The sequence below is a fragment of the Arcobacter sp. CECT 8983 genome, from assembly GCF_004118855.1.
In the GTDB taxonomy this organism is placed as follows: Bacteria; Campylobacterota; Campylobacteria; order Campylobacterales; family Arcobacteraceae; genus Halarcobacter.
The window spans coordinates 262,689-320,359 of record NZ_PDKF01000002.1; the positions used below are offsets into that span (position 1 = coordinate 262,689).

At 29.0% G+C, this 57,671-nt stretch carries 58 protein-coding genes (1 of these 58 only partly in view); 21 read left to right on the plus strand and 37 right to left on the minus strand.

The features are described from left to right. Positions 1–271: PAS domain-containing protein (locus CRV01_RS13610; protein ID WP_129007512.1), on the plus strand; the 271-nt coding region annotated here is incomplete at its 5' end. Here CRV01_RS13610 and CRV01_RS01320 read toward each other — a convergent pair. The 7 genes from CRV01_RS01320 to CRV01_RS01350 are packed head-to-tail and all read right to left on the minus strand — an operon-like array spanning position 272 to position 6,690. Further along, positions 272–2,245 (minus strand): cache domain-containing protein, encoded by a 1,974-nt coding sequence (locus CRV01_RS01320; protein ID WP_129006303.1) that lies wholly within the window; start codon positions 2,243–2,245, stop codon positions 272–274. A gap of 1 nt (position 2,246) precedes the next feature. Beyond that, positions 2,247–2,828 carry a hypothetical protein gene (locus tag CRV01_RS01325; RefSeq protein ID WP_129006305.1) on the minus strand — a complete coding sequence of 194 codons (582 nt, stop codon included), beginning with the start codon at positions 2,826–2,828 and terminating at the stop codon, positions 2,247–2,249. Continuing rightward, positions 2,828–3,997, minus strand: coding sequence for a formate-dependent phosphoribosylglycinamide formyltransferase (purT, locus tag CRV01_RS01330; protein WP_129006307.1), 1,170 nt, complete (start codon positions 3,995–3,997; stop codon positions 2,828–2,830). Before purT ends, CRV01_RS01325 begins: the two co-directional genes overlap by 1 nt. Before the next feature lie 3 nt (positions 3,998–4,000). Next, entirely contained in the window at positions 4,001–4,759 is a 759-nt protein-coding gene (locus CRV01_RS01335) for a glucosaminidase domain-containing protein (RefSeq protein ID WP_129006309.1), read from the minus strand. Positions 4,760–4,768: 9 nt separating this feature from the next. Continuing rightward, positions 4,769–5,506, minus strand: coding sequence for a diaminopimelate epimerase (gene dapF / locus CRV01_RS01340; RefSeq protein WP_129006311.1), 738 nt, complete (start codon positions 5,504–5,506; stop codon positions 4,769–4,771). Continuing rightward, the gene (gene coaE / locus CRV01_RS01345) at positions 5,503–6,093 is read right to left on the minus strand and encodes a dephospho-CoA kinase (protein ID WP_129006313.1); all 591 of its coding nucleotides are present in this window, start codon (positions 6,091–6,093) and stop codon (positions 5,503–5,505) included. The genes dapF and coaE overlap by 4 nt, the downstream gene beginning before the upstream one ends. 51 nt (positions 6,094–6,144) lie before the next feature. Next, positions 6,145–6,690 (minus strand): spermidine synthase, encoded by a 546-nt coding sequence (locus CRV01_RS01350; RefSeq protein ID WP_129006315.1) that lies wholly within the window; start codon positions 6,688–6,690, stop codon positions 6,145–6,147. A 138-nt stretch (positions 6,691–6,828) separates the two neighbouring features. On the opposite strand from CRV01_RS01350, the gene purM reads away from it, so the two are divergent. Next, a complete protein-coding gene (gene purM, locus CRV01_RS01355; protein ID WP_129006317.1) occupies positions 6,829–7,824 on the plus strand; it encodes a phosphoribosylformylglycinamidine cyclo-ligase in 996 nt (331 codons plus the stop codon). 33 nt (positions 7,825–7,857) lie between these two features. Here purM and CRV01_RS01360 read toward each other — a convergent pair whose 3' ends face one another. The 7 genes from CRV01_RS01360 to CRV01_RS01390 form a co-directional block, all read right to left on the minus strand. Continuing rightward, on the minus strand, positions 7,858–8,892 hold the full coding sequence (locus tag CRV01_RS01360) for a glyceraldehyde 3-phosphate dehydrogenase NAD-binding domain-containing protein (protein ID WP_129006319.1): 1,035 nt from the start codon (positions 8,890–8,892) through the stop codon (positions 7,858–7,860). A 60-nt stretch (positions 8,893–8,952) separates the two neighbouring features. Continuing rightward, positions 8,953–9,657 carry a pirin family protein gene (locus CRV01_RS01365; protein ID WP_129006321.1) on the minus strand — a complete coding sequence of 235 codons (705 nt, stop codon included), beginning with the start codon at positions 9,655–9,657 and terminating at the stop codon, positions 8,953–8,955. Continuing rightward, complete coding sequence (locus CRV01_RS01370; protein ID WP_129006323.1) at positions 9,651–10,430, minus strand: class III extradiol ring-cleavage dioxygenase; 780 nt, start codon at positions 10,428–10,430, stop codon at positions 9,651–9,653. The genes CRV01_RS01365 and CRV01_RS01370 overlap by 7 nt, the downstream gene beginning before the upstream one ends. Before the next feature lie 11 nt (positions 10,431–10,441). After that, the gene (locus tag CRV01_RS01375; RefSeq protein WP_129006325.1) at positions 10,442–10,936 is read right to left on the minus strand and encodes an NADPH-dependent FMN reductase; all 495 of its coding nucleotides are present in this window, start codon (positions 10,934–10,936) and stop codon (positions 10,442–10,444) included. Positions 10,937–10,987: 51 nt separating this feature from the next. Continuing rightward, positions 10,988–11,557: a YceI family protein gene (locus tag CRV01_RS01380; RefSeq protein ID WP_129006327.1), complete on the minus strand. Its 570-nt coding sequence runs from the start codon at positions 11,555–11,557 to the stop codon at positions 10,988–10,990. A gap of 55 nt (positions 11,558–11,612) precedes the next feature. Further along, positions 11,613–12,065, minus strand: a complete 453-nt coding sequence (locus CRV01_RS01385; RefSeq protein WP_129006329.1) for a MarR family winged helix-turn-helix transcriptional regulator — start codon at positions 12,063–12,065, stop codon at positions 11,613–11,615. Positions 12,066–12,281: 216 nt separating this feature from the next. After that, entirely contained in the window at positions 12,282–12,470 is a 189-nt protein-coding gene (locus CRV01_RS01390; RefSeq protein ID WP_129006331.1) for a histone protein, read from the minus strand. Positions 12,471–12,674: 204 nt separating this feature from the next. Between CRV01_RS01390 and CRV01_RS01395 the strand changes: the two genes are divergently transcribed. From CRV01_RS01395 to CRV01_RS01420, 6 genes are all read left to right on the plus strand, one after another. After that, on the plus strand, positions 12,675–13,784 hold the full coding sequence (locus CRV01_RS01395) for an alanine--glyoxylate aminotransferase family protein (protein WP_129006333.1): 1,110 nt from the start codon (positions 12,675–12,677) through the stop codon (positions 13,782–13,784). Positions 13,785–13,789: 5 nt separating this feature from the next. Continuing rightward, positions 13,790–14,635 (plus strand): ATP phosphoribosyltransferase regulatory subunit, encoded by an 846-nt coding sequence (locus tag CRV01_RS01400; protein ID WP_129006335.1) that lies wholly within the window; start codon positions 13,790–13,792, stop codon positions 14,633–14,635. A gap of 2 nt (positions 14,636–14,637) precedes the next feature. After that, complete coding sequence (locus CRV01_RS01405; RefSeq protein WP_129006337.1) at positions 14,638–15,888, plus strand: adenylosuccinate synthase; 1,251 nt, start codon at positions 14,638–14,640, stop codon at positions 15,886–15,888. Between the two features lie 4 nt (positions 15,889–15,892). Then, a complete protein-coding gene (locus CRV01_RS01410) occupies positions 15,893–16,444 on the plus strand; it encodes a DUF507 family protein (RefSeq protein ID WP_129006339.1) in 552 nt (183 codons plus the stop codon). Continuing rightward, the gene (carA, locus tag CRV01_RS01415) at positions 16,444–17,568 is read left to right on the plus strand and encodes a glutamine-hydrolyzing carbamoyl-phosphate synthase small subunit (RefSeq protein WP_129006341.1); all 1,125 of its coding nucleotides are present in this window, start codon (positions 16,444–16,446) and stop codon (positions 17,566–17,568) included. Before CRV01_RS01410 ends, carA begins: the two co-directional genes overlap by 1 nt. 140 nt (positions 17,569–17,708) lie before the next feature. Then, positions 17,709–18,425, plus strand: a complete 717-nt coding sequence (locus CRV01_RS01420; RefSeq protein ID WP_129006343.1) for an endonuclease/exonuclease/phosphatase family protein — start codon at positions 17,709–17,711, stop codon at positions 18,423–18,425. 30 nt (positions 18,426–18,455) lie between these two features. On the opposite strand, the gene CRV01_RS01425 is transcribed toward CRV01_RS01420, so the two are convergent. The 5 genes from CRV01_RS01425 to CRV01_RS01445 are packed head-to-tail and all read right to left on the minus strand — an operon-like array spanning position 18,456 to position 22,752. Further along, positions 18,456–18,977: a phosphatidylglycerophosphatase A gene (locus CRV01_RS01425; protein ID WP_375234255.1), complete on the minus strand. Its 522-nt coding sequence runs from the start codon at positions 18,975–18,977 to the stop codon at positions 18,456–18,458. Further along, positions 18,935–19,819, minus strand: coding sequence for a response regulator (locus CRV01_RS01430; RefSeq protein WP_129006345.1), 885 nt, complete (start codon positions 19,817–19,819; stop codon positions 18,935–18,937). Before CRV01_RS01430 ends, CRV01_RS01425 begins: the two co-directional genes overlap by 43 nt. After that, positions 19,816–20,940, minus strand: coding sequence for a bifunctional 2-C-methyl-D-erythritol 4-phosphate cytidylyltransferase/2-C-methyl-D-erythritol 2,4-cyclodiphosphate synthase (locus CRV01_RS01435; protein WP_129006346.1), 1,125 nt, complete (start codon positions 20,938–20,940; stop codon positions 19,816–19,818). The genes CRV01_RS01430 and CRV01_RS01435 overlap by 4 nt, the downstream gene beginning before the upstream one ends. Before the next feature lie 56 nt (positions 20,941–20,996). Beyond that, complete coding sequence (locus CRV01_RS01440) at positions 20,997–21,818, minus strand: HDOD domain-containing protein (RefSeq protein WP_129006348.1); 822 nt, start codon at positions 21,816–21,818, stop codon at positions 20,997–20,999. A gap of 16 nt (positions 21,819–21,834) precedes the next feature. After that, positions 21,835–22,752 carry a hypothetical protein gene (locus CRV01_RS01445; RefSeq protein WP_129006350.1) on the minus strand — a complete coding sequence of 306 codons (918 nt, stop codon included), beginning with the start codon at positions 22,750–22,752 and terminating at the stop codon, positions 21,835–21,837. Between the two features lie 136 nt (positions 22,753–22,888). On the opposite strand from CRV01_RS01445, the gene thiC reads away from it, so the two are divergent. Further along, positions 22,889–24,244: a phosphomethylpyrimidine synthase ThiC gene (thiC, locus tag CRV01_RS01450; RefSeq protein ID WP_129006352.1), complete on the plus strand. Its 1,356-nt coding sequence runs from the start codon at positions 22,889–22,891 to the stop codon at positions 24,242–24,244. Between the two features lie 203 nt (positions 24,245–24,447). Further along, positions 24,448–25,638, plus strand: a complete 1,191-nt coding sequence (locus tag CRV01_RS01455; protein WP_129006354.1) for an Mrp/NBP35 family ATP-binding protein — start codon at positions 24,448–24,450, stop codon at positions 25,636–25,638. Between the two features lie 249 nt (positions 25,639–25,887). Here the strand turns inward: CRV01_RS01455 and hisIE are convergent, their stop codons facing one another. Genes hisIE through CRV01_RS01470 form a run of 3 tightly spaced genes read right to left on the minus strand, consistent with a single transcriptional unit; the run spans position 25,888 to position 28,644 of the window. Beyond that, a complete protein-coding gene (hisIE, locus tag CRV01_RS01460) occupies positions 25,888–26,565 on the minus strand; it encodes a bifunctional phosphoribosyl-AMP cyclohydrolase/phosphoribosyl-ATP diphosphatase HisIE (protein WP_129006356.1) in 678 nt (225 codons plus the stop codon). A 49-nt stretch (positions 26,566–26,614) separates the two neighbouring features. Beyond that, positions 26,615–27,703, minus strand: coding sequence for a prohibitin family protein (locus CRV01_RS01465; protein WP_129006358.1), 1,089 nt, complete (start codon positions 27,701–27,703; stop codon positions 26,615–26,617). A gap of 20 nt (positions 27,704–27,723) precedes the next feature. Next, positions 27,724–28,644, minus strand: coding sequence for a branched-chain amino acid transaminase (locus CRV01_RS01470; protein ID WP_129006360.1), 921 nt, complete (start codon positions 28,642–28,644; stop codon positions 27,724–27,726). A gap of 217 nt (positions 28,645–28,861) precedes the next feature. Between CRV01_RS01470 and CRV01_RS01475 the strand changes: the two genes are divergently transcribed. The 7 genes from CRV01_RS01475 to CRV01_RS01505 all read left to right on the plus strand — a co-directional run bounded on the left by CRV01_RS01475 (position 28,862) and on the right by CRV01_RS01505 (position 38,372). Continuing rightward, positions 28,862–29,461, plus strand: a complete 600-nt coding sequence (locus CRV01_RS01475) for a cyclopropane-fatty-acyl-phospholipid synthase family protein (RefSeq protein WP_129006362.1) — start codon at positions 28,862–28,864, stop codon at positions 29,459–29,461. 86 nt (positions 29,462–29,547) lie between these two features. Next, positions 29,548–30,312: a DUF4198 domain-containing protein gene (locus CRV01_RS01480; protein WP_129006364.1), complete on the plus strand. Its 765-nt coding sequence runs from the start codon at positions 29,548–29,550 to the stop codon at positions 30,310–30,312. Between the two features lie 21 nt (positions 30,313–30,333). Continuing rightward, complete coding sequence (locus CRV01_RS01485; RefSeq protein ID WP_129006366.1) at positions 30,334–30,807, plus strand: RNA polymerase sigma factor; 474 nt, start codon at positions 30,334–30,336, stop codon at positions 30,805–30,807. Then, positions 30,807–31,763: a FecR family protein gene (locus CRV01_RS01490; RefSeq protein ID WP_129006368.1), complete on the plus strand. Its 957-nt coding sequence runs from the start codon at positions 30,807–30,809 to the stop codon at positions 31,761–31,763. Before CRV01_RS01485 ends, CRV01_RS01490 begins: the two co-directional genes overlap by 1 nt. Positions 31,764–31,851: 88 nt before the next feature. Further along, on the plus strand, positions 31,852–34,197 hold the full coding sequence (locus tag CRV01_RS01495; protein WP_129006370.1) for a TonB-dependent siderophore receptor: 2,346 nt from the start codon (positions 31,852–31,854) through the stop codon (positions 34,195–34,197). Between the two features lie 156 nt (positions 34,198–34,353). Next, positions 34,354–37,821, plus strand: a complete 3,468-nt coding sequence (metH, locus tag CRV01_RS01500) for a methionine synthase (protein WP_129006372.1) — start codon at positions 34,354–34,356, stop codon at positions 37,819–37,821. A gap of 50 nt (positions 37,822–37,871) precedes the next feature. Beyond that, positions 37,872–38,372, plus strand: coding sequence for a hypothetical protein (locus tag CRV01_RS01505; protein ID WP_129006374.1), 501 nt, complete (start codon positions 37,872–37,874; stop codon positions 38,370–38,372). On the opposite strand, the gene CRV01_RS01510 is transcribed toward CRV01_RS01505, so the two are convergent. Beyond that, positions 38,369–39,094, minus strand: a complete 726-nt coding sequence (locus tag CRV01_RS01510) for a tRNA (5-methylaminomethyl-2-thiouridine)(34)-methyltransferase MnmD (RefSeq protein ID WP_129006376.1) — start codon at positions 39,092–39,094, stop codon at positions 38,369–38,371. The two genes, CRV01_RS01505 and CRV01_RS01510, sit on opposite strands and share 4 nt — an antisense overlap. A 28-nt stretch (positions 39,095–39,122) precedes the next feature. Further along, on the minus strand, positions 39,123–39,638 hold the full coding sequence (gene luxS, locus CRV01_RS01515) for an S-ribosylhomocysteine lyase (RefSeq protein WP_129006378.1): 516 nt from the start codon (positions 39,636–39,638) through the stop codon (positions 39,123–39,125). A gap of 303 nt (positions 39,639–39,941) precedes the next feature. On the opposite strand from luxS, the gene CRV01_RS01520 reads away from it, so the two are divergent. Further along, a complete protein-coding gene (locus CRV01_RS01520) occupies positions 39,942–40,553 on the plus strand; it encodes a LysE family translocator (protein WP_258238281.1) in 612 nt (203 codons plus the stop codon). Positions 40,554–40,563: 10 nt separating this feature from the next. Here the strand turns inward: CRV01_RS01520 and CRV01_RS01525 are convergent, their stop codons facing one another. Continuing rightward, entirely contained in the window at positions 40,564–40,929 is a 366-nt protein-coding gene (locus CRV01_RS01525; RefSeq protein WP_129006380.1) for a hypothetical protein, read from the minus strand. 160 nt (positions 40,930–41,089) lie between these two features. On the opposite strand from CRV01_RS01525, the gene CRV01_RS01530 reads away from it, so the two are divergent. Together CRV01_RS01530 and CRV01_RS01535 are read left to right on the plus strand one after the other, a co-directional pair. After that, positions 41,090–42,838, plus strand: a complete 1,749-nt coding sequence (locus tag CRV01_RS01530) for an AAA family ATPase (RefSeq protein WP_129006382.1) — start codon at positions 41,090–41,092, stop codon at positions 42,836–42,838. Beyond that, a complete protein-coding gene (locus tag CRV01_RS01535; RefSeq protein ID WP_129006384.1) occupies positions 42,831–43,790 on the plus strand; it encodes a hypothetical protein in 960 nt (319 codons plus the stop codon). Before CRV01_RS01530 ends, CRV01_RS01535 begins: the two co-directional genes overlap by 8 nt. On the opposite strand, the gene nifJ is transcribed toward CRV01_RS01535, so the two are convergent. The 3 genes from nifJ to CRV01_RS01550 form a co-directional block, all read right to left on the minus strand. Continuing rightward, positions 43,782–47,381 (minus strand): pyruvate:ferredoxin (flavodoxin) oxidoreductase, encoded by a 3,600-nt coding sequence (nifJ, locus tag CRV01_RS01540; RefSeq protein WP_129006386.1) that lies wholly within the window; start codon positions 47,379–47,381, stop codon positions 43,782–43,784. The genes CRV01_RS01535 and nifJ overlap by 9 nt on opposite strands. Positions 47,382–47,493: 112 nt before the next feature. Further along, positions 47,494–48,138, minus strand: a complete 645-nt coding sequence (locus tag CRV01_RS01545; RefSeq protein ID WP_129006388.1) for an HAD family hydrolase — start codon at positions 48,136–48,138, stop codon at positions 47,494–47,496. A gap of 78 nt (positions 48,139–48,216) precedes the next feature. Then, positions 48,217–49,728 (minus strand): peptide-binding protein, encoded by a 1,512-nt coding sequence (locus CRV01_RS01550; RefSeq protein ID WP_258238282.1) that lies wholly within the window; start codon positions 49,726–49,728, stop codon positions 48,217–48,219. Positions 49,729–49,821: 93 nt separating this feature from the next. Here CRV01_RS01550 and CRV01_RS01555 point away from each other — a divergent pair, with 93 nt between their 5' ends. Beyond that, positions 49,822–50,745: an AEC family transporter gene (locus tag CRV01_RS01555; protein ID WP_129006390.1), complete on the plus strand. Its 924-nt coding sequence runs from the start codon at positions 49,822–49,824 to the stop codon at positions 50,743–50,745. Positions 50,746–50,833: 88 nt separating this feature from the next. On the opposite strand, the gene rpsI is transcribed toward CRV01_RS01555, so the two are convergent. The 9 genes from rpsI to pstC form a co-directional block, all read right to left on the minus strand. Then, a complete protein-coding gene (rpsI, locus tag CRV01_RS01560) occupies positions 50,834–51,223 on the minus strand; it encodes a 30S ribosomal protein S9 (RefSeq protein ID WP_129006392.1) in 390 nt (129 codons plus the stop codon). Positions 51,224–51,228: 5 nt separating this feature from the next. Further along, complete coding sequence (gene rplM / locus CRV01_RS01565; protein ID WP_129006395.1) at positions 51,229–51,648, minus strand: 50S ribosomal protein L13; 420 nt, start codon at positions 51,646–51,648, stop codon at positions 51,229–51,231. Positions 51,649–51,724: 76 nt separating this feature from the next. Then, positions 51,725–53,104 (minus strand): ATP-binding protein, encoded by a 1,380-nt coding sequence (locus tag CRV01_RS01570; RefSeq protein WP_129006397.1) that lies wholly within the window; start codon positions 53,102–53,104, stop codon positions 51,725–51,727. Beyond that, complete coding sequence (locus CRV01_RS01575; RefSeq protein ID WP_129006399.1) at positions 53,098–53,772, minus strand: response regulator transcription factor; 675 nt, start codon at positions 53,770–53,772, stop codon at positions 53,098–53,100. Before CRV01_RS01575 ends, CRV01_RS01570 begins: the two co-directional genes overlap by 7 nt. After that, a complete protein-coding gene (locus tag CRV01_RS01580) occupies positions 53,765–54,169 on the minus strand; it encodes a phosphate-starvation-inducible PsiE family protein (RefSeq protein ID WP_129006401.1) in 405 nt (134 codons plus the stop codon). Before CRV01_RS01580 ends, CRV01_RS01575 begins: the two co-directional genes overlap by 8 nt. Positions 54,170–54,172: 3 nt before the next feature. Beyond that, the gene (locus CRV01_RS01585) at positions 54,173–54,841 is read right to left on the minus strand and encodes a PhoU domain-containing protein (protein WP_129006404.1); all 669 of its coding nucleotides are present in this window, start codon (positions 54,839–54,841) and stop codon (positions 54,173–54,175) included. Further along, entirely contained in the window at positions 54,841–55,608 is a 768-nt protein-coding gene (pstB, locus tag CRV01_RS01590) for a phosphate ABC transporter ATP-binding protein PstB (protein ID WP_129006406.1), read from the minus strand. Before pstB ends, CRV01_RS01585 begins: the two co-directional genes overlap by 1 nt. Positions 55,609–55,623: 15 nt before the next feature. Continuing rightward, on the minus strand, positions 55,624–56,808 hold the full coding sequence (pstA, locus tag CRV01_RS01595; protein WP_129006408.1) for a phosphate ABC transporter permease PstA: 1,185 nt from the start codon (positions 56,806–56,808) through the stop codon (positions 55,624–55,626). Further along, positions 56,805–57,671, minus strand: the 3' portion of a protein-coding gene (gene pstC / locus CRV01_RS01600; protein WP_129006410.1) for a phosphate ABC transporter permease subunit PstC. It continues 63 nt past the right edge of the window; 867 of the gene's 930 nt are visible here — the last part of the coding sequence; the start codon falls outside the window, past its right edge; the stop codon is at positions 56,805–56,807. Before pstC ends, pstA begins: the two co-directional genes overlap by 4 nt.

The window sequence follows — 57,671 nt, forward strand, 5'->3', positions numbered from 1 at the left end:
GAATCCACATAGTATGGTAAGACATAAAGATATGCCAAAAAAAGCATTTAAAAGCCTTTGGGATACAGTGCAAAAAGGTGAGACATGGACAGGCTATGTAAAAAATGCAACAAAAACAGGAGGTTATTATTGGGTATTTGCAACAGTATATCCCTTTGAGAGTTGTGATGGTACTAAAGGGTATTTGTCTTGTAGAAGGAAACCATCAAGAGAAGAAATATCAGAAGCTGAAGTTTTATATGCAAACTGGAATAAAGAAGAAGGAAGGTAATTAACCTTCTTCAATTCTAGTTGGTAAAATAATAGTAAACTTTGCGCCTTTGTAGCTTTCTTTATTATATGTTATTTCAGAGTTTTCAACACTGATAAAACCTTTTAGATGTTTATTTATGATTTCATATGTCATATATAAACCAATGCCAGTACCTTGGCTTTTGTGCTTTGTTGTAAAGTATGCATCAAATATTTTATCTAAGTTATCTTCTTGAATTCCACCAGCATTATCTTGAATAGTAATAGTAATATAGCCTTCTTTCCCTTGAGTACACTCTTCAATAGCACAACTTGGCATTTTGCATTCAAGTTCATATTTTATATTAAACTCAATTACTCTATTTTTAATATGTTTATTTTCAAAAGCATCAATAGCATTGTTTAGTATATTCATTAAACCTTGAAGAAGCTCATTCTCATATGTTACAAAATTTGCATCATCAATATTAGATTTAAGTTCAATCTCTTTTGTTGTAAGTCTTGATGAGATTAGTTGAATAGCTTTGTTATATAAGGTTTGAGTACTAATCTCTTCTTTTATTCTATTAGGGTTAAAGAACTCTCTAAAGTCATCAATTGTTTGAGAAAGATGTTTAGTAGTATTTACAATCGTTTCCATTCCTTTATCAAACTCTTTATCATCAAGCATTCCTAACTCTTTTTGAATTCTTGTTCCTGAAGCAATAGTTGAAACTGAAGATAAAGGTTGTCTCCATTGGTGAGCAATATTACCTAACATTTCACCCATAGAAGCCATTTTTGATTGTTGGTATAAAACCATATCTTTTTTTCTATTTTCTAGTATTTCATTTTCAATTCGTTCATGATATCTTGTAAAGAATTTTTCCAAAATATTCGAAACATAAAAAGATAGGGCTATTAAAATTGCACAAAGAATTAAGCTTATAACTAGAGTGTTTTTTAAAGACTCATTATTCATTTGCCTTAACTCTTTTTTCTTTGTTTCTAAATAATTTAACATATCTAAATTATAAAAACCAGAACCAATAGCCCAACCCCAATCATCAATACCTATAATATATGTTGTTTTATATGCAGGTTTTCCAGTTTCAGGCATAATTGAACCAATATAGTTAATAAAACCAGGTCCTTTTTTTGCTTGTTTTATAATCTCTTTTGTAATCATAAAACCATTTGAATCAACTAAATCAATTCTTTTCTTTCCTATGTATTCCTTTTTTATATGAGCAAGTTGATATCCATCATAATCAAAAATAAAAATATATCCATTTTTACCATATCTTATATTCTGAATGTACTCTTTTATAATATGGTTTTTCATTTCATTAAGAAAATCTTCTTTATATTCACCTGTTCCAATTAATATATCAAGAGGTTTATATAACTTTATATAACTAACTTTGTCAAATCTTTTATGAGCAATATCAGGTTTAACAGCTTTTAATTCTCCGAAATATTCATCATGTGTTTTAAAGTGTTCAAGGATATCTTTATATAAATAATTACCATTTTCATCTTTTCTTTGTGAACTATCTTTATTTTCCTGTTGTGGGATAATTGGATGAAGAATTGTAATTCCACTATTTTTCACTAAATAGAAGTAACCTCTACCTTCATTAAACCTAATTGGTCTAAGGCTTTCTTTTATAATATTTAAAAGCTCTTTTTCTTCTAAGTGAGAGTATTTTTCGTGCAAATTTTTAATTATGTTATAGGCTTCTTGAACTCTTGATTTTAATCTGTTTTCAAGTCTTTGTTCAATGTTGTCTCTTTCTCTTTGAATATCTTTATAAGCTTTTTCTACTTGAAACTTTGTAAGTCTCTTTTTTGATTCAATATAGTTCTTTTTATAAATTTTCAAATCTTTTTGAAAGTTTTCTTCATTTTGTACATAGATTAAAATATTAATTAGTATAGCAATAAGGGTAATAATAAGAACAGGTGAATATTTGATAAAACTTAAAAGTTGTTTTTCACTTTTTATAAGCAAATTATTTCTCCAAATAGTTTATTAATAAAGCTTTAGCTCTATTTGATAGAATATTTTTATATAAAGTTTTATCTACTTTATATATGTGTTTACTTTCATTTTGAATTTGTGTTGCAACGAAGTCAGAGTCAACAGAAAGTTTCACAAAAAGTCTATTGTCATTACTTAGCCAAGAGTTTTTTATCTTACTTTTTGAAACTGCTTTTAAAGATATTTGTTCTGCAATACTTTTTAAGTCTTGATCAAAAGTCATTGGGTTATCAAGTTTTTGTTCATACTCTTTATAAAACTCAATTGTTTTTAAATAGATTTTTTTACTAAGTTTATTACTTGCAATTAATAGAGTTCTTTTTTTGTCAAACTCTTTAACCGTCCCATCTTTTATATAAGAAAAAGCTACAATAGAAATAGCATTTTCTTCTTTTGGTTCTTTTACCCACTTAGGAGCATCCATTGGTATTTGAGTTGGTTTAACTTCTTCTTGTGTTTTTTCTTCATCACTAAAAGGATTAAGTGATGAGAAAGAAAAACAACCACTAAAAATAAATACTAAAATAAATGCTAATAGAAGGTTTTTAATCATTATTTATCACTATAGTTTTCGATAAGCTCTTTTGCTTGTTGCAGTGCTTTATCACTACTATCTTTATCAAAAGTTAAAGCAACTGCCATTCTTCTACCTTCATGGCTTTGAGGTTTACCAAATACTCTTGCATATGAAGTAGCTGTAAAGGCTTCATCTTTTATTTCAACAACTGGATTAAATGTATCATTTTTAGCTTTATATGCAGCACTTGCTCCTGCTCCATAATCAATAAAATTTAAAGGAAGACCTAAAACTGCTCTTACATGAAGTGCAAATTCACTTTGAGATTGTGTAATCATTGTTACCATACCAGTATCATGTGGTCTTGGACTTACTTCAGAAAAATAAACTTCATCACCTTTTACAAACAATTCAACACCAAAAATACCTCTTCCACCTAAACCATCAGTGATAGTTTTTGCTACTTCTTGAGATTTTCTTTTAGCAGTCTCGCTCATATTCATTGGTTGCCATGAGAAGATATAGTCACCGTCTTGTTGGATATGTCCAATAGGTTCACAAAATACAGTTTGGTTTTCGTTTCTAGCAGTTAACATAGTAATTTCATAATCAAATGTAATAAACTCTTCAACGATTAATTCGCTAGCATCACCCCTTGCTTCTTTTGCAAGTTCCCAAGAGTTTTGTAAATCAGCTTCACTTCTTGCAATACTTTGTCCATGACCTGATGAACTCATTACAGGTTTTATAACACAAGGAAAACCAATATTTCCTGCTGCTTTTTCTAAACCTTCAAAAGTAGTAACAAACTCATATTTAGAAGTTGGAAGTCCTAGTTCAACTGCTGCAAATTCTCTGATGTTTTTTCTATTCATAGTTTTGTTTACTGCATCTGCATTTGGTATTACATGGTAACCTTCATTTTCAGCAGTAAAAAGTGCCTCAATATTAATAGCTTCAACTTCAGGTAAAATGTAATCAGGTTTTTCCCTTCTGATTACATCTAAAATCTCATTTTTATTTTTCATATTGATTGTATAAGCTTTATTTGCAACTAATTGAGCAGGAGCATTATTATAAGAATCAACGGCAATAGTTTCAATTCCTAATCTTTGTGCTTCAATAATAACTTCTTTACCTAACTCTCCACTTCCTAGAAGCATAATCTTTATAGAGTCTGATTTAAGAGGTGCTGTAAAATTCATTTTTTATTTTTCCTTATTAATTGTTTTTTCATAAAATTTTTTGTCAAGTTGGATTAGTTTATATTTTTTAATAATAGATTTTAAAATTTTTACATAGTTATAACCAATTGCAGAGTATTTAGTCATGTCTTCACTTAGAATAAGACCATTTATAAAAGTATTGTTTTTTCTCATTTTTTCTCTGTTTAGTCTAAAGTTTTTATATGCACCTGTTCTATTTAGGTTTCTCATATAAACTGCAATAGAAGATTCTAAAGTAGGGAAGATTCTAACCATATGTTTTTTGCCTTCTTCTCTTCTTAGTGGAACCATTCCAATTTTTTTATTATAAGTCCAATGTCCAAAAATATTGTTTGCTTGTCTTATAAATCTACTTTTCCCCCAAGCACTCTCTGTTGCAGCTTGTGCAATTGCAAGTGAAGGAGGAATAATATCTACTCTTCTTAGAAAAGTGTTATAGTCATAGATATTTTTAACTTTATATTTCTTTTGTAGTCTTTCCAGCTCTTTATACTCTTTTGAGTCTTTAGCTAAATCTTTTTTACCATCAAGTGAAAGAATAAAATCTCTCTCTTTTAGGATTTTTAAATTTTCAACTTCAACTTTTTTTTCTAAAAAATTAAAAAAATAGTCTTTTGCTTTTTTCCCTTGAAGTTTATAGTACTCTTTTGGGAAACCTTTATTGTTTTTACTGTCATTGTTATTTGCAATTCCCAGTGAACAAACAAGCGCACTCAAAAGCAAAATTTTGAATAATTTCATTTATTTCCTTTAAATTGAAGTTGTGAAAACTTTTTTAACAGCACCTTTAAAATAGATTTTCCCTTCTATTTTAGAGATAGTTAACTCTTCTTGGCTAATTGGATAAACTAAAGCTTTTTCTTCTACAAGGTTTAAATCAAGACATCTTAAAAAACAAGCAACCATACCTGTTCCACAAGCTTTTGTCTCTCCTTCAACACCTCTTTCATATGTTCTTACAAAAAGTTTTTTATCTTCAACTTTTACAAGGTTTACATTTGCATTGTATTCATATCTCATTTTTGCACAAATATCGTGATCATACTTTTCTAAATTATCAACAATGGCTACTAAATGAGGAACTCCTGTATCTATTAAAAACCAAGTAAATCCCTCTTGTTCAAAAGCTTCTTTAATAGCTTTTGGTTTAGTCATTTGAGTTTGTACAATATTGCCTTCAACAATTGATTCTATAAGTCCAGCTTGAGTTAAAAACTTCATTGAAGAGTTAGCAAGACCATTATTGTAAGCATAGTGTGCAACTGCTCTTGTTGCATTTCCACACATAGAAGCAACGCTTCCATCACTATTGTAAAACAGCCATTTAAAGTCTGCTTCAGTACTTGGAACAAGTGCAACTAAACCATCTGCCCCAATTCCTTCTGTCCTATTACATAGTTTTATTGCTTTAGAAGAGAAATCTTGTTCAACAAAAGTATGGAAGATTACAAAGTCATTTCCACTTGCAGAATATTTTGTATATGTCATATAATTTCTCCTATAATTCTTTCTACTTCATTTTGTAAATTTTTTAAATCTTTAGAGTTATCAATTACCATATGTGCTAACTCTTTTTTCTTTTCTATATCCCATTGGTTTGATATTTTAATTAATGCTTCTTCTTGGCTTATATTATCTCTTTTCATAAGTCTTTGTATTTGTAAATCTTTTGGAGTATATACAACTAAAGACCTAGGAATAGGATAATGCATTTTTTCAAAAAATAGTGGAATATCTATAAAATATGGTTTGTTTTGACTTTCAAATAGTCTTGACCTTTTCACAATTTCATCTTTAATTAGTGGATGAAGTAAACTCTCTAGTTTTAGTTTATTTTCTTCATTTGTAAAGATGATTTTACCTAGTTCTTTTCTTAGAACCTTCCCATTCTCAACATATTGGCTCCCAAACATTTCTGCAATTTTTGCAGAATTCTCATCAAGTAGTTTATGAGAGATCTCATCTGCGTCGATTATTAGAAAACCATGAAGTTTAAATAGGTTACAAACTGTACTTTTACCTGTAGATATTCCACCTGTTAAGGCGATTGCATTTTTAAATAAATCATTACTCATAGTAGATAGTTTACTACAAAAATGATTTATTTATGATTATTTAAAAGAAGATTATCTTTTTGCTATACCAGTTAAAGCTCTGTATTGAGCAGCTGGAAATACAAAAGAAGCATGGTGAATTTCAGTTGAGTAGTATTCTAAATCAACTAATAAATCAGATCTTTGTAAAATAATATCAGCTGTTGGGTGATACTTTTTAGAAGCTAAAATTGCAGTTTCATGTCCAAATTTATATGGCATTGAAATCCAGAAATTTTGACCAACTAATGTTAAATCATCTTTTAATTTTTGTTCATCAGTTGAGAAACTTGAAGTAGAGAATGAAATAACACCATCATCTTTTAATACTCTTTCAATATTTGCTAAAAGCATTTCATCAAGATTTACATCTGTAAAAATTATTAAATCAACATTTTTTTCATCTTTTGAAGTTAAAAGTGAAGTGTCACCATACTCAACATTTTTTAAATTGTGTTTTTCTACCTCTTTTTTTAATTCATCATTTACAGAGCCAATTACTAAAACATTTTCTGGTTCTTTATGCGTACAGATAGGAGTATGCACCATCATTTCATTAAAGGCTTGATTATTTTTCATTTCTATAAGTCCTTATATTTTATAAAATTTTAGATATAATAGCAAAATACTATTAAACTAAATGAATATATCTTTAAGGCATAAAAAATTAAGCTGATATTTAACAGATATATTTAAAAACAAAAAAGAAGGAAAATAATGTCAACAGTAAGTTATAAAGATGCTGGTGTAGATATTGATGCTGGAAATCAGTTTGTAGAAAATATTAAACCGCATGTTAAATCTACTTTAATCCCAGGAGTACTTGGAGGAATTGGTTCATTTGCAGGAGCATTTGAATTACCAACAGGTTATAAAAACCCAGTTTTATTATCGGGAACTGATGGAGTAGGTACAAAACTTAAACTAGCGATTGACTCGAAAAAATTTGATACAGTAGGAATTGACTTAGTTGCAATGTGTACAAATGACTTACTTTGTAATTTCGGAGAGCCATTATTTTTCCTAGATTACTATGCAACTGCAAAACTAGAAGTTGATGCAGCAACTGATGTTGTAAAAGGTATTGCAGAAGGTTGTATTAGATCTGAATGTGCATTAGTAGGTGGTGAAACTGCTGAAATGCCAGGAATGTACAAAGAAGGTGATTTTGATTTAGCAGGTTTCTGTGTAGGTATTGCAGAAAAAGAAGAGTTAAATAGAATTGAAAAAATAGAAGAGGGTGATGTATTAATTGCACTTCCATCTTCGGGAATTCACTCAAATGGTTTTTCTTTAGTTAGAAAACTTCTTTTAGAAAAACTTGGAATGACTTTAGAAGATGAGTTTGATGGAAAAATTTTAAAAGATGTATTATTAGAACCAACTAGAATTTATGTAAAAGAGTTCAAAGCTAATAAAGACAAAATCAATGCCTTAGCACATATTACAGGTGGTGGTATTACTGAAAACTTACCAAGAGTACTTCCTGATAATTTAAAAGCAGTTGTTGATAGAAGTAAAATCAAAGTATTACCAATTTTTGATTATATGGGACAATTTGTTGAAAAAGAAGAGATGTATAGAACATTTAATATGGGTGTTGGTATGGTTCTTGTTGTAAATCCTGCAAATGTAGATTCTGTATTAGAAAACACTGACGGTTATGTAATCGGTGAAATCAAAGCTGGAAAAGCAGAAGTAGAATATATCTAGTCTTTGTAAGTTTAGATTATTTAAAAGGCAAGTTTAAAACCTTGCCTTTTTTTGTGCATAATATTTTAAAATCTCAATTGTTTTTGAGGCATATCCCCACTCATTATCATACCAAAGTAAAAACTTAATCATTTTTTCTTTTTTTACATCTGTATATCTATGATCAATAATAGTTGTATAGGCTTGTTTCTTAAAATCACTAGAAACAAGTGGGTCGTAGTTATTTAAGACTATAGGATAATTTTGGTTTTTCTCAAACTCTTCAAAAAGTTTTATAATCTCTTCTTTAGAAGTTTTCTTTTCAATAAATAAGCATACATTTATTGCTCCCACTGTATCTGTAGGAACTCTTAATGAGTTTGAAGATATTAGTTCCTGATTAATTTTAGGGTTTACAAAAGAACAAGCTTTTATAGTAGTTGTATTATTTGGAATAATATTTTGTGTAGCTGACCTTCCAAACTCGAAGTTATAGTCTACATCTCTAGTTGCACTTCCTACAAAACTTCCATCTAAAACCCTTTGATGGTTTAATAAAGGATGTATAGTTGAAATATCACCACAAATAATTTTTTTACTTTCATCAATTATCTTTAAAGCAGGAAGTAGTGCCGATGCATTGCAAGAGCTAGTTGAAATAACTTTGTGTTTATTAGTATTAAGTTCTTGTTCATTTACTCCAAGAATAATATTTTTGTGAGCATTTTCATTTGCATGGGTTAAAAAGATTGCTTTTACATCGAGTTTTTCAAGGCTTTTTATATCATGTTTGATACCACTTGCATCAATGATATAGTCAATATCTTTTAAATCTATATCAAAGATATTTTGGTGATTTAGAATTTTGATTTTTGTTTTAGAGTTTTTTATAAAGTTTTCATTATCTATTACAAATCTATCTTCGATATTTCCATATGTTGAGTCATGGTTAATAGAGTAAACAATATTTTTGATATAAGGGTTTATCTCATTTATTGCAACAATCTCAAAGTTTGAATCACTTAGAGATTGTCTAAGAATAGCTTTCCCTATTCTTCCTACTCCATTTAAAAGTATTTTTTCTTTCATTAAGTTAAGGCCTAAAATTTTTGTTTATTTTAGCATATTAACTTTTAGGTAAGTAGTTATTTACTCACTTTTCATTTCAATAAAAAGGAAATGTGAGTTTTCTAAAGCTTTAATTTGAAGCTTTCTCTCTTCTGTAACTTCCATAGCATCACCTTCATTTAGTTCAATATCATTTACTATAGAGCTTCCTTCAATCTGAGTAAAGTAAACTTGTCTATTTTTATCTATTTCAAAATCTAAAGATTTTCCTTTTTCTAGTTCACTTACATAAAAGTTTACATCTTGATATAGTTGGATAGGAGCTTCTTTCTCTTTTGAAGAGACTATATTTAAAAGCTTATTTGCTCTTTGTTCTTTTGTAAACCTTTGTGAACCATAAAGTCTAGGAAGACCAGTTGCAGGGGGTATTATCCAAATTTGTAAAAGTCTTAAATCTTTACTTTCATGTAAGTTATGTTCACTATGATAAATGCCATCTCCTGCACTTAAATATTGAACTTCTCCACGTTTTAAAGTCTCTTCATTTCCCATAGAGTCTTTGTGTGTGATTTCTCCATCAATTACATATGAAACAATTTCCATATTTTGATGGGGATGTGTATCAAAACCACTTTTTGGATGAATAATATCATCATTTAAAACTCTTAGAACTCCGAAATTTATATTATTAGGATTTCTATAGTCAGCAAATGAGAAGTGAAATCTTGACTCAAGCCATCCAAGGTTAGATGTTCCCATATTTTCTTTTTTTAGTTTTTTTAGCATAATGACTCCTTTAAATCAAAGGCAAAACACTCCATAGAAATATTTGTGTACACAAACTCACTATTAAAAGAGATGCCTTTTTTGTTTTTTGCACTTCCAAATACAATAAAAAGTGGTAAAAAGTGTTCATCACTTGGATGATTTCTTTTATAGTCAATAGTTTTAGCTATTTCTAGTAACCTTTTTTGGTTACCACTATTTATTATATCTATTACTTCATCATTAAAGTTTTTTGCATAAGTTTTAATTGAATCACTTATTTGCATATCTGAAAGATTATGTGTTAATCCACCACTTCCTATAAGTAAAGCTTCATCTTTGAATAAGGCTAATTGTTTCCCTAAATATAATAGTTGTTCCTTAGTATAAGAAAGAGGAACAGATATTTGAACTACTGGAATATCAAGTTTTTCATACATCATTGAAAGGCAAGTCCAAACACCATGGTCATAGTTAACTCTTGTATTATCTATAGAAATATCAATGCCATTTTCTTTAAGATGATTTACAATTTTAAGGCTTATCCTCTTATCACTTTTTATTTCATATTCGTACTCATATAACTCTTTTTCAAAACCATAAAAATCATATAATAAATCATTGTTTTCATAGTTTATGATTTTTAAATCATTTGTTACATAATGTGCAGAAAAAATGATTATATATTTAGGCTTTTCTAAACCCTTAGCAAAGCTTTTTATATTTGCTTTGCTAAGTGAGTCTTGAAGAATAATATTTGGTGCTCCATGTGAAATGAAAAGTGAAGGAAACATTTTAAACTCTTTTAAAAAGAGGCAAAAGTAGAAAGAATCTTTTTTGAACTCTCTTCATTTAAACCATTTTGATATGTTGTAATAATCTCTCTTGGCATTACAACTGCACCTAATTTTGTAAATTGACTTCTCATACAAGCTGTAACATCACTTCCAAAACTTCCACTATGTGTTGCTAGTTGAACCTTTTTCATCGAGAATAATTCTCTAAAGTCATTTCCTACTCTTGAAATCCAAGCAACGAAATTAACTAATACAGGAGGAAGTGAGAAGTTATATTCAGGAGAAATAAAAACATAACTATCGCAACTTTTCATCTTTTCGATAATAGGTTTAATACTACTTGGAATACCATCTTTTTCTTCTTTATTACTATCGTACATAGGAAGGTTTAGTTCAACTAAATTGATAATTTCACTTTCTTTACCATTTTCTTGTAGTTGTTCTTTAACCTTTTTTGCTAACTTCATATTTTCATTTAAACTTGCAACAAATATTAAAATCATTATAAACTCCTTTGAACTATTTTTTATTTATTAAATTAGGTTTTTTACTAATTATTTAGCTAATACTCCTTCAATTACGATATCGATTTTAACTTCTTCACCTACCATAATTCCACCAGCTTCAAGTGTTTTATTCCAATTTAAACCATAATCTGTTCTATTTATTTTCCCTTCAATTTCTAAGGCAATTCTTTGATTACCCCATGGGTCAAGTATTTCACCAGTTTTTTCAATATCAAATACAACGTCTTTTGTTACACCTTTAATAGTTAACTTACCATAAGCTTTATTATTTTCAATTTTTTCAGCTTTGAAAGTTAATTTTGGATATTTTTTTACATCAAAAAAGTCTGCAGATTTTAAATGCTTATCTCTTTTTTTATTATCAGTATTAATCGAGTTTGATTCTACTGTACCTTGAACAGATTTAATTGTTCCTGTTTTTTCATCATATTCAAATGAACCATCAAATTTTTCAAAATTTCCTCTAACATATGAAATCATTAAGTGCTTAACTTTAAAGCCAACATTTGTGTGAGATGGATCTACATTATATGTAGCACCAAATAAACTACCTGCTGTTATAATTGATGCAAGTCCTAGTTTTACTAATTTTGTCATTGTTTATCCTTTTTGTTTATAATATTACTAATTAGTAATATAAATGTAAAATTTTTTAATTTGCTTTATAGACTTTATTTAAAAGTTCATATAAAGTATCAAGTTCTTTGTCACTTAAAACTTCAAGTGATGTTTTTAAATTTTTTGCATGATTTGGAAATACTTTTTCAATTACTTCAATACCTTTTTGAGTAATAGTTAAAATAGAAGCTCTCTTATCTTCTGGGTCAGAAATAGTTGTAATCCAGCCATCTCTTTTAAGGTTTTTTACTACAACAGTAATATTACCAGGAGTACTCATTGTAAGCTTTGTAATTGAACTAATATTCAAATCACCTCTGTGATAAAGTACCTCAAGTACTTTGAATTGATTAAAAGTCAAGTTAAAAGTATTTAAATAGTTTACTAATCTATTATGGAATTTTGACCTAATTCTTTCTATCCTAATGATAGTTTTCATAGATTTATCTGTTCTTTTTCCATAACTTACTAGGGATTTAGTATTCATTTATTTAACTCCTTTGTGAAATTATATTACTAGTTAGTAGTATTTGTCAAGTGTTTTTTAGAAAAACTATTACTAACTAGTAGCAAAAATACTTTTCAAAAGCCTATGTTAGGCGCTTACACAAATTTGAAAATTTAGAAATGTTTTGGATTTAATAGTTATTGTTAAAAGTAAAAAGGCAGCTATTAAGCTGCCTTTAGAAATTATAATTAAGTATTAAGCAGCTTTTTTAGCAGCTTTTTTAGCAGCTTTCTTAGCTTTGCTAACTTTTGTAGGTTTAAGTTTTAAAACTTTTTTAGTAACTTTTTTAGTAACTTTTTTTACGTCTTTTTTCTTTTCAACTACTTTTTTAGCTGCTTTTTTAGCTATTTTTTCAACTTTCTTTTCTTTTAATTCTTTTGCCATTTTTCGTCCTTTTTTTAATTGTGATATTATCTATTACTTATTGAAAAAAGTAATATAATATAGGTATTCTACACATTTAGAACAATAATGTCAAGGGTTATAACTAAAAATTAGCTTAAAATCATATTTTTTATTGTTTAACCAATTAATTATAAACACTTGGATATAATATCGAGTTTTACTAAAAGCTTATAAGGAAATTATATGTTACTAACACCAGGACCAACGCCTGTACCAGAATTTGTAAGAAAAGCTATGGCAGATGTTACTATTCACCATAGAACACCAGAATTTGAAAAAATATTTGAAGAAACAAGAGAATTATTATTTGAATTATATGGAATGGATGAAGTTGTAATGCTTGCATCTAGTGGCTCAGGTGCAATGGAGGCTTGTGTTACTAATCTAACAAAGAAAAAAGCATTAACTGTAAATTCAGGAAAATTCGGTGAAAGATTTGGAAAAATTTGTAAAGCTTTTAACATCGAATATACTGAAATCAAAAATGAATGGAATACGCCTGTAAGTGTAGATGCTATTTTAGAAGCAGTTAAAAATGACAGTGAAATTGATGCAATATTTATTCAACTATGTGAAAGTGCAGGGGGATTAAAACACCCTGTTGAAGAGATTGCAAAAGAAGTTAAAAAACTAAATAAAGATATCACAATAGTTGCAGATGGAATTACTGCTATTGGTGTTGAGAAGATTGACACTACAAATTTAGATGCAGTAATTACAGGAAGTCAAAAGGCACTTATGCTTCCTCCTGGGCTTGCGATTATTGGTTTATCAAATGCTGCAGTTTCTAAAATTGAAGAGAATGCAAAAGGTTTTTATTTTAATTTAGCAACAGAAATTAAAAAACAAAGAACAAATACTACAGCATGGACAGCAGCAACAACTTTGATTATTGGATTAAAAGAGATTTTATCATACATTAAAGAAAATGGTGGATTTGATACGCTTTATGAAAAAACAGCATTAAGAGCAAAAGCTACAAGAGAAGCTTTAAAAGCTATTGGGTGTGAAATTTATCCTCAAACTCCAGCAAATGCAATGACAACTATTTATAGTGAAAATGCACCTGAAATTAGAAAAATTTTAAAAACAAAGTATAATGTAAATATTGCAGGTGGACAAGACCATATTAAAACATTAATCTATAGAATAAATCATATGGGATTAGTTGAAGATTTTGAAGCTACATGGGTAGTAAATGCAGTTGAATTAGCAATGGATGAATTAAATCTTAGAGATTTTGATGGAACTGCTTCAAAAGTATTTTCTCAAGAGATGTTTAAAGGAAATTAATAATCATGGTTTTTGAACACGAAATACCAAAGGGCTCAAGACTATATTTTGGAAAGCTAGCTAAGGCTAAGAGAAACTTAGAAAATAGAGTATGTGAAATTCTAGACTCAAAAGGTTTTGAAGAGATAATCACACCTAACTTCTCTTACTCTCAGCATCAAGCAATTGAAAATGATAGAAAACTTATTAAGTTTTCAGATGAAGCAAATGAACAAGTTTCATTAAGAGCAGATTCAACACTTGATGTTGTAAGAATTATTACAAAAAGACTTGGAAGAGCAACTTCTCATAAAAAATGGTTTTATGTACAACCAGTATTTTCATATCCTTCAACTGAAGATTATCAAATTGGTTGTGAATGGATAGACCATGATAATATTGTAGATCTAGTAAATATTACTGGAAATATTTTAGATGAACTAGATATAAATCCAGTTTTACAACTATCAAATATCAATATTCCAAAACTTATTTCAAAAGAGTTTGATATTGATATTGATTACTTTAAAAATGGTGAAATAGCAAAACTATTTGAGATAGATGATGCTTGGTTAAATTCACTTATTAAAGTAAAAAATATTAAAGATTTAGAAAAAGCTATAAAAATTTCACCAGAGGTGATAAAAGTAGAACTTGAAAAACTTTTAAGTACAGCTCAAAATGTTGAATATAAAAATTTAGTTGTTGCTCCACTTTATCATGGAAGCTTAAAGTACTATGATGATGTATATTTTAGAGTAATTCAAGATAATTTTGTAATTAGTAAAGGTGGAAAATATAGTTCTGATGGAATTTCTTCATTAGGATTTGCACTTTATACAGATAGTTTATTAAAAATTTTAGAGGATTAGGGATGAAAGCAGATTTAATAGTTGGTATTCAATGGGGAGATGAAGGAAAAGGTAAGATGGTTGACATGCTTGCTCAAAATTATGACATGGTTTGTAGGTCACAAGGTGGTCATAATGCAGGTCATACTATTTGGGTAGATGGTGTTAGATACGCACTTCACTTAATTCCTTCAGGTGTTTTAAACCCAAAGGCAGTAAATATAATTGGTAATGGAGTTGTATTATCTCCTGAATCAATTATCAAAGAGATGGAACAGTTTGATAACTTAGAAGGTAGATTATTTATTTCTGATAAAGCACATCTAAACTTACCATATCATGCACAAATTGACCAAGCTAAAGAGAAACTAAAAGGTGACAAAGCTATTGGGACAACAGGTAAAGGTATAGGTCCAGCATACGCAGAGAAAATTGCAAGATCTGGGTTTAGAGTAGGTGAGTTATTAAATCCTACTAAATTAGCTACAAGTATAATTGAATTTTTTGAACAAAATAGAGCTATTTTTAATGTATTAGAAATTGAGACTCCTTCAAAAAATGATTTAGTAGCTTTACTTGAGTCTTATAAAGAAAAACTTGCTCCATATATTGCAAATACTACTAACATGGTATGGAAAGCATTAGATGAAGATAAAAAGATTTTATTAGAAGGTGCCCAAGGTACACTTCTTGATATTGATCATGGAACATATCCATATGTTACATCTTCAAGTACAGTAAGTGCTGGAGCTTGTACAGGTCTTGGTATCTCTCCAAAGGATATTGGAGTAGTTACAGGTATTGTTAAAGCATATACAACAAGAGTTGGAAATGGTCCTTTCCCTTCAGAAGACTTTACTGAAGAGGGACAAAAAATTGCTGACATTGGAAAAGAAGTTGGAGTTACTACTGGTAGAGGAAGAAGATGTGGTTGGTTTGATGCAATTGCAGTAAAACACGCTGCAAGATTAAATGGTTGTGACCAATTATCATTAATGAAACTTGATGTTTTAGATGGTTTCCCTAGAATTAAAATCTGTGTTGCATATGATTTAGATGGTGAAATCATTGATTATATGCCAACTGATTTAGAAAGTGTTAAACCAGTTTATGAAGAGATTGAAGGATGGGATAGTGTAGTTGGATGTCGAGAATTTGATGCACTACCAGAAAATGCAAAAAAATATATTGAGAGAATAGAAGAATTAACAGGTGTAAAAGTTGGAATCGTATCAACATCACCAGAGAGAGCAGACACAATTATAAGAGGATAACCCTATGAGAATGAAGTTACATCACACGCCATATATTTCTAGAAGAATCTCAAGAGATTTAGTAAATTGCGATTTTGTAGAGATTAGAAAGACAAAAGATGAAATCAGTGCAGAAATTGAAAAGATTTTAGATGCTGATATTGAACAAGAGCATGAATTAGATGAAAAAGTTCATGAGTTATTAGATGAACAAGAAGATGAAATTGAATTCTTAAATGCAGACAGAAGACAACTATTTTGGTTAACTAAAAAAAGATTAGCAAATGACTTTGGTGTAATATTAAACAATGAAGATAGATTTTCAGATATTGCTCATAAAGTATTAGATTATCTATGGGAAGAAGATTATATTCACTATACTTGTTCTGATAATCAAGTTAAAAACGTAATTTTTTCATCTATTGATGAATTTTTAAAAGGGTTTGAGAAAGCTGATGATGCTGTAATGGAAAAAATTAAACATTACAAAAGAAAGCTTATTCCAGGAACTGAAGAGTATGATATTGTTTATCATAGACTATATGAAGAAGAACTAATTAAAAGAGGGTTAATGTAATGCAAAAAGTATGGATTTATTTAGAAAATGGAACATTCTTAGAAGCTAAATCATTTGGTGCAACTGGTACAGCAGTTGGAGAAATTGTATTTAATACATCATTAACAGGATATCAAGAAATTATTTCTGATCCAAGTTATGCTGGGCAATTTATTACTTTTACAATGCCAGAAATTGGAAATGTAGGTGTTAATGCAGATGATATGGAAAGTAAAACAGCTTACTGTAAAGGTGTTTTAGTTAGAAATTATCACCATGAACATTCAAACTATAGATCTGAGGGTGACCTAGATTCATTCTTAAAAGAGCATGGGGTTCTTGGGATTACTGCTATTGATACAAGATATTTAACAAAACTAATAAGAGATGAAGGTGCAATGATGATGATTGCATCAACTGAAATCTCTGATAGAGAAGAGCTTGCTGAAAAATTAGCGCAAAGCCCAAGAATAGAAGATATTAATTATATCAAAGAAGTGTCTACTAAAGAAGCTTATGTACATAAAAATGGTGCATGGAATCATGAAAACAAAGCATACAACAAAGCTGTAATGAGTGATAAAAAAGTAGTAGTTATTGACTTTGGTGTAAAAAGAAATATTTTAAATGAATTAGTTGAGTCTGGACTTGAAGTAGAAGTTGTACCTGCTACATTTAAAGCTGAAGATTTAATTGCAAGATTTGAAGCAAAAGAAATTGGTGGTATCTTCTTATCAAATGGTCCAGGTGATCCATTAACTTTAACAGAAGAGAAAAAAGAAGTTCAAAAATTAATTAATACAGATATACCTATATTTGCTATTTGTTTAGGACATCAAATGTTATCTATTGCACATGGACATGATACATATAAGTTACCATTCGGACAACATGGTGGTAACCATCCAGTCGCAAATCCTGAATCAATGGTTGTAGAAATTACTGCACAAAACCATAACTATAATGTTCCAGATAGTATTGTAGAAATTGCTGAGATTACGCATAAGAACTTATTTGATGGAACTATTGAAGGTGTTAAATACAAAAATAAAGAGATCTTCTCAGTTCAACATCACCCAGAGGCTAGTCCTGGTCCTCATGAGTCGAAATATATCTTTGACGAATTCGCTAAGATTGTAAAATAAGTAATCTTATTTTCGCAATCTCTGCGTTGAAGTTTTAAATTTATTCGTCACATACTCTAGTATGCTCCTCAAAAATTTAAAACTTCGCCTTGACCTTACAAAAAGCAATCACTTCTTTTACAATCTTAAAAAGGGAGATAATGAAAATCATAACTTGGAATTGTAATGGTGCTTTCAGAAAAAAATACACCTACTTAGAAAATATTAATGCAGATATAATTGTAATCCAAGAATGTGAAAATCCAGAATTTTCAACAAAAGAATACAAAGTATGGTCAAAAAACTATTTATGGATAGGTGATAATAAAAATAAAGGTCTTGCTATATTTGCAAAGCCAGAAATTAAAATAGAACAATTAAATTGGAGTGATGAAAACCACTTATATAAAAATGAAAAGTTAGAATCTTTTATTCCATGTTTAATTAATAATTCAATAATATTAATAGCAATTTGGACAAAAAAAGCAAACTCTGAAGTATTTGGATATATTGGTCAGCTATGGAAATATTTAAAGCTTCATAAAGAAAAATTAGCAAATAAAGAAGTGATAATTATTGGAGATTTAAATAGTAATAGTATTTGGGATAAATGGGATAGATGGTGGAACCATTGCGATGTTGTAAAGGAATTAGAAGAACTAAATATTATTAGTATGTATCATGCTATAACAAAAGAAGAACAGGGTAAAGAGAGCACTCCAACATTTTATTTACAAAAAAAGATTGATAAACCATATCATATAGATTATTGTTTTTTGTCAAAAAGTTTTATTGATAAAAAATCTACTTTAAAGATATTAGACTATAAGTATTGGTTAGAAAAAAGTGATCATATTCCAATTGTTTGTGAAATTTAGGTGTAAAACAAACGAATTTAATCGTTTGTTTTACATTGTAGGTAAGATAAATCTTTCAATTAAATAGTAAGTTCCACTAGCAGCAATACCACCAGCAAGTCCAGCTACGATGTCATCACCCATAACACCCCAACCACCTTTTACATCTCTATCAATTCTTCCTATAATAGAAGGTTTCCAAATATCAAAGATTCTAAAGTACACAAAAGCAATAGGAGCTAAATAATATATATTTTCAGGAGTGATTCCACAAATAGAAAGAGCAATCCACATACCAACAAGTTCATCAATAACAATCTCTTTGCTATCATGTTCTCCAACTTCTTCTTCATACTTATTTATCTCTCTTACAGCAATAACTGAGATTAAAAAAGCAAGTAAGAACATAGTTGATTGTGGAATATACTGTAATAATAAAACACCTAAGATAAGAGATACAAAGCTTCCTACTGTACCAGGTGCTTTTGGGCTTAATCCACTATAAAAAACAGTTAAAAATAGTTTTCTCATTATTTCTTCTTCTCTATTCCAAGTTTTTTTCTCTTTTCCCATAGAGATTTTCTTGAGATACCAAGTTTTTTAGAAAGTTCAGTATCTGGATATTTTGTTTGATATGATAAAACCATCATTTTTACATAATCGTTTATTGTCATTATATTATTTGTCATTAAAAGGTTATCTTCTTTTTCAATCTCTAATTTATTGTAAGGGAAATCTTCTTCTTTTTCTAAAGATACAATAATACATTTTTTATCTTCTATTAGTTTATTTAAATTCTCTTTAGTACTTTTCTTAAGACTATGGTAATCTGTTAGGTATAAGATTCCACTAAACTTTTCATTTACTCTTTTTTGCCAATTATCACTAGATAATGATATAAATTTCATCTGCAAATCAAGTTTTCTAACAAGTTCAAAAGCTAATTTATCTGCACTAATTTGTGAGTTTGTTTCAATAAGAGTTGGAAATGATGTAGGTAATACATGCTCACTTGTATCTACTTCGTTAAACTGAAATTTAAGATAGTCTCTTAATGTTTGTAACTCTTTTCTTATAGATTTACACTCTCTATAGTGATAAATCTTTCTTAAAAGCTCATCCATGATAAATGGCTTCATAATATAATCTTTTGCACCTTCTTTGATTGGGTCTGTAACAGTTTCGTCTGAAATATATGATACAAGAAGTAAAATAATTGAGTCACTATATCTTCTAATAATTGTCTTACATAAAGCAGCAGGTAGTGAAGTAGAAAGTAAAATAATATCGTAATCTTTTGTAAGATTGTCAATATTAGGAGACTCTACAAAATCACAATTATGTCCATCGTCTAGAAGTCTAGAGACAACTTTTTGAGCGAGGTAAATTTCGCTTTCAATAATCAGTATATTCATTTTTTCGTCCAGTCATAGTATTTTAAAGTTGCAATTGATTGTACTGCAACTCCCTCTTTTCGTCCTATAAATCCAAGTTTCTCAGCTGTTGTTGCTTTTATATTTACAAATTGCTTTTCTATGTTTAGTAAAGAAGCAATGCTCTTTTTAATTTCATTCTTATATGGATTTATTTTTGGTTGTTGAGCAATTATTGTTAAATCAACATTAACTATCTCATAGCCTACATTATAAATAAACTCTACAATTTTTTGTAAAAGAATTTTTGAGTCTATATTTTTAAACTCATCATCTGTATCAGGGAAAAATTCACCAATATCTCCTGCTCCACAAGCGCCTAATAAAGCATCAATGAGAGAGTGAATTAATACATCTCCATCACTGTGTGCTTTGAAACCATATGGAACATCAATATTTACTCCACCAAGATACATTTTTTTATTGTCTTCAAAGGGATGTATGTCATAACCCGTACCAGTAAAAAAGTTATTACTAGGAGCACTTAAACAAGATAACTCTTTTAAGTCATCACCAAAAGTTAACTTTTTACTTTTAATAGAACCTTCTAAATAAAAAATAGAACCACCAGTTGCTTTAATAGCAGAACTATCATCTGTAAACTCTTTGTCAGTTTCTAAAGCAGTTTTTAAAATAGTAGTTCTTGAAAGTTGTGGAGTTTGAATAAGTTTTACATTATCTCTATTTATTGTTTCTTCATTATAAATAACTGTATCATTTACTTTTAAAACTGGAACAATACAATCAGCATTTTCTTTTGAATTAATTAATGAAAAAATGACATCTTCAGGAATACAAGCACGAGCTACATCTGTAACCATTACGTATTCAGAATCAACATTTTCTAAAGAATTTTTCATAGATTGTTGTCTAGTATCTCCACCTGCAATAAACTCATAATCATCACTAAAGTTTTGCATATAAGCTAATTCATCTTTTGAAGATGTAATAATTACTTTATCAAATTTGTATAGATTTTCGAGTCTTTTTGTAACAAAAAGCCAGAGTGGTTGATTATCTATTCTAAGCCACTGTTTTTTTGTTTGAAGCCCAAATCTTGTAGAGTTTCCAGCACATAATACTATAAGTGTTACCTTCGACAAAAGACCCCTTTGAGTAAAAAAGTTACAAATTATACTTTAATGTAACTTATGAAATCTTAAAGATCTTCTTCTAATTTATATTTAATAGATTCGATTGCTTTTTCTAAAGTTTCAACTTCAAAACCATACTCAATAGCTTTATTAATAGCTCTTTGAATATTTGAATCAGATAAAGGGTTTTTAATATCTGCTAATATTTTTACTATCTCTAAGATTTGTACTTTTTTTACATACTCTTTAGGACAATTTTCTAAATCTTCTACAAAGCCAATTGAAAAAATAAGGTTATGACTTAAGTTCCAATGTTTAAAAATATTTGCAGTAATTCTAGCACATGAATAACCTACAAACTCTTTTTCAACGCTTGAAAGATTTTTTGTTACTGCTATATGTTCTAGAAACTCTTCTTTTTGTTTGTTTTCTGTGATTATATCAGAGATAATAAATTTCCCAGTTTCTTGTAAGAATGCAGGTAAAAGTAAATCTTCTTTTAAATCTTTGTCAATTTTACTTACCCAAGTGTTAATTATATTTGAAGCTAAATTACATGAAAACATAAAGTCATCAGTAGAAGCCTCATATGCACTAAGGTCAGTTTGAATAAGGTTTTGAATAACTGAACCTAAAGCAATAGAAATTGTAAAGTTTACACCTAAAAGTGAAATTGCACGACTTGGAGTTTCTACTTCACTTACAAACCCAAACATAGCAGAGTTTGCAACTCTTAAAACAGTAGTAATAATTAAAGGGTCTTTTTCAATAATTTTTAATAAATCTAGTGGTTCTTTAGTTGGCATCTTCCTAAACTCTTCTAATTCTAAAACCGAATTAGGTAAAGGAGGTAAAGAGTCAATTTTATCTACTATTAGTTGTTTCATTGTCGTTCCTGAAATTCTATTTTTTTATCATATCAATTAATTGTTTATACTCATCTGTATAAAGTTTTAATAAAACTAGTTTTTGTTCAAGCAAATCATGTTTAGTTATTTTATTAATATATATATTACTACTTGAAAAATCCCTTAAAATAACTTCTTCAATATGTGCTATTGTGTAATTGTCAATATTTTTTATCTTGTGAAAACTATTAATATAAAATTCAACAATATTTTTAAACTTATCATTATCAAAACTATCTAAAGGTTTGTATTTATAAATTTTGTGAATAAGAGTAAGAACTAAAAAAGATGCATTGTTTTTTAATATCTCCAATTCAATCTCTTTATTTGTAAACTCTTTATTTCCAAAGTTAGAAGCAAGACTTAAATCAAAACCATGAAACATTCTTTCAAGATTTAAGAGATACTTCTCAAAAGTATAATCTAAAGGATATTCATTTATATCGTGGTAATGAATATGAGAAAAATAATATAGTTGCTCTCCTATTAGATTATTTAAAATATTTATATGTTTTGAGTCTAAAGGAACTGTTAGTTTTAACATATTCTTTGATTCTTTTAAAATCTGAAAAAAGTTATCTATATTAGGAATTTTATTTTTATTATTAACAAAGGTATTGCAAAGTTCTGTAAAAACTTTTATAAGTAGTAAATAAAGTTTAAACTCTATTTCAAATCTATTTTTATCTTCTTGAAAACTTTGTTTTAATAGTTCTTCGTAAAATCTAAATATTTTAGCAATCTCATTTAGGTCATAAATTGTATTTTTTTTGATTATAAAACTATTGTCAAAAGTAAGAGTATCAATTAACTTTACAAGCTTTATAGCATCTATGTGGTTACTATTAAGTATTAACTTAAGATTTTTCTTTGAGTTTTCATAAAGCTTTGTTAGATTTTTGATACTTTTCATATAAACCTTAAATTATTTTAAACTATTATAATCAATTTGACCTTACATAATTAATAATTTAAAACTAGTTGTTTTAATTAAGTTTCTATAATATAAATTTGATATAATCAGCTTAAATTATTAGATAGGATTTTATATGAGAGATTGGTTAGACAATCATAAAGATGATGAAGTAAGAACTCAAATGTATTATGCTAAAAGAGGCATTATTACACCAGATATGGAGTATGTTGCAAAAGTAGAGAAGATTGAACCGGAACTTGTAAGAGACGAAGTTGCAAGAGGAAGGTTAATCATTCCTGCAAATGTTAATCATAAGCATTTAAAGCCAATGGCTATTGGTATGGCTTCTTCATGTAAGATTAATGCAAATATTGGTTCATCTGCATTAGCATCAGACATTCAAGGTGAAATTGAAAAAGTTGATGTTTCATTAAAATATGGTGCAGATACAATTATGGATTTAAGTACAGGTGGAGATTTAGATGCTATTAGAGCTGCTGTTATTGAGCACTCAACAGTTCCTATTGGAACAGTTCCGATGTACCAAATTTTACATGATGTTAAAGATAAAATTGAAAATTTATCTATTGATGTTATGTTAGATGTTTTAGAAAAACAAGCTCAACAAGGGGTTTCATATTTTACAATTCATGCTGGATTTTTATTAAGATTCATGCCTCATATTGCAAAAAGAAAAATGGGTATTGTATCAAGAGGTGGTTCTTTAATGGCTGCATGGATGATGCATTACCATAAAGAAAATCCATTTTATGATGCTTTTGATGATATCTTAGATATTTGTAGAAGATATGATGTATCTTTATCATTAGGTGACTCATTAAGACCAGGATGTTTAGCGGATGCATCAGATGAAGCTCAATTATCAGAATTAAAAGTATTAGGTGAACTAACACTTAGAGCTTGGGAAAAAGATGTTCAAGTTATGATTGAAGGACCAGGTCATGTTCCATTAAATCAAATTGAAAGAAATATGAAACTTGAAAGAGAGTATTGTCATGAAGCACCTTTCTATATTTTAGGTCCACTTACGACTGATATTGCAGCTGGTTATGATCATATCTCTTCTGCAATTGGTGCAGCTGTTGGTGGATGGCATGGAGCTTCAATGTTATGTTATGTAACTCCAAAAGAGCACTTAGGATTACCAAATGCACAAGATGTAAGAGAAGGTATTATTGCATATAAAATTGCAGCTCATAGTGCTGATATTGCAAGAGGAAGAAAAGGTGCAAGAGATATTGATGATGAGATGTCTGATGCCAGATATGCTTTTGATTGGAATAAACAGTTTGAATTATGTTTAGACCCAGAAAGGGCTAAAGAGTATCATGATGAAACTCTTCCTCAAGATGTGTTTAAAGAAGCAGAATTTTGCTCAATGTGTGGACCAAAGTTTTGTTCATACAAAATCACTCAAAAGATTGTAAAAGATCATGGTGATAAGATTGAAGCAACTGCTACAGCTTAGTATTTTTTAATAAAATGTAAGTTATAAAAAAGGTCAAGTTTTTTTACTTGACCTTTTTTTATTAATGATTTCAATTAAGACAAAAATTATCCTATTTGAAATATAATGTCGTGAAAATTTAAGAAATAAAATTTATTTTTCTTGTTAAAAGAAATTAAAAATTAAGGTCCCTAAAAACAGGGACTGTTTTAAGGATAAAATATATGGCAACTATAGCAGATATAAAAGAAGAGTTATCAAAAGTTATATATCCAGGTTTCCAAAAATCTATTGTTGATTTTGGTTTCGTAAAAGATATTCAAGTTGATGCTGATGATGCCTGTACAATACTTTTAGATATTACTTCAAGTGCTGAAGAAGTAGCTTCAAAACTAGAAGAAGATATCTCAAAAGTTTTAGGTGAAATTGGTGTAACAAATGTAAATTTAAAAATTTCTAAGCCAGAAGCTCCCAAACAACAAAGTAATAGTGTAAGTGGAAGTAATATTGCTCCACAAATTAAAAACTTTGTAATGGTAAGTTCTGGAAAAGGTGGAGTTGGTAAATCAACTACTACTGTAAACTTAGCAATAGCAGCAGCAATGCAAGGTAAAAAAGTAGGTATTTTAGATGCAGACATCTATGGACCAAATATTCCTAGAATGATGGGTTTAAATGGACTTGAAGTTGAGGTAGTTGGAAATAAAGCTAAGCCTTTTAATGCCTTTGGCGTTTCAGTTATGTCAATGGGTTCTTTAATGGAAGAAGGGCAATCTCTTATTTGGAGAGGTGCTATGATTATGAAAGCTATCCAACAATTATTAAGAGACATTCTTTGGGAAGATTTAGACATTTTATTTATTGATATGCCTCCAGGAACTGGTGATGCACAATTAACTCTTGCACAAAGTGTACCTGTAACATGTGGTATTAATGTTACTACTCCTCAACATGTTGCACTTGATGATTCAAGAAGGTCTTTAGATATGTTCCAAAAACTTCATATTCCTATTGGTGGAATTATTGAAAATATGAGTGGATTTATTTGTCCTGAATGTAATACTGAGTCTGATATCTTTGGACAAGGAACTTGTGAAGATTTAGCAGATCAATATAATACACAAGTATTAGGATTACTTCCTATTGAACCAGCAATTAGAGAAGGTGGAGATGGTGGTAAACCAGTTGTTTATTTCCAACCTGAATCTGAATCTGCAAAAAGATATATGAAAGCTACAGAAAAATTAATTGCTTTTGTAGAAGAAAATGCAGGAAAAGCAGAAAATGCTTCTATTCAACCAACTACAGCTCCAGGACAATCTGCTTGTTCTACAAGTGGTGCAGCAGCTTCTAAGTCTGAACCAAAACAAGAATCTTCATCTGGTGGATGTGGAACTGGTTGTGGTTGTCACTAAATAAAAAGAGCTTTTGCTCTTTTTATTATTACTTTCAGTAACTTTCTTTATTCTATTTTTTATTGAGACTTCTAAAATTTCCAAAAATTTAAATATTATTATAAACTTTAAATAAAGACAAAAGGAGTTTACTATGTTTTTAACTGAAATTTTTACATTTGTTGTAGTAGGATTATTAGCTTTTATGGCAGCTAGTTTTGTAGTAAAACACTTTATTAGAAAGAAAGAGAAAAAAGCCTAGATTTTAGGCTACTTTTCTCTAGAGTTTTTTTCTTCAATTCCAGATAAGCTAAATCTTCTAGAAAGTTCTTGCTTTACTCTATCTGGATTAATTCCTTTACTAGAAAGGGCAACTAAACTATGATATAGTAGATCAGCTGCTTCATAGATAATCTCTTCTTCATCATTATCTTTAACTGCAAAAGTAAATTCTCCAGCTTCTTCTACAATCTTTTTAAGCATAGAGTTTTCTTTACCTTGAAGAAGTTTTGCAGTATATGATTTTGTAGGATCATCATTTTTTCTTGATTCAATTACATGGTATAAAGTATCAATCACGCCATAGGCATTAGTAGTATTTACTTCTACGTCAAGTTTAACTTCATCATTTTCTAAATCAGTAAAGAAGCATGACTTTCTTCCTGTATGACAAGCAACACCATTTTGGTTTACTTTTAATAAAACAGTGTCATTATCACAATCAACCATGGTAGAAACAACTTCTTGCGTATGTCCAGAGCTTTCACCCTTTTTCCATAATCTTTGTTTACTTCTACTGTAATAATGAGCTTGTTTTATTTCAAGCGTTAGTTTAAGTGCTTCTTCATTCATATATGCAAGCATTAATACTTCATTAGTAGTTGCATCTTGTGTGATAACAGGGATTAATCCATTCATTTTTTGCCAGTCAATTTTTTCAGTACTCATTTAAAATCCGTGATAGTAAATTTATTAAGAGGAAAAACTCCTCTTAATATTATTGGTTAATTGCAGTGTCTCTTGATTTATTTTTAGTGTCAACCCAGATATTTGGAGTTGAGCCACCAGGTGTTAAGAAAATCTTAGCATCTTTGTTTTCTCTAAGAGCTTCGTTGAATTTACCTTGAACTTCAATTTGTTGCATATGAAGTAATTTAGGTGTAAGTGAACCTGCAATTGCTTTATTTGCAGCTGCTTGTGCTTTTGCTTCAATAGTTACAGCATCTGCTCTACCTTGCGCTTCAATTCTGTTTTTGTCAGCCTCACCCTTTGCAAGTGCAGCTTTTTTCTCAGCTTCTTGTTTAGCTCTTAAAACTTCGTATCTTACTCTTTCTGATTCTTGGTTAGCAATTTGAACTCTTTCAATTTGCTCTTTAATCTTTGGAGGAAGAACAATCTCTCTTAATTGAACTGATTCTACAGTTACAGGTTTTTCTTTAAGAGATTCGATTTCAGTTCTAATTCCATTTTCAATCATAGTTGCAATTTCATTTCTTCTAGTTGGTAATTCTTCTGCGTTAAATCCACCAACAACATTTCTTACTATGTTTCTAACAACTGGGTTAACGATTTTATCTTCCCATCCTGGACCCCAAGTAGCAATTGTTAAAGGTGCTCCTGAAGCAGTAAGTCTATATTGAACTGTTAATTCAATTGAAACTGGTAAACCCCTTGCATCAAGAATGTTAATAGCAGGGTTTAATTTAATACTTTGGTCAAATCCATTACTACCACTAGTTTCCACTGAAGCATAATTAATAAGTCTAACTTTTGTATCAACTACAATAACTTTTTGGAATACTGGAATATATAAATGGAAACCAGGATTTAAAGGTCTATCTTCATACTTACCTGTTGTAACTTTGATACCCACTTGACCAGATTCAATGATTACAAAGGGTTTAAAGATAAATAAAGCAGCTAAGATGATGATAATTACATAAATAATCCCAGCTTTTTTACCGAAGTTTTTAAAAAATTCAGGTGGCTCAAAAGGAGGTTGGTAATTACCACCTCCACCGTTATTGGAGTTGTTACCCTTGTTTTGTTGTTGTCTATTTTTAAAATAGTCGTTATCTATTGGCATAAATTACCCTTTTTTTTGTTTTAGTTTATATAAGTTAAATATTTCTCATATTTTTCATTTTTACCTTGAACTGCATCAAAGTAAGCAGTCTGTAAGGCTTCAGTAATTGGACCTCTTTCACCAGCTCCAATAACTCTACAATCAATCTCTCTAATAGGAGTTACTTCAACAGCAGTTCCTGTGAAGAAAGCTTCATCAGCAATATAAACCTCTTCTCTTGTAAGTCTTCTTCTTACTACTGTATATCCTAAATCTTCAGCTAAATCAATAACTGTAGCTTGAGTGATAGACTCTAAAGAGTTGTCATTTGGAGGAGTAATAATTACACCATCTCTTACGATAAAGAAACAAGCACCAGATGCTTCTGCAATATAACCTTGGTCATCTCTTAATAAAGCTTCATCATATCCAGCTTCAACTGCTTCAAATTTTGCCATTTGAGAGTTTAAGTAGTTTGCAACTGCTTTTGCTTTTCCCATACCAGATGTATTTGGGTTTCTAGTCATAGATGCAATTTTAACTCTTACACCTTTTTTCATTCCCTCTTCACCTAAATATGCTCCCCATTCCCAAGCAGAAATAGAAACATTTACAGGTGCATCTTTATGATATAGACCCATAACACCATAACCTAGATATACTAAAGGTCTAATATATGCTCCCTCAAATAGTTCATTTTTTTGTAATAATTCAACTTGAGCATCGTTTAATTCATCTGCTGTAAATGGAACTTCAATAAGAGTCATTTTAGCAGAATTAATTAATCTTTTAGTGTGCTCTTTTAATTTAAAAATAGCACATCTTCCATCATGTGTTTTATAAGCTTTAGTACCTTCAATTGCACCATTCCCATAATGCAATGTGTGACTTAAAACATGAACTTTTGCGTCATGCCAATCAACAAATTTTCCATCCATCCAGATGTATTTTGCTTCTGTCATTTATCCATCCCTATAAATAAAGTAATTGTTTTCAATTTACTTTTTGATTTTTGTCTGATAGTTTATCCAAGCTTGCTTTAAATTAAAGTGAATGATTGTTTTTACCTTTAGAACTATTAATTATATTAAACTAATGTGAATTTAACATGGAGTTTTTTTAAGAATATTTTCTTTTTAATTTGATATTATCCAAATAAAAAATTAAGGAGAATATTATATGTCTCAACAAGAGTTTTGGAACAGTAAATTTTCAAGAGATGGATATCTTTATGGAATAAAACCAAATAGTTTTATAGCAAGCAAAGTAAAACTTTTAAAAAGAGGTGCAAAAGTTTTATGTCTAGGTGAGGGTGAAGGTAGAAATGCAATTTTTTTAGCAAAAAAAGGTTTTGAGGTAACTGCTATTGATGCTTCTGATATAGGTCTTAAAAAGTTAGAACAAAGAGCAAAAGAAGAAGATTTAAGTATCAAAACTATTTGTCTTGATTTAAATGACTGGGAAGCAAAGGAAAAATATGATGGAATAGTTGCCTCATATTTACATATGTATGAAGAAGATAGAGCAAAATTATTTGAAAATATTAATGAATCATTAGAACCTGAAGGTATATTTATTGGAGAATTCTTTTCTGTAAATCAGTTAAATTTCTCAAGTGGTGGACCAAAGGATGAAAAGCTTTTATATAAAGTAGAAGATTTTAAAAATCATTATGCTTTTTGTGATGCAGATGTTAAAGAGCAAATTACCATCTTAGATGAAGGAAAAGGGCATCAAGGTGAAGCTAGTGTGATAAGAGTTTTACTTTCTAATAATTAAAATTATACAACAAACCCCATACATTTAATAAAAAATTTAATATTAAATAACTACAATTATGAAAATTATTATCAAAAAGGTAGATTATGGATATTAAAAAAACTCTAATGGGGTTTGCATTTCTTGCAATAACAAATTTAAGTGCTCATGATTTTTGGGTAGATTCTCAAAATAATAGTGACCTTTCTTTTAACATTGGATATGGTCATGACTTTCCAAAACTTGAAAAAATACCAGAAGAAAGACTAGAAATTTTTGAAGCTTTAAAAATAACAGGTGAAAAACAAACTATTGAACTAAAAAAAAGTTCAACTGTTAACTATAATTATGAATTAAATCAAAAACTTGAAGATGGTTCTTATATCTTATCAGGTGTTTATAAACCAACTTATTGGACAAAAGATGAAAACTTCAAATGGTTTCAAGGTAAAACAAAAGATGAAATAAAAACAAAAGCTACTTTTTGTGAAAAAGCACACTTTGAAGCAAAAAATATCTTCTCTATAGGAAATAAACATAGTGATATTATTACTAAACCTATCGGACACAAACTAGAAATAGTTCCTTTATCTAACCCAAAAGATTACAAAGTAGGAAAGCCATTTAAAGTTAAAGTTTTATTTAAAAATAGACCTTTAAAAGTATCAGCTGTAAAAGCTACTTTAGAAGGATATTTAAAAGGTAAATTTGCATACTACGGAACAACTGACTTAAGAGGTGTTACAGAAATATTGCCACTTAAAGCAGGTAGATGGTTAGTAAAAGCAGAAGTAAAAAAAGAGTTAGAAGATAAGAGTAAATGTGATGAAGAGATAAATGTTGCAACATTAACTTTTGATATAAAAGAGTAAGCAACAGATTAAAGAGTTTGCATGTTAGAGTATTATAAAGAAATCTCTTACTACTTACTAAGACTTACAAAAGATAAAGATTTAGCTAAGGATCTTACTCAAGAGACTTATGCTAAAGCTTTAGAAATAGATAAAAAAACTGAAAATACTACTATTCAAAAAGCATATCTTTATAAGATTGCCTACAGTCTTGTTGTAGACAAAGTAAGAAAAAATAAAAAAATATCTTATACAAGTTTCGAAGAAGAACAATACTCTATTCCTAAAAAAGAGTGTCCAGATGAAATTTTAATTGAAGAAAAAAAAGAACAAAAATTAAAAAAATGTATTAGTACTCTTTCAAGAAAAAACAAACAGGCTTTTGTTTTACACATTTATAAAGGATATACGCGAAAAGAAATTTCTGAAATCATGGGTATAAGTGTAAATGCAGTAGAAAAAAACATAACAAGAGCAATGTTGAAAATAAAAGAGCAAATGAAGAAAGAGTATTAATGGATTTATTAGAAGAAATAGATAAAAAAGCAATATCTTGGATAATAAAAGAGCAAGAAGGTTTAAGTTTAAAAGAAAAAAATGACTTGAAAAAATGGCTAGAAAATATAAACCATGCAAACTCATATAATGAAAACAAAAAACTTTTTTTTGACTGTAAAAATTTAGATGAAGAATTTTTGAATGAATGCCTAGATAATACTCATAATTCAAATATCTTTTATAAGAGTAAATATCTTGTGGCTTCCATAATAGCACTGCTTTTTGTATGTGCTTTTCTTTTGGAACAAAACAAAAATAAAATACTCTTTTCTAAAGAGTTTAGTAGTAAAAATGAAAAGATATTAAATATAGCATTGGAAGATAGCTCTTTAATAGATTTGGATATAAAATCAAAAATGAAAGTAGAATATTATAAAAACAAAAGAGTAGTGAATTTTCATGAAGGAAAAGCCTTTTTTTCTGTTGCTAAAGATAAAAATAGACCCTTTTTTATTAAGATGAAAAATGCTCAAATTGAAGTTTTAGGAACAAAATTTGAGGTTTCAAACTTAAATGATAAAGTAAGTATAAATGTTCTTAGTGGAATAGTTAAAGTAAGTCATATCTCTGATTCAAAAAAGAAAAAAGATCTAATTCAGTTAAAAAAGTCTGAAAGTTTTTCTTTGGATAATAAAGGTAATATTTTGGATTTTAAGAAAACTAATTTATCCCAAATAGCAAGTTGGAAAAATGATTTGATATACTTTGAGAACCATACTTTAAAAGATGCAGTAAGCTTTTTCCAAAGGTACATCAATAAAAAAGTAGAGTTTGATTCTTATGAGTTGTCTCAACAAAAAATCTCAGGTAAATTTTCCACAAAAAATTTTGATGGATTTATTGATTCCATTAAACTTTTGTATTCTCTTAAGATTGAAGAAAAAGAGAAAATCTTAAAAATATCAAAAAAATAAAAAATATTCTGTCCGTTTTTAATACTTTATTCGTTTAAGCTACTAGAGATAATAGTTCTCAAAATCATAAAAAGAAAAAAGGAAAAAAATGAAGCTATTAAAAAGTTCATTAGTTGCCCCAAGTTTAGCTTTTCTTTTAAGTGTAAATCTTTTTGCCCAAGAGTCATACACAATAAAAGATAAAACTTTAAAAGAGGCATTGGAAATTATATCAAAAAAATCAAAGTTGTCATATATTGCAAAAGATAAGCTTTTAGAGTCAAAAAAAGTAAATGATATTGAAAATATAAATGAGGTAGAAAAAGCATTAGAAGAACTTTTAGCAGGAACAGGTTTAGAAGCAGTTGTAAATAAAAATACAATTATTATCAAAGAAAAAAACAGTAATGCCTCTTCAAAAGATTCTGATAATTTAGGTGAAGTAAATGTAACTGAAAGCTTACAAAATAAGATGGCAAACAAAAACTTTTCAAGTGATGCAAATCTAGGATTATTTGGTGAATCAAATATAAAAAACGTACCAATGTCAGTGGTTACTTTTACAAAAGATAGTATTAAAAATAATCAGGCTAGACAATTAAGTGATTTAATTACGCAAGACTCTTCTGTACGAAGCTCAGGAGCATATGGAGATAATGCGGAATCCTTTTATCTAAGAGGTGTTCCTTTAGGAGATTGGAATCAGGGAGAATATGCTTTTGATGGAGTTTATGGTGTTGCTCCAAATTATAAAGTTCCAACAGATCTTTTTGATGCAGTATCTGTAGTAAAAGGACCAAGTACAATTCTTTTTGGGATGTCTCCAAAAGGAAATACAGGAGGAGCTATAAACTTAGTTCCTAAAAGAGCTTATAAAGATTCAAATGAGATTGAATTAAGATATACAAATGATTCAAAACCAGGAATTGCAACTGATATTGCTAGACGATTTGGAAAAGATAAACAGTTTGGTGCAAGGCTAAATTTAGCTTATGATAGTGGTGACTCTGTTATTGATAACTTAGAGAGTGAATCTTTTAGTGGTTCATTAAGTCTTGACTATATATCTGATAACTTTATTACAAGTTTAGATTATATCTCAACTTTTGAAAATATTGATGCACCTTTTAGAAGATTATATATAGCTGATGGAGTAGATTTAGCTAGTGCACCTGATAATAATTTTAATCTTGCACAAGATTGGGAATACTCTAATGCCGATGAAAATCTAGCTTTATATAAGTTTGATTACTTTTTTAATGAGAATACACAAGTTGGTTTTTATGTAGGAGGCGGACAGTCTAATGTAGATAGATTATTTCAAAAAGGAGCAGTACTTCAAAACTCAAATGGTGATGTAAAAACAAATTTTAGTAATGGTAAGTTTGATGTTTCAAGATTTACATATGGAATTAAAGCAAACAGTTCATTTAAAACTGCATCGTTGAATCATAGAATAAATGTTGATGCTTCTTCTTATGAGGGAAAAGTTAAAACTAGAATAAACACTGATTCTACAAAATATGATAGTAATATTTATCATCCAACAAAAATATCTAAAATTGATTTAGTCCTACCAGATGATAAAAGAACAGATACCATTTTAGAATCTTTTGCTATCTCAGATACGATTTCAAATGAAGCTGAAGATATTAGATTTACTTTTGGAGGAAGATATCAAAATGTAGAAACAATAAATTATGATATATCAGGTGATAAAACAAGTCATTATGATGACTCAAGATTTTCACCTTTTGTAGGACTTGTTTATAAACCAATAGAAGATTTAAGTTTATATGCAAATTATTCACAAGGCTTAAGTGCAGGACAAAATGCTCCTGCTGGAAGTGCTAATGAAGGTGAATCTTTAAAACCATATAAAACAACTCAAATAGAAGTAGGAGCAAAATACAATCACAATAATATTGATTATTCTTTAGCTTTATTTGATATGGAAAGAAAAAAAGCAGAAACAGGCAAAGATAATGTATATGCTTCAACTATGAAACTACAACATAGAGGTATTGAAATTTCTGCTTTTGGAAAATTAACTCAGACAGTTCGATTCTCTTCTGCATTAACATATATGAAAACAGAAATTAAAGAAACAGAACAAACATATTCAAATGATGAGGTAGGTGGTGCTCCAGAGCTTTTAGCAAATATAGGTTTAGATATTGATATCCCTTTTGTAAAAGGATTATCTTTTGGGAATTATTTAATTTATAGCGATGAACAATACGTAAGAGATGGTTCAACAGTAAAACTTCCTTCTTGGACAAGATGGGATATGGGCTTAAAATATGAAACTAAATACAATAAAAATGATTTAACTGTTATGTTTGATGTAGATAATGTGACAAATAAAGCATATTATGAAGGAGCTTCTCAATGGGGACATATCTCATCAGGAGAACCAAGAGTATTTAGTTTAAGTCTAAATTATAAATTCTAAAACTAAGAAAGTAGGGCATTGCTCTACTTTTTTACAACTAAGTTGCATTTGATTTTTACTTTTATTGCTTAACAATTTTTTAACCATAATTTAAATAGACTATCTTACTTTTATAATAACTATAATCAAAGATAATCAAAAGAAAATAGAGAAAAAATGGTAGACATACAAAAACTAATAGAAGAGAAAGTTATAATTATTGATGGAGCTATGGGAACACAACTTCAAATAGCAGACATCAAAGATGAATACTGGTTACACGAAGGGGTTAATTTAGAAGGTTGTAATGAACTTCTAAACTTAACAGCACCACATATTTTAGAAGGCATCCATGATGCTTATGCTGCATCTGGAGCTGATTTTATTACTACTAATACTTTTGGTTCTATGCCATGGGTTTTAGATGAGTATGATATTCCACAAACTTCATATGAGCTTTCACGTCTTGGGGCCGAGCTTGTTAAAAACTCTTGTGACAAATATTCAACTCCTGAAAAGCCAAGATTTGTATTAGGTTCTATTGGACCTGGAACAAAGCTTCCTTCTTTAGGACATATCACATATGATGAGATGTTTGAAGGTTATAAAATCATGGCACAAGGTTTAGTTGATGGTGGAACAGATGTATTCTTACTTGAAACTTGTCAAGACCCATTGCAAATAAAAGCTGGACTTCATGCTCTAAAAGCAGTGGCACCTGAAATTCCTATTATGGTTTCTGTAACGATTGAACTTAGTGGTACTATGCTTATTGGAACTGATGCAATGACAATTGCAGCAATTATGGAACCATTTAATATTTTATCTTTAGGTTTTAACTGCGGTACTGGACCAAAACAAGTTTTAAAGCATGTAAAAACTTTAAGTGAAGTATGTAAATTCCCAATTTCTGTTCACTCAAATGCTGGGCTTCCTCAAAATAGAGGTGGACAAACCTATTACCCAATGCAACCAAAAGAGTTCACAGAATTAACAAAAGAGTTTTTAGATTTTAATGGAGTTTCATTTTTAGGTGGTTGTTGTGGTACAACTCCTGAGCATATTGAAGCTTTAGTAAAAGCAGTAGATGGAATAGTTCCTAAAAAACCAAGTGGATTTTTAAAAGCATCACTTGCATCACTTTTTAACACAGTTCCACTAAAGCAAGACCCAGCACCACTTCTGATTGGTGAAAGAAGTAATGCTACTGGTTCAAAAGCTTTTAGAGAATTACTTAAAGCTAATGATTATGAAGGTACTTTATCTGTTGGTCAACAACAAGTACGTGCTGGAGCCCATGTTATTGATGTATCAGTTGGATTTGCAGGTCGGGATGAAACAGGAGATATGGATAAAGTAGTATCTTTATATTCTCAAAAAGTTTCATTACCACTTATGCCTGACTCAACGCAAGTTCCAGCTTTAGAAGCAGCTTTAAAACAAATTGGTGGAAGATGTATCATAAATTCTGTTAACCTAGAAGATGGGGAAGAAAAGTTTGATACAGTTTGTAAATTAGCTAAAAAGTTTGGTGCAGCACTTGTTTGTCTTGTAATTGATGAAGTTGGTATGGCAAAAAGTAAGGAAAGAAAACTTGAAGTTGCAGAAAGAATCTATGATTTATGTGTAAATAGACATGGATTTAAACCTGATGATTTAGTATTTGATATGCTTACATTTACTATTGGTTCAGGAGATGATGAGTATAGAACAGCTGGTATTGAGACACTTGAAGCAATTAAAGAATTCCAGATACGTCATCCAGAAGTTGGAACTACTCTTGGACTTTCTAATATCTCATTTGGACTTGACCAAAAAGCAAGAATATATCTAAATTCAATTTATCTTGACCATTGTGTAAAAGCTGGTCTTACGTCTGCTATTGTAAATGTTAAGCACATCTTGCCACTAAATAAAATTTCTGATGAGGATAGAAAAGCTTGTGATGATTTAATCTTCAACAATCAAGAAGATGGTGACCCACTATTTAAGTTTATAGAACACTTTGCAAATGTTGGAGATATGGAAGAGCAAAGTGATGAAGAATATCAAAAACTAGAACCAATAGATAAAGTAAAAAAACTTCTTTTAGATGGTGATAAAGATAGAATGTTACCACTAGTTGAAGAGTTAAGACATAAAGTAAATCCAGAAATAATAGTAAATGAATGGCTAATTGATGGAATGAAAGTTATTGGAGAGCTATTTGGTTCTGGACAAATGCAGTTACCATTTGTACTTCAAAGTGCAGAGACTATGAAAGCAACAGTTGATGCTTTAAACCCATATTTACCAAAAGAAGAGAAAGCTAGTGAAACAGTTTTAGTATTAGGAACTGTAAAAGGTGATGTGCATGATGTTGGTAAAAACTTAGTTGATATTATTCTTTCAAATAATGGATTTAAAGTAATCAATATTGGTATCAAAGCTGATTTAAATGACTTTATCATAGCAGTAAAAGAACACAAAGCACAAGCAATAGGAATGAGTGGTTTACTTGTAAAGTCAACAGCTGTTATGAAAGAAAATCTTGAAGAGCTACAAAAGCAAGGTATTGATATTCCTGTACTTCTTGGTGGAGCAGCACTTACAAAAAGTTTTGTAAATGATTATTGTAGGTCTATTTATGATGGTCCAATTTTTTATTGTAGAGATGCTTTTGATGGTGTTGTTTCAATGCAAAGAATTGAAGATGGTGACCTTGAAAACACTTCCCTTGCCGCTGATTTAGTAGATGAAGAAGAAATAGCACGAAAAGAAGAAAAAGAAGTAGTTATCAATGAAGAAGATGTAGTTCTTCCAGAAGCAGGTGAATTTACTTTCCCTCCACTTTGGGGAAGAGTTGCTTTAGATAATAAAGCTATTGATAAAGATTTAGTATTTAAATGGATTAATCATAGAGTTTTATTTAGACAAAGATGGGGATATAAAAGAGCTAAAAATTCAAAAGAGAAGTTTTTAGAGCATGAAAAAAATGTGGTTGAACCTATTTATGAAAGATTAAAAGAAGAGTTTATAGAAAAAGAACTTTTTGACCCAATTGCTATTTATGCTTATTATCCTTGTATTTCAAAGAAAAATAAATTGTATATTTTTTCTGAAGAGTATGCTTTTCATTCAGAAGAAGAAGCAAGAAATGTGCCACCATTAGAAAAAGCAATAAAAGTAATGGAGTTTCCACGGCAAAAAAAGAAACCACATAGATGTATAGCAGATTTTTTCGCAAATGATAGACTTGATGTAGTTGCCTTTACTTTTGCAAGTGCAGGATTAAAGCTTACTCCATATGAAGCAGCACTTTATAAAGAAAGTAAATTTACAGAGTATTATCAAGTACATGGCTTAGGAGTTGAGTTAGCAGAAGCTTTAGCAGAAGTTTTACACAAGCAAGTAAGACTTGATTTGGATATTGTTCCAAAAGAAGGAAATACTTTATATGATGTTCAAATGAAACAGTATGTAGGTTGTAGATACTCTCCTGGATATGCTGCTTGTCCTGATTTAGAACAAAGTAGAGATATGTTTGATTTACTAAAACCAGAAGAGTTTGGAATAGAGTTAAGTGAAACATTCCAAATTCACCCAGAGCAATCAACGTGTGCAATTGTAGTGCCTCACCACAAAGCAAACTACTACAATGTATAATATAATGAAATCTTAGATAAAATGATTTCAACAATAAAATAGGAAAACAAATGCCTCATAGAGAAAAAAACATAAAAGATAGAATATTAGACTTTGTTTATATTTTATCAAAGCAACCAATTTTATTAAGAGATTTACTTGATGCAAATAGACAATATAATGAAGGTATGCATGTAGATCCAGCAAGATTAGGCTTTAGATTAAAATTAGGTCGAGCTTATTTTTTATATATTATGCTTGTCTTAGCAATTATAGTACCTCTTTCTGCTATATTACATAAGCCTTTAGCAAATATTGACCCACATATTTCTATTTTAGGAGCTATGGTAATTACAGCAGTGATTTTTATAGGATTTAATTTTTTCAGAGCTAAACTTAGAGATGAAATTACAAAAAGACAAATCAAAAAATCATGGAGACTTAGATTCCCGTACTTCTCTTATGAAGAGTATAATCAAAAAATAGAAGAGATTTATGAGCGGGCAATTAAAGATGAAATATCTAAAAAAGATTTAGAACGATATATCTTAGATAATCTTGTAGAAGATTAGTCATAAAGGGCTTTTAGCTCTTTATTTCTTTCTTGTTTTAACTGCATATCAATATATTTTGCATTGATATCTTTTTTAGATTTTATTGCAATTGTTTGTTTTCTTTTTCCTGTAGGATTTATCTCAAAAACTTCAAACCCAGCTTTATATAAAGATAGTCTTACATTACTTGCTATTGAATAGGTGGTTACTATAACTTCATTGTTTGAAGCATTAAAAATATCTTTGAAATATTCAACAGTCCAAAGCTCACGATTTACTTCCGAGCTAAAAGCATCCTGATATACGATATCTAGATCTTTAATTGTTTTTATATATTTTCTTGCATTGCCAATGAAAAGTTCTATTTGTATATTTTCATCTTTGTACTTTTTTGTTTCAAGTAGTTCTTTTATAATATGAGATATTTTTTCAAACTCTTGCGGAAACTCAAACTCTTTTAAAGACTCAATTAGTTTATCGTCTAGTTCAGGAGAAAAGATTTCTATCTTTTTATCAAGATTATTCTCTAAAATATAGTTAATAGTAGAAAAAGTGTTATATCCTAAGCCAAAACAGATATCCAATATTTTTAAATATCTCTTTTCTTTGTGAAAATTAAAAGCAGGAAGAACATGTTTTATAAGAGATTCTTGTATGGCTCCTGTTTTTAAATCATGAAAGTGTTGATTATATTTTGTAGAATAAAGTGTATTAGAATTATCTTTTGTTTTTACAAGCATGTTTGGAACTAAGCCAAAGGGCTTAGTTTTAGTTTCCTAAAGAGTTTAACTTTTCTTCTGAAAGGAAAAGTTCTTTATTTGACATTACACCAATTTTTTGGTCTAAAATGTCTTGTGCAATCTGTTTTGCTTCTTCTAATGAGTGCATTTTATATGTACCACATTGAAACTCATTTAACTCTGGAATATCATTTTGTGACTTTACATTTAATACATCTTCCATAGCTTGCTTCCAAGCAGTTGCAACTTGTTCTTCACTAGGATTACCTAATAAACTCATATAAAAACCAGTTCTACATCCCATTGGAGATACATCAATGATTTCTACAGTATCAGAGTTTAAATGCTCTCTAATAAATCCTGCGAAAAGGTGCTCTAAAGTGTGAATACCTTTTTCTCCTAACATTTTTTCATTTGGTACACAGAATCTTAAATCAAAAACTGTGATAATATCTCCTGATGGAGATTTCATTGTCTTTGCAACTCTAACTGCTGGTGCTGGCATAATTGTATGGTCAACTCTAAAACTATCTAATAATGGCATTTTATAAACCTTTCTTTTGTGATTATTTTTGGATTTTAGCTAAATAAAGTTAAATGGATGATTAGTATAAAAAAGTAGTATTCTCATATCAAATAGCTTTAGAAGGACGACGTTAGGAGTAGGAGTACTTGACGGGGTGCTATTTGATATGATATTGAATTTTAAGAGGCTGCTATCTCTTAAAAACATAATATCAGTATAACAGAAAATAAACTACGCATATTAAAATAACTGTTTAGAAAATATGCAATTATAATTATTTTTTGATATTATTGTATTTTATAATAGAAAAAAGGATTGGTTTTGAGTACCGAGTTTTTATTGACTTCATTAATAGTAGTTTTAATTCCAGGAACTGGTGTAATATATACAATATCAATGGGAATTTTTGCAGGAAGAAAAGAAAGTTTTTTTGCTGCAATGGGTTGCACTTTAGGAATTATTCCCCATTTGCTAGCTTCAATATTTGGACTAGCTGCAATTTTACATACAAGTGCAGTAGCCTTTCAAATAGTAAAAATCATTGGAGTTTGTTATCTCTTTTATTTAGCATATATGATGTATAAAGAGACAGGTTCTTTACAAATAAAAGGTAAGCAAAAACAAAAAGGACTTTACAAAATAGTATTAAGAGGTTTTTTAATTAATATTCTGAATCCAAAACTTTCAATCTTTTTTTTAGCTTTTTTACCACAATTTATTTCTTCTTCTAGCACTACAATTGTAAGTGAAATGTTACTTATGTCCTTTGTATTTATGATTATGACTTTTGTTGTATTTGTTATATATGGTTTTTTTGCTCACAAGTCAAGTACATTTATTCAAGATAGTCCAAAAATAATGCAAAAAATTCAAAAAGGATTTGCAGGTATTTTTGTATTATTAGGAATGAAACTAGCTATTTCAGAAAGATAAAGAGATTTTGTTAAAAGTTCTTATTTTTAATAATATCTTTTAGATAAGCTTCTGCTTTTCTTTTTTGTAAATATGCAAAAACAACTATTAGTATGACTCCTATTCCATATGTTAATAAAATAGCAAGAACTACAAGAATAGTTAAAAGTAAAGTATCATGAAGTTCTGCATCTACTTGAACCTCTTTTGAATCAAGTGTAACTTTTGTATTAAATCTAAGAATAGTATTTAGCTTGCACTTTTGTATTTCAAAACTGTTGTTTCCTTTGATTGATTCACAATTTTGATTCTTAAGTAGTTGTGCGTATAAAGAGTCTAATAACTCTTTATTATCTCTTTTTAGTGTCTGTTTTATTGATACATTAAATAGGCTCATTGCTAACCTTTTTTATTTTAGTATATCAAGTTAGTAAAAAGTAGTGTGAATTTGGCTGTATAGTTTCTAAACTTTTGTATAGGTAGTAATCTTTTAAGGGATAAATAAGTTGTATAAAAAGAGTTTTTAAATATGATTATAAAAAATAATGGAATAATTTATGGAATTAGTATATCTGTGGGTAGAAGAGTATAAAAATATAAAAAGACAAGGGTTTAACTTTTCTCCTAAGTTTAGGTGTGAGTTTAAGCCAGAGTATGAAAAAGATGAAAATGGAGATGAATTCTTAAAGGATGATTGTGAACTTATAATAGAAGAGAATAAAGATTACCTAAGTATATTTCCTGAAAATATTAATATAACTGCTATTGTTGGTGAGAATGGGAGTGGTAAGAGTACAATTTTAGATATTGTTACAAATATGAATAGAAATTTAAGTAAACTAATTATTTATTATAATGGAAAAGAATTAATTGTAAAAAATTCTTATTTAGATAATTTTTCAATCAACTATTTGAGAATAGGGGTAACGCAGCTGAAAGAATTAAATGAAAATAATTTAAGTCTGAGAGATAGCCTTTTTAAAAACTATCAAAAATATTTTTTTGTTAATAAAGAAAAAAAGCTTGATTCATATTGGTATGATTTTATAAACATAAGTTATTTAGAATCAGATAAAAATACTCAAATAATCATTAATTTATTAAAAAATAGAAAAATTAGATTGCCTTTTAATACCCCAAAATATTTTACAATTAGTTTAAAAGATACAGACTATTTTGACAAAATAATTGAAAGTAAGATAGAAAGAGATGAATCATTTAATATAAGTTTTATAGAAAACAATTTTTTTAACTTAGATTATGAAATAAAAGAAAATAAGCTTAAAAGAGTTAAGTTTTATCTAATTATAGCAAATATTTTTACATATAATGAAGATTTAAATAATTCTTTCGCCAGTATTTTCTTTTCTAATAATAGCCCTCAATCAATAGATGATATTATTGATATGTTTTTACTTTATCTATCTCCTTCAGATAAAGAAGATATTAACTTTATAGTTAATTCTTTAGAAAACTCTTTTGAATCAAATAAGTACTTTAATGAATTTACAATAAAAATTGAAAAATTAGATAAAAACTTTATTAATAGGTATAGAAGGCTAATATCTTCAAAGGATAATTATTTCTCAAAAGAAAATAATATTTTTGATTTTAGGTTTGATACCAATTTAAGTGATGGAGAGTTTGAGTTTTTGCTTATATTTAGTAGGATATATGAGAAAATTGAAAACAAAGATAGTATCATATTAATAGATGAAGGTGAAAAATCATTACATCCTAATTGGCAAAAAAAATATATTTATTTTCTTGTTCAGTTTTTTGAGAAAAACTATCAAAATAAAATACAACTACTTTTAACAACACATTCTTCATTTATTCTTTCAGATATTCCAAAAGAAAGTATAATTTTTTTAGAAAAAGATGAAAAAACTGGAAATTGTATAAATGCAACTGAAAAAATGGAAGATTTTAATACTTTTGGAGCAAATATCCATACACTTCTATCTCATGGTTTTTTTATGAAAAATGGACTTATGGGTGAATTTGCAAAAAGTAAAATTGAGAGAATAAAAAGGTTTTATGAGATTGTTAAAAAGAGTGAAAATGAAATTCAAAATAATACATCAGCCAAAAAGGCATGGATAGATTACTTTCTTAGAAGAAAAGATAAATATTATTATATTCAATCAATAATAGGTGAGCCCTTTTTACAAAAGGTTATAAAAAACTATTTAGATGAGCTTGAAAAAGTATTTGATAAAGAAAACTACAAACAAAAAAAATTAAAAAAGTTAGTTGAAGAGTTTGGAGAAGATACAGTAAGAAAGTTTTTAGACAATGACTAACCTAAACTATGAAAATCATTTAAAAGATAAAAATCTTGATATAAAAAAAGAGTATTTAGCATCTTTAAACAAAAGTAAGTTTGATAGCAAAAATGGTGAGTCTTTAGAAGATAGGTATAAAAGATATATAAAAACTACTGGTACTTTAAAAGATGTGTTTAAAGATTATTCTTTAGAAGATATTGTATTAGTTAAGACTGATAGCCTAAAAGATATAGTAGCTGATATAGAGTATAAAATTTCTAAAATAACAGAAAAGAAAAAAAAGAATTTATATCAAAAAGTAAAAGATTTATTTAAATATGAAAATAAGTTTCAAGGCGATGTAATAACGCCATTTTTTACAGATAACTTTAATTTTAGAACTTGTTTTTATTGCAACAAGGATTTTATAACAAACTTTGAAAAACAAAAGGGTGTATACACGTCTACTTTTCAGTTAGACCATTTCTATGATAAAGGTACTTATCCTTATTTAGCCTTGTCTTTTTGTAATCTTATTCCATCATGTGCTACTTGTAACTCTAGAAAAGTAAAAGGTAGTGTAAATATGATAAATACTATTACTCCAAATAGTGAAGACTTTAAATTTCACGAAAAAGTAAAGTTCAAATTATACTTAGATAAAAATTGTAAAGATTTGCATGTAAAAGATAAAGATGATATTGATATTAGTCTAAAAGAACAGTTTTCAAAAGAGTATAAAAAGTATATTGAAGTTTTCAAACTAAACGAAAGATATAAAGCTCATAAAGATATAGTTTATGAGATGATAGAAAAAGCAGAACTTTATCCAGATAGTAGACTAAAAGAGTTGCAAGACATAACAGGCATTCCATATCAACAAATAAAAAAAGATATATTTAATCTAATTGAAGAGGATGAAGATTTATCAAAAAAGCCATTTTCAAAACTAATTAAAGATATAAGTGAAGAACTAGGCTTAGTTTAAAGCCTTAGTCTCTTCTATAACACTTACTTCTAGTTCATCACTATAATCCATTGAAGCCCATCTTTGAAGTTGTCTATATCTATATTGAGCATCTTTTTTATTTTTATTTAGTAGTTCATCAGCATGTTCGGGGTTTAGTTTCTTTAAAGACCTATATCTATTTTCCCTTAATAAAAACTCTTCATATCTATCCCAATCTGGTTTTTTACCAAATATTTTAATAGGATTTTGCCCTTCATCTATCTTTCTTGGATCAAAAGTATAAATAGGCCAATATCCACAATCAGTTGCAAGTTGTCCTTGTTCAACTGACTTCATAAGTCCACCTTGAATACCGTGGGCAATACATGGAGAATAACAGATAATCAAAGACGGTCCATCATAAGCTTCTGCTTCTTTCATAGCTTGTACTGCTTGTTTTTGATTTGCCCTTGAGTTTATTTGAGCTACATAGATATTTCCATATGTCATAGAGATATAGCCTAAATCTTTTTTAGCATTTGGCTTACCATCATTTGTAAAATCTGCAATAGAACCAGCCCTTGCAGCTTTTGATGATTGTCCACCAGTATTTGAATAAACTTCTGTATCTACAACAAGAATATTTACATTTTCTCCTGTTGATAAAACATGGTCAACACCCCCATATCCAATATCATAAGCCCAACCATCTCCACCAATCATCCATTGAGATTTTCTCACAAGATATTTTCTTAGAGATAGTAATTCTTTCACTCCATCTTGGTCTTGATTATTTTCAAGTTGAGGTACAAGTTTGTCTCTTATTTCTTGAGTTTTAACTCCATTACTTCTATGTTCTAACCACTCTTTATAAAGTACTTTCAAAGGATTAGATACTTCATCCATACTCTTTAGCATAATTCTTGCAATTCTATTTCTAATAGCTTCATTTGCTGCATGCATTCCATAACCAAATTCAGCAGTATCTTCAAATAAAGAGTTTGCCCATGCTGGACCTTCACCTTTTGCATTTTTTGTATAAGGTGTTGATGGAGCAGAAGCAGAGTAAATAGAAGAACATCCCGTTGCATTTGCAATCATCATTCTATCCCCAAACAGTTGCGTTGCTAAAGTAATATATGGAGTTTCTCCACAACCTGGACAAGCAGAGTGGTATTCAAAAAGAGGTTGCGCAAATTGAGAGTTTTTCACATTGTTTTTTTCAACTAAATAGTCTTTATAAGAGACGTCATTAAATAAATAATCAGCATTTTCTTGTTCATTATTTTCATCTTCTATTCCATATGGAACCATTTTAAGTGATTTCTCTTTTGTAGGGCAAATATCAACACAGATATTACAACCAGTACAGTCTAAGATAGATACTTGGATTTTATATTTTAAATCTTTGCCTTTAAACTCTTTTCCTTTTGCATCAAGTGAGTGTTCTTTTACTCCATTTGGAGCATTTTCATACTCTTTTTCATCTAATAAAAATGGTCTAATTACAGCATGTGGACACTCAAAAGCACATTGATTACATTGAATACAGGTATCTTCATTCCATTGAGGAACCATCGTTGTAATACCTCTTTTTTCATATTTTGTTGAACCATTTTCAAAGGTACCACACTCCATTCCTAGATCTACTATTGTGGAAACTGGAATTTCATCGCCTTTTGCAGCATTAACGATTTTTGCAAAGTTTTCTACATATTGAGAACCTTTGTAATCACTATTTATCACAAGCTCTTTAGCTTCATATTCTGCCCATTGTTTTTTTACTTCAACTTCTTCAACTCCATGTTCTCCTTGGTCAATTGCAAGATAGTTCATTTTAACTATCTCTTCACCTTTGTTTCCATAAGCTTTTTTTGCATACTCTTTCATATACTCTTTTGCTTCTTCATAGGGAATGATATTTGCTAATTTGAAAAAGGCAGCTTGCATGATAGTATTTGTTCTATTTCCAAGTCCAATATCATGGGCTAGTTTTGTGGCATTTATGATATAAAACTTGATGTTTTTATCTGCAAGTATTTTTTTAACTCTATTTGGTAGTTTATTCTCTATCTCATCTTTTGAGTGAATTGAGTTTAATAAAAAAGTACCATTCTCTTTTAGTTTATCTACAACTTCATATTGCTCCAAATAAATCTCTTTTGAACAGGCTACAAAACTTGGATTTGATACAAGATATGTTGAGCGAATAGGCTTTTTACTAAATCTTAAGTGTGACCTTGTATACCCACCACTTTTTTTAGAATCATAAGCAAAGTATGCTTGTGCATAAAGCTCAGTTTTGTCACCTATAATTTTTACTGAGTTTTTATTTGCTCCAACAGTTCCATCTGCTCCAAGTCCATAAAATAAACACTCATTTACATCTTCTACAACTGAAATATTCTCTTTTACCTCAATAGATGTATTTGTTACATCATCTATAATTCCAACTGTGAAGTTATCTTTTGGATTTATAGTTGCTAGATTATCAAATAGTGCAATAATCTGATTTGGTGGTACATCCTTTGAAGAAAGTCCATATCTTCCACCTATGATTTTAGGTTGATTTTTTTGTCCATAGAATAAAGCTTTTACATCAAGATATAATGGTTCTCCTAAACTTCCTGGTTCTTTTGTTCTATCAATTACACAGATTCTTTCAACACTTAAAGGTAAAACATTCATAAAATACTTTGCAGAAAAAGGTCTATAAAGATGAACTGTAAGAAGTCCTACTTTTCTGTTCTCTTTTTGGTTTAAGTAGTCAACTGTTTCTTTAATAGTTTCAGTTACTGAACCCATTGCTACAATTATATCAGTTGCATTTTTATGTCCATAATATGTAAATGGAGCATAATCTCTTTTAGTGATTTTAGAAATCTCTTTCATATACTCATTTACAACATCAGGTAAAGCATCATAATATCTATTTGCAGCTTCTCTTCCTTGGAAGTAGATGTCATCATTTTGAGCAGTTCCTCTTGTAATTGGTGATTCGGGATTAAGTGAAGTATCTCTAAACTTTTGAACTGCTTCATAGTCAATTAATCTGTCAAACTCTTCATAGGGCATTACTTCAATTTTATTTATTTCATGTGAAGTTCTAAAACCATCAAAGAAGTGTAAGAATGGAACTCGTCCTTTTATGGCACTTAGATGAGCAACTCCTGCTAAGTCCATAACTTCTTGAACTGAACCCGTTGCAAGCATAGCAAAACCAGTTGCTCGTGTACTCATAACATCTTGATGATCACCAAAGATAGATAAGGCATGTGTTGCTAGAGATCTTGCACTAACATGTATAACACCAGGTAATAATTGTCCTGCTACTTTATACATATTTGGAATTTTTAATAATAATCCTTGTGAAGCTGTAAATGTTGTAGTTAAAGCACCTGCTTGTAAAGCACCATGAAAAGTCCCAGCCGCACCTGCTTCACTTTGCATTTCAATAACTTTTACAGTAGAACCAAAAAGGTTTTGTTTACCTTGTGTAGCCCATTTCTCAACATTGTCTCCCATTTGAGAAGAGGGTGTAATAGGATATACTCCTGCTACTTCAGTAAAGGCATATGAAACATATGCCGCCGCTTCGTTTCCATCCATTGTAGCAAACTGTTTATTCATTATCTATCCTTATAACTCTAGGTCTATAAATAGATAATAATTAAATAAAACTTAAAAAAGTATGAATAGTAAATAGATAAAGTTAATTTAAAAGTAATAAACTAATAAAAGATTACATATCTCTTATTAGTTTTACTGCTTCAAGAGGATTTTTCACTATAAAAGGTGTGTGCTCTTTTAAAGAGTCTTCTTTTCCATAACCACAAGTTACACCAACACAGTTAACACCAGCACTTTGTGCAGCTATTAAGTCAAGTTCTGTATCTCCTACCATCCAAATATCACAAGTCTGTTTGATTTGCATTAAATCTAAAGTTCTATGGATTGGTTCTGGATGTGGTTTTGGATGTTCCACATGCTCTCTTCCTGTGATATGTTCAAAGTACTTCATGATATCCATGTGTTCAAGTAATTCTTGGCTATAAAGTCCTGTTTTAGTAGTAACCACAGAAAGTCTTGCAAAAGTATTTGCTAGTTCAACTGCCTCTTTTGCAAACTCTAGTAATTCTGTTTGTTGTCTTGATATTTGTCTATATCTGTCTTTATAAGAATCAACAAAATCCCATACAACTTCTTTGTCAATACCTAATTCTTGATACATAATATCTAAAGGATGTCCGATTAAAGATTTTATATCTTCATCAGTTCCTTGAAAATTATAATTTAGTTCTTTAAATGAGTGATGAAATGTAGATGTTATAGCTTCTGTTGAGTCTATTAAAGTTCCATCTAAATCAAAAAGGATAATTTTTTCCACTATTATGCCGCCCTAAAATTTTATTTATAATATAGTATAAAATTCATTACAAGCATATTTAAAAAATAAACTAATTTTTTATGGTTTAATCCAGTCTTTTTGATTATGCATAACCCCTATAAAAGAAGGTTCTACATTTTTTATTTTAGAGTTTACAACAGTAATTGAATTTGGAATATATAAAAATAAATAAGGTAAATCATCACTTATAATTTTGAAAAGTTTTTTATATATCAAACTTAATTTTTTTTGGTCAATTGTTAGGGACCCTTTTTCGATAAGTTTATCAACTGTAGAATTTTTATATCCAACAAGATTAAATCTTCCAAGTTTATCTGAATCACTGTGCCATAGAGGATAAGCATCTGGCATAAGAGCTAAACTCCAACCTAAAAGTATAGTTTCAAATTTTCTTGGATGAACAACTGTATTTAAAAAAGCTTGCCATTCCATTACTTTGATTTTGGCTTTTACTCCAATTTTTGCAAGTTGATATTGCATAATAAGTGCTGCATTAAGCCTTATCTCATTTCCTGTATTTGTAACTATTTCAAAACTAAAAGGATTAGTTTCATCATAACCTGCTTGTTTTAAAAGTTCTTTTGCTTTTTTTTGATTTTGTTTTATTTGTTTAACTTCATCATTAAAAGCAAAACTTCCAGGTAAAAAAGGACCATTACAAACTTTTCCATGTCCAAAGAAAAGAATATCAACCATTTCTTGCCTGTCTATAGCTAAAGATAAAGCCTGTCTAACTCTTTTATCTTGGAATTTTTTATTTCTAAGATTAAAACCTAAATAGTCATATAAAAAACTTTGAGTTTCAACTATTTTAAAATCTTTTTTAAACTTACTATCAATTTGTCTATCTATTTGAAGTGGAGTTAATCCTCCTACATCTAGTTTGTTTTCTTTAAGCATTAGAAAAACAGTATCAGGACTTGGAAGAAACTTGAAATGAATATTATCAATTTTAGGTTTACCTTCAAAATAGTCTTCATTTGCCTTTAAAATAATATCCGAAGAGTTTTTAAATGAATCAAGTTTATAAGAACCATTTCCTATAGGATTTTTATTAAAAGAGCTTGTCATTAGATTTTTTTCATTTTTTAAAATATGTTTAGGAAGTAAACCTATTAGCCAAATATGTAAGGCTTTAAAATAAGGTTTTTTGTAGATTACTTCAAGTGTATAATCATCAATTGCTTTTACACTTTCTACTTCTTTGAAGTTTGAAACAATAGAGTTAAAAACCTTTGGATCAATAACCTTTTCATAGGTAAAAACAACATCATGAGCAGTTACTTTAACTCCATCATGCCAAAGTACATCTTTTCGTAAGTTTATTAGAAGTTTAGTATTACTTTCAAATTTATATGAAGAAGCAATATCATTAACTATATTTCCATCTTTGTCATACTTAAATAGTCCATTAAATAGCCATCCTGATACTTGAGAGCTAGCAGTATCATTTGATAAAATAGGATTTAAACGACTTGGACTTGAAGTCATTGAAAGGTTAAGTGTACTTGCAAAAATATATAGTGAAAATAGAATTTGTATTAATAAAATAGATATAAGGTTTTTCATACAAAAAATTATATCCTATTAATACTTTTTATATTAGTAAAACATAAGTTTTACATCTTTTTTTGATATTATTACAGAAAATAAAGATATTAGATGACTGTATTTCTTACACTTTTAAGTAAAATCCTTCCTTTATACATAAGTATTATTTTAGGGTTTTTAAGTACCGCTTTACTTAGTGCAAATAAAGAAACAATTGCAAAGATTTTACTTTTTATTTTAGCTCCACTTATTGTTTTTAATGCCACATTAAATGTAAAGCTTGATTTAACTGTAGCCTTTCTTCCTTTGTACTTTTTTATATTTAGTTCTATTTTGGCTTTCTTATTATTGTTTATTTTTAAAAGAGTTTGGAGTGATAATACAGCAAATTTATTAGCCTTTAGTACTGCGACTGGAAATACAGGGAACATAGGAATTCCTTTAGCAATTTTATTTTTAGAGCCAAACTTAGTTGATATTTTTATTTTTACTGTTTTAGCTTCAATTCTTTATCAAAATTCAGTAGGATATTATATAACGGCAAAGGGTAATTTTACAGTTAAAGAGAGTATAAAAAAGGTACTAAGACTTCCTGTTTTATATGCTTTTCTTTTAGGATTAGTATTAAATCTTAGCGGTTTTTCTATGCCTGAGCTATTATTTGATTATTCAAACTATCTAAAAGGAGCTTATGCTATTTTAGGCATGATGCTTTTAGGTATGGGAATGGAAAAAATTAAAGTAGGGCAAACCTTAGATATAAAATTTGTTTCTTATGCAATGTTTATTAAATTTGTAATTTGGCCAGCTTCTGTATTGTTATTTATATTTTTAGATAAAAACTATTTTATGTACTTAAATGATGGTCTTTATATGGTAATGTTTTTATTTTCAATTGTTCCACTTGCTGGAAATACAGTTACAGTTGCAACCTTATTAGATGTTAAGCCTGAAAAAATGTCTTTTACAGTTTTTGTTTCTACTGTTATATCTTTATTTTATATTCCATTTGTGATTTATTTGTATATGAGTTAGTACTTTTTAGGCATAAAAAAAGGAGAGACAAAAGTCCCTCCTTGTAAAAGCTTTGCACAATTGCAAAAAATAATTTGTAAAGTACAGATTATCTTTTTGAGAATTGTGTAGATTTTCTTGCTTTTCTTCTTCCGTATTTCTTTCTTTCAACAGCTCTTGCGTCTCTTGTTAATAATCCGAAAGGTTTTAAGATAGCTCTGAATTGCTCATCATAAGCAACTAAAGCTCTAGAAATACCATGTCTTACAGCGTCAGCTTGTGCAGAATAACCACCACCAACAGTTTTTACAACAACATTTACAGAAGTTTCTTGTTTAGATACTTCTAGTGGCTGCATAACTCTTTTTTTAATAGCTTCGTGTCCACCTAACCATGCGTCTAAAGTTTGACCATTAATTGTAATTTCACCAGTACCGTTTTCTAACCATACTTTAGCTACAGCAGATTTTCTTCTTCCAGTTGCGTATACTTTTGCCATTAGTCTTATCCTTTAATTTGCGCAGTGTGAGGGTGCTCTGAACCTGCGTATACTTTTAATTTTTTTAGCATTGTTTTTCCAAGTTTTGTTTTTGGAAGCATACCTCTTGTTGCTAATTTATATAGTTTTTCAGGGTTATTTTCTAACATATCTGACATCTTGTGTGTCTTAGTACTTCCAAAGTATCCTGAGTGAGTATAATAGTTTTTATCTTCTAATTTAGCTCCAGTGAACTTTGCTTTTGAAGCATTGATGATAATTACGTTGTCTCCACAGTCAACATTTGGAGTATAGCTAGGTTTATGTTTACCTCTTAATAGTGTTGCAACTTCAGTAATAATTCTACCAAACACTTTATCCGTTGCATCAACTACTATCCAATCTCTTTCGATTTCGTTAGCTTTTGCCATTTGAGTAAATTTCATTTATTTTCTCCGATTTTGTTAATGAGGTGGAATAATAGTGTAGTGTTACTTAAATAATACTTAAATTAAGTCTTTTTTAATATTTTATTATAAATTCAGAACCCTTTGTAAGTTCACTCTTTATTTCCAATGAAAAATTGTGTAAAGAAACAATTGAAGATACTATAAATAATCCAAGCCCTAGAGAGTTATTCCAACCATTTTGAGATACTCTATAGAATTTGTGCCTAATGCTTTTTAAGTCAGTTTCACTAATACCAATTCCTCTATCTTTAACACTAATTTGCTTTTCATCAAAACTTACTATTACTTCATCTTCTGAATATTTTAAAGCATTTTCAACTAAGTTTTCTAAAGCCATCCTAAATAGGGTTTCATCAATATTAAACTCATAATCTTTTTTTGCTTCAATAGTTATTTCTCTATTAGGATATTTATCATTTAAATCAGATACCACTTGTTCACAAATTTGTAAAATAGAAGATTTAGTTGTAAGTATTTGTTGTTTACCTTCTTCAAGTTTTAAAGTAAGTCTTAGTTTATCAATAATATGAGACATCTTTATACCATTTGAATGAATTTTCTTTAAAAACTTCTCTTTCATTGCTTCTGGTAAATCTTTATCAGAAAGAATAGTTTCACTATATCCTGTGATTACTGCAATAGGATTTTTAAATTCATGGGAAATAGCAGAAATGATTTCATCTTTTTGTTTATTTGCAAGTTTCAATTTTGCAGTTTGTTTTGATTTTTGTTTTTCTCTTTTTGCTAATTTAGAAGCTACTTTGTTTAAAAGTCTTGTAATCTTATAAAACTCTTCTGAAAAATCTGAATAGATACCTGAAGTTGGCTTTTTGTTACTTAGCTCAATTAAATAACCTAAAATAGCATTTGTTTCATTTCTAATTTTAATACTTATTAAATATGTTGCAATGAATGCAACAATTATAAACATAGAAATAAAAGCAATTATTTGAAAAGATAGTTTAGTAAAGTTTTCAATGATTTTAGTAGTGTAGTCTGCAAGTCTTAAATAATATATTTCATCATCAATAACTATCTTTTTTGCTACATATAAAAGCTCTTCATTTAAAGTATGTGAAAATCTAATTTTTTTTCCATAACCTTCATATTTTGCATGAATGATTTCATATCTAGTTGAATGATTTTCCATAGTCTTAATATCTCTATCACTATCTGCTATAACCTTACCTTCTTCATCGATAATAGTAATTCTAAGTCCAGTTTTAGCTTTAAAGGTTTTAATTATGTAGTCAAGATTTTTAAAGGAAGTTAGATTTAATGAAAGAGAATCTATATTTTGAGATAAATTTTTTTCAATTTGATCTAAATATATATTTTTTGACCAATAGTATGTTGTGGCACTTATAATAATTAATACAAGTAAAAAGATTAAAGAAAAAGTTCTAAAAAATAACTGATGAAGTTTTAACAAAATAAGTAACCTTCTCCTCTTATAGATTTGATGTACTCTTTTTTATTATCAGGGTCGATTTTTGCTTTTAATCTTTTAATTGCAACATTTACAGTTTTTAGTTTTTTATCGTAAGAGTCTTCCCAAACAGTTTCAAGTAAATGTTCTCTTGTCATAAGAATATCTCTATTTTTAATAAACTCTAATAATAAATCATGCTCTAAATGAGTAAGTTCAATTTCATTTCCATCAATAAAGAACTTTTTATTTGCTGCTTTATATGTGATATCTCTAATTTTTAAAACATCAATATCTTTGGAACTTCTTTTTATAACAGCTTTAACTCTTGCAAGTAATTCTTGTATCTTAAAAGGTTTTGTTATATAGTCATCTGCATGGGAATCAAAGCCATCTAGAATATCTTCATCTTTATCTTTTGCAGTTAGATAAATAACAGGAGAGTTGTATCCCTTTTCTTTTATTTTATTGATAAATTCTGTTCCATCTATCCCTGGAAGGTTTCTATCCATAAGTATTAAATCAATATGTTCTTCATCTAAAACTTTTTCTAACTTTTCATTTACACTTAAAAAACCAATTGTTTCATAACCTTCTTTTTGAAGTGTATATTCCAAAAGTTCTAAAATATCCTCTTCGTCTTCAACTATTAGTATTAACTTATCACTCATCTTCTTCTTTTTTCCCTTGGATAGATTCTTTTTGTAATTTAACAATTCCTGGAGAGTATTTTATAGCTAATATTCTAAAAATAAAGAATACAAAAATAACAAAAAGTAGAAATAGTATAGTAAAATAGTCTTTATTTGCATGGGAAGTATAGATGATAACATCTCTAATTAGAAAAATAATAAAGATATCAATAACAAATCTAAGTCTTAATTTTTCTTTTTTTATAAAGTCTGAAATCATCTTAGCTACTTCCATTAAAACTATGAATTCTAGCATTAAGATGATTGTTTTATAAAATTCTAGTTTTGCAACTAAAACTATCGTAAAGATAATTATAGCTGCAGAAACTTCATAATTTGAGTTGAAGTATGATTTTATTTTTTGAATGGCTTTCATTTATTATACGTTTTCTAAGTCTCCACCAACTTCTGCAAATACTAAAAGATTAGCAATAGAAGAAGCTCTTCCTGAAATCTTTTCTAATCTTCTTAATGAACTTAATACTTCAAAATAATCTTTAGAAAGCTCAATTTTTTTAGTAATTAGTTTTAAGATATTTTTTTCAATCATTGCATATAAATCATCTGTTTTACTATCTTCAACTAATACTTTATTAAATTTTTCTTCAATAATTTTTTCATCATCTTCACCAATCATCTCAATGGCTGTATTAAGTGCAAGGTTAGATGTCTTTAATAAAGGAATTGCATACTCTAAAATTGCATCTGCATTTAGTTCTTGAGAAAATGATTTTCTAAAGTTTTTAGCAAATGTTTTTGAGTAAGCTGCTGCTCTCATTAATTCATTTGTAATCTTTAAATATGAAACCATCTCTCTTAAATCTTTTGCCTCTGGTGAATAAAGGGCTAAAGTTTTAACTATTAAATTATCAATCTCATTTGATTTTGTAGATAATTTTTTTAAAGATAGATTTACATCTTTTAACATTGATGAGTCATTCTCTTTTAAAGCAGACAAAGAGATTTTATTTGCATGAGAAATTTCTTCTCCAATATTTTTTATCTCTTCTTTTATTTTATTAATGCTTTCAATATATGGTTTTAACATTATCCGAACCTTCCTGTAATATAGTCTTCTGTTTTTTTATTAGATGGATTAACAAAAATAGTTTCTGTTTCATCATATTCTATTAGTTTTCCTAAATGGAAAAATGCTGTATAATCAGCAACTCTAGCTGCTTGTTGCATATTATGAGTTACAGTAATAATTGTATATTTCTTTTTTAACTCTAACATTAATGCTTCAATTTTCTCAGTTGAGATAGGGTCAAGTGCTGATGTTGGTTCGTCCATTAAAATAACTTCTGGCATAACTGCGATCGTTCTTGCAATACAAAGTCTTTGTTGTTGACCACCAGATAGTGAAGTACCAGGTTCTTGTAACTTATCTTTTACTTCATCCCAAAGTCCTGCATCAATAAGTGCTTTTTCAACAAGCTCATCACAAGCCTTTCCCTTTTTTACGTGACCATGCTTTAAAGGTGCATAAGCTACATTTTCATAAATAGATTTAGGAAATGGATTTGGTTGTTGAAATACCATTCCAATCTTTTTTCTAACACTTACTTCATCTACGTCTTTATCATAAATATTTTTATTATCAATAACAACAGAACCATCAATTTTAACACTTGAAATTAAATCATTCATTCTATTTAAACATCTTAAGAATGTAGATTTACCACATCCTGATGGTCCAATTAATGCTGTAATTTTGTTTTCATATAAAGGAACAGTGATATTATGAAGTGCATGATTATCTCCGTACCATAAATTTAATTCGTTTACATCTATTTTTATACTATTATTTGACATCTTTTTTATTCCTTCTTACCACTTAACTTCATATTTTTTTCTTAGATAAATTGCTAGAGCATTTAGTGAAATTAAAATTGTTAATAACACCATAATCCCAGCTGCTGTTTTTTCTATATACATTCTCTCTGGCATACCAGCCCAAGTAAATAACTGTGCAGGCATAACAGTTGCTGCTTGAAATATAGACTCTGGTGAATCTGGGATAAATGCAATCATTCCAATGATGATTAATGGTGCAGTTTCACCCATTGCTTGTGCTAAACCAATAATTGAACCCGTTAATATTCCAGGAAATGCTAATGGTAAAACATGGTCTCTTGTAACTTCAATTTTTGTAAGACCTAAACCATATGCTGCTTGTCTTATTGAATCTGGGACTGCTCTTAAAGCTGCTCTTGAACTTACAATAATTATAGGTAAGGTCATAAGTGCAAGGGTTAAACCACCAACTAAAGGTGATGATCTTGGCATTCCAAAAAGGTTAATAAAGATTGCAAGACCTAAAAGACCAAAAAGAATTGAAGGAATTGCTGCAAGGTTATTAATATTAACTTCAATTGTTTGAGTAAATTTGTTATCATCTGCAAACTCTTCTAAATATACTGCTGTCATAACTCCAATAGGAAAAGCAACAAGCATTGTAATAATTAAAGTTAAAATAGAACCAATAATTGCTGAGTTTAGACCTGCAAATTCTGGTGTTTTTGAGTCACCATTTAAAAAGAAAATTTTATTGAATTTTAGTTCAACATCTCCAGTTTCTTTCATATCATCAATTAAAACTCTATCTTTTCTTTTTAATTTGTAGTAGTGACCTTTTAAGTATTGGTCAACTTGATCATCTGCAAGTACCCACATTTTAACTTTTGTACCCATAAGTTCTGGGTTTTTTTTCATTTCCATTGGAAGTGTTCTAAGCCATGCTCTTGAAACAATATTGTTATATTTTCTATCAATAGCTTTTCTATAACTTTTCATTGAAGCTTCATTATATGTCACTTCTACATTAACATATGCTTGTTCAAAAGCAGGGCTTCCTTTTCCTATAATATCAAAAAGAAAAAATGCTAAAAATGCAATTGAAAAAAGTAAAGATGCAAGAGTGAATCTTTTGAATCTTTTAGAGCTTCTATGTCTTTTTGAAAGTGTAGGATCATAAAATGGGTTATTTTTATTCTTATTTTTTCTTTTAATCATAATGTATTCACTTTATATTTTTCTTTGAATTTTCTAATTAAACTTAATGAAATAATATTAAGTATTAAAGTAACAACGAATAGCATAAGACCTAGTGCAAATGCAGATAAAGTCTCTGGTGAATTAAACTCAAAGTCACCAACAAGTGAGTTTACTATTGTTACTGTAACTGTTGTCATATCCTCTAATGGGTTCCATGATAGGTTTGGTCTTAATCCTGCTGCCATAACAACAATCATTGTTTCTCCAATTGCTTTTGAAAAACCAAGAATACAAGCAGAAATGATACCTGGAAGTGCAGAAGGTAGTACAATATTTTTAATTGTTTCCCCTTGTGTCATACCAAGACCAAGTGAGGCTTTTCTTTGAGAATCAGGAACTGCTTTAATAACGTCATCTGATAATGATGAAATTACAGGAATAATCATAATTCCCATAACAACACCTGATGCTAAAGCTGAGTTAAAAGTAGCTTCTAAACCTATTGCAGAAGCAGCTTTTACAATTAAAGGTGCAACAGTAATTGCAGCAAAGAAACCATATACAACTGTAGGAATACCAGCTAGAACTTCTAACATTGGTTTTAAGTATGATCTTGTTTCGTGAGAAGCATACTCACTCATAAAAACAGCACTACCTAACCCAATAGGAATTGCAACAAACATTGCAATGAATGTAATCATCATTGTTCCAGCAAAAATTGGTATGGCACCAAATTTACTTCCAGCAATACCTGGCGACCATTCTGTTCCTGTTAAGAAGTACCAAAAACTTCTTAATTCAAAGAAGGCTATTGCTTCAAATAGAATTGAAAAAAGAATACCAAAAGTTGTAAGGATTGAGATAACAGAAGCTGTAATCAA

Bases quoted from the DNA above. Each gene is read 5' to 3' on its own strand.
- CRV01_RS01325 (WP_129006305.1), bottom strand. From the start codon at position 2,828: ATGATTAAAAACCTTCTATTAGCATTTATTTTAGTATTTATTTTTAGT.
- purT (WP_129006307.1), bottom strand. From the start codon at position 3,997: ATGAATTTTACAGCACCTCTTAAATCAGACTCTATAAAGATTATGCTT.
- CRV01_RS01335 (WP_129006309.1), bottom strand. From the start codon at position 4,759: ATGAAATTATTCAAAATTTTGCTTTTGAGTGCGCTTGTTTGTTCACTG.
- dapF (WP_129006311.1), bottom strand. From the start codon at position 5,506: ATGACATATACAAAATATTCTGCAAGTGGAAATGACTTTGTAATCTTC.
- coaE (WP_129006313.1), bottom strand. From the start codon at position 6,093: ATGAGTAATGATTTATTTAAAAATGCAATCGCCTTAACAGGTGGAATA.
- CRV01_RS01350 (WP_129006315.1), bottom strand. From the start codon at position 6,690: ATGAAAAATAATCAAGCCTTTAATGAAATGATGGTGCATACTCCTATC.
- purM (WP_129006317.1), top strand. From the start codon at position 6,829: ATGTCAACAGTAAGTTATAAAGATGCTGGTGTAGATATTGATGCTGGA.
- CRV01_RS01360 (WP_129006319.1), bottom strand. From the start codon at position 8,892: ATGAAAGAAAAAATACTTTTAAATGGAGTAGGAAGAATAGGGAAAGCT.
- CRV01_RS01365 (WP_129006321.1), bottom strand. From the start codon at position 9,657: ATGCTAAAAAAACTAAAAAAAGAAAATATGGGAACATCTAACCTTGGA.
- CRV01_RS01370 (WP_129006323.1), bottom strand. From the start codon at position 10,430: ATGTTTCCTTCACTTTTCATTTCACATGGAGCACCAAATATTATTCTT.
- CRV01_RS01375 (WP_129006325.1), bottom strand. From the start codon at position 10,936: ATGATTTTAATATTTGTTGCAAGTTTAAATGAAAATATGAAGTTAGCA.
- CRV01_RS01380 (WP_129006327.1), bottom strand. From the start codon at position 11,557: ATGACAAAATTAGTAAAACTAGGACTTGCATCAATTATAACAGCAGGT.
- CRV01_RS01385 (WP_129006329.1), bottom strand. From the start codon at position 12,065: ATGAATACTAAATCCCTAGTAAGTTATGGAAAAAGAACAGATAAATCT.
- CRV01_RS01390 (WP_129006331.1), bottom strand. From the start codon at position 12,470: ATGGCAAAAGAATTAAAAGAAAAGAAAGTTGAAAAAATAGCTAAAAAA.
- CRV01_RS01395 (WP_129006333.1), top strand. From the start codon at position 12,675: ATGTTACTAACACCAGGACCAACGCCTGTACCAGAATTTGTAAGAAAA.
- CRV01_RS01400 (WP_129006335.1), top strand. From the start codon at position 13,790: ATGGTTTTTGAACACGAAATACCAAAGGGCTCAAGACTATATTTTGGA.
- CRV01_RS01405 (WP_129006337.1), top strand. From the start codon at position 14,638: ATGAAAGCAGATTTAATAGTTGGTATTCAATGGGGAGATGAAGGAAAA.
- CRV01_RS01410 (WP_129006339.1), top strand. From the start codon at position 15,893: ATGAGAATGAAGTTACATCACACGCCATATATTTCTAGAAGAATCTCA.
- carA (WP_129006341.1), top strand. From the start codon at position 16,444: ATGCAAAAAGTATGGATTTATTTAGAAAATGGAACATTCTTAGAAGCT.
- CRV01_RS01420 (WP_129006343.1), top strand. From the start codon at position 17,709: ATGAAAATCATAACTTGGAATTGTAATGGTGCTTTCAGAAAAAAATAC.
- CRV01_RS01425 (WP_375234255.1), bottom strand. From the start codon at position 18,977: ATGGGAAAAGAGAAAAAAACTTGGAATAGAGAAGAAGAAATAATGAGA.
- CRV01_RS01430 (WP_129006345.1), bottom strand. From the start codon at position 19,819: ATGAATATACTGATTATTGAAAGCGAAATTTACCTCGCTCAAAAAGTT.
- CRV01_RS01440 (WP_129006348.1), bottom strand. From the start codon at position 21,818: ATGAAACAACTAATAGTAGATAAAATTGACTCTTTACCTCCTTTACCT.
- CRV01_RS01445 (WP_129006350.1), bottom strand. From the start codon at position 22,752: ATGAAAAGTATCAAAAATCTAACAAAGCTTTATGAAAACTCAAAGAAA.
- thiC (WP_129006352.1), top strand. From the start codon at position 22,889: ATGAGAGATTGGTTAGACAATCATAAAGATGATGAAGTAAGAACTCAA.
- CRV01_RS01455 (WP_129006354.1), top strand. From the start codon at position 24,448: ATGGCAACTATAGCAGATATAAAAGAAGAGTTATCAAAAGTTATATAT.
- hisIE (WP_129006356.1), bottom strand. From the start codon at position 26,565: ATGAGTACTGAAAAAATTGACTGGCAAAAAATGAATGGATTAATCCCT.
- CRV01_RS01465 (WP_129006358.1), bottom strand. From the start codon at position 27,703: ATGCCAATAGATAACGACTATTTTAAAAATAGACAACAACAAAACAAG.
- CRV01_RS01470 (WP_129006360.1), bottom strand. From the start codon at position 28,644: ATGACAGAAGCAAAATACATCTGGATGGATGGAAAATTTGTTGATTGG.
- CRV01_RS01475 (WP_129006362.1), top strand. From the start codon at position 28,862: ATGTCTCAACAAGAGTTTTGGAACAGTAAATTTTCAAGAGATGGATAT.
- CRV01_RS01480 (WP_129006364.1), top strand. From the start codon at position 29,548: ATGGATATTAAAAAAACTCTAATGGGGTTTGCATTTCTTGCAATAACA.
- CRV01_RS01485 (WP_129006366.1), top strand. From the start codon at position 30,334: ATGTTAGAGTATTATAAAGAAATCTCTTACTACTTACTAAGACTTACA.
- CRV01_RS01490 (WP_129006368.1), top strand. From the start codon at position 30,807: ATGGATTTATTAGAAGAAATAGATAAAAAAGCAATATCTTGGATAATA.
- CRV01_RS01495 (WP_129006370.1), top strand. From the start codon at position 31,852: ATGAAGCTATTAAAAAGTTCATTAGTTGCCCCAAGTTTAGCTTTTCTT.
- metH (WP_129006372.1), top strand. From the start codon at position 34,354: ATGGTAGACATACAAAAACTAATAGAAGAGAAAGTTATAATTATTGAT.
- CRV01_RS01505 (WP_129006374.1), top strand. From the start codon at position 37,872: ATGCCTCATAGAGAAAAAAACATAAAAGATAGAATATTAGACTTTGTT.
- CRV01_RS01510 (WP_129006376.1), bottom strand. From the start codon at position 39,094: ATGCTTGTAAAAACAAAAGATAATTCTAATACACTTTATTCTACAAAA.
- luxS (WP_129006378.1), bottom strand. From the start codon at position 39,638: ATGCCATTATTAGATAGTTTTAGAGTTGACCATACAATTATGCCAGCA.
- CRV01_RS01525 (WP_129006380.1), bottom strand. From the start codon at position 40,929: ATGAGCCTATTTAATGTATCAATAAAACAGACACTAAAAAGAGATAAT.
- CRV01_RS01530 (WP_129006382.1), top strand. From the start codon at position 41,090: ATGGAATTAGTATATCTGTGGGTAGAAGAGTATAAAAATATAAAAAGA.
- CRV01_RS01535 (WP_129006384.1), top strand. From the start codon at position 42,831: ATGACTAACCTAAACTATGAAAATCATTTAAAAGATAAAAATCTTGAT.
- nifJ (WP_129006386.1), bottom strand. From the start codon at position 47,381: ATGAATAAACAGTTTGCTACAATGGATGGAAACGAAGCGGCGGCATAT.
- CRV01_RS01550 (WP_258238282.1), bottom strand. From the start codon at position 49,728: ATGAAAAACCTTATATCTATTTTATTAATACAAATTCTATTTTCACTA.
- CRV01_RS01555 (WP_129006390.1), top strand. From the start codon at position 49,822: ATGACTGTATTTCTTACACTTTTAAGTAAAATCCTTCCTTTATACATA.
- rpsI (WP_129006392.1), bottom strand. From the start codon at position 51,223: ATGGCAAAAGTATACGCAACTGGAAGAAGAAAATCTGCTGTAGCTAAA.
- rplM (WP_129006395.1), bottom strand. From the start codon at position 51,648: ATGAAATTTACTCAAATGGCAAAAGCTAACGAAATCGAAAGAGATTGG.
- CRV01_RS01575 (WP_129006399.1), bottom strand. From the start codon at position 53,772: ATGAGTGATAAGTTAATACTAATAGTTGAAGACGAAGAGGATATTTTA.
- CRV01_RS01580 (WP_129006401.1), bottom strand. From the start codon at position 54,169: ATGAAAGCCATTCAAAAAATAAAATCATACTTCAACTCAAATTATGAA.
- CRV01_RS01585 (WP_129006404.1), bottom strand. From the start codon at position 54,841: ATGTTAAAACCATATATTGAAAGCATTAATAAAATAAAAGAAGAGATA.
- pstB (WP_129006406.1), bottom strand. From the start codon at position 55,608: ATGTCAAATAATAGTATAAAAATAGATGTAAACGAATTAAATTTATGG.
- pstA (WP_129006408.1), bottom strand. From the start codon at position 56,808: ATGATTAAAAGAAAAAATAAGAATAAAAATAACCCATTTTATGATCCT.